The sequence below is a fragment of the Frankia nepalensis genome (assembly GCF_016786325.1).
In the GTDB taxonomy this organism is placed as follows: Bacteria; Actinomycetota; Actinomycetes; order Frankiales; family Frankiaceae; genus Pseudofrankia; species Pseudofrankia nepalensis.
The window spans coordinates 1-45,819 of sequence record NZ_JADWYU010000108.1 but is presented as its reverse complement, the minus strand read 5'-3'; the positions used below and the strand labels follow the sequence as shown (position 1 = coordinate 45,819).

33 protein-coding genes are annotated in these 45,819 nt (G+C 73.0%); 9 read left to right on the top strand and 24 right to left on the bottom strand.

Annotation, left to right across the window (positions count from 1 at the left end; genetic code table 11):
• Window positions 1-58: 58 nt before the first annotated feature.
• From ispH to I6A81_RS13520, 7 genes are all read right to left on the bottom strand, one after another.
• The gene (ispH, locus tag I6A81_RS13550) at window positions 59-1,813 is read right to left on the bottom strand and encodes a 4-hydroxy-3-methylbut-2-enyl diphosphate reductase (RefSeq protein WP_238430793.1); all 1,755 of its coding nucleotides are present in this window, start codon (window positions 1,811-1,813) and stop codon (window positions 59-61) included.
• On the bottom strand, window positions 1,810-4,146 hold the full coding sequence (shc, locus tag I6A81_RS13545; RefSeq protein WP_203007005.1) for a squalene--hopene cyclase: 2,337 nt from the start codon (window positions 4,144-4,146) through the stop codon (window positions 1,810-1,812). The genes ispH and shc overlap by 4 nt, the downstream gene beginning before the upstream one ends.
• Window positions 4,147-4,230: 84 nt before the next feature.
• Entirely contained in the window at window positions 4,231-5,247 is a 1,017-nt protein-coding gene (locus I6A81_RS13540; protein ID WP_203007004.1) for a polyprenyl synthetase family protein, read from the bottom strand.
• Window positions 5,244-7,013, bottom strand: a complete 1,770-nt coding sequence (gene hpnE, locus I6A81_RS13535; protein WP_203007003.1) for a hydroxysqualene dehydroxylase HpnE — start codon at window positions 7,011-7,013, stop codon at window positions 5,244-5,246. The genes I6A81_RS13540 and hpnE overlap by 4 nt, the downstream gene beginning before the upstream one ends.
• Window positions 7,010-7,957, bottom strand: coding sequence for a presqualene diphosphate synthase HpnD (gene hpnD / locus I6A81_RS13530; protein WP_203007002.1), 948 nt, complete (start codon window positions 7,955-7,957; stop codon window positions 7,010-7,012). Before hpnD ends, hpnE begins: the two co-directional genes overlap by 4 nt.
• A complete protein-coding gene (gene hpnC, locus I6A81_RS13525; RefSeq protein ID WP_203007001.1) occupies window positions 7,954-9,204 on the bottom strand; it encodes a squalene synthase HpnC in 1,251 nt (416 codons plus the stop codon). The genes hpnD and hpnC overlap by 4 nt, the downstream gene beginning before the upstream one ends.
• A 401-nt stretch (window positions 9,205-9,605) precedes the next feature.
• Complete coding sequence (locus tag I6A81_RS13520; protein ID WP_203007000.1) at window positions 9,606-10,436, bottom strand: SDR family NAD(P)-dependent oxidoreductase; 831 nt, start codon at window positions 10,434-10,436, stop codon at window positions 9,606-9,608.
• Between the two features lie 1,268 nt (window positions 10,437-11,704).
• Between I6A81_RS13520 and I6A81_RS13515 the strand changes: the two genes are divergently transcribed.
• From I6A81_RS13515 to I6A81_RS13500, 4 genes are all read left to right on the top strand, one after another.
• On the top strand, window positions 11,705-13,957 hold the full coding sequence (locus tag I6A81_RS13515; RefSeq protein ID WP_203004625.1) for an MMPL family transporter: 2,253 nt from the start codon (window positions 11,705-11,707) through the stop codon (window positions 13,955-13,957).
• 213 nt (window positions 13,958-14,170) lie between these two features.
• Window positions 14,171-15,628, top strand: a complete 1,458-nt coding sequence (locus I6A81_RS13510; RefSeq protein ID WP_203004624.1) for an ADP-ribosylglycohydrolase family protein — start codon at window positions 14,171-14,173, stop codon at window positions 15,626-15,628.
• Between the two features lie 797 nt (window positions 15,629-16,425).
• Window positions 16,426-16,719, top strand: a complete 294-nt coding sequence (locus I6A81_RS13505; protein ID WP_203004623.1) for a hypothetical protein — start codon at window positions 16,426-16,428, stop codon at window positions 16,717-16,719.
• A 336-nt stretch (window positions 16,720-17,055) separates the two neighbouring features.
• Entirely contained in the window at window positions 17,056-17,409 is a 354-nt protein-coding gene (locus I6A81_RS13500) for a hypothetical protein (protein ID WP_203004622.1), read from the top strand.
• A gap of 446 nt (window positions 17,410-17,855) precedes the next feature.
• Here the strand turns inward: I6A81_RS13500 and I6A81_RS13495 are convergent, their stop codons facing one another.
• The 9 genes from I6A81_RS13495 to I6A81_RS13455 form a co-directional block, all read right to left on the bottom strand.
• Window positions 17,856-19,196 (bottom strand): aspartate aminotransferase family protein, encoded by a 1,341-nt coding sequence (locus tag I6A81_RS13495; RefSeq protein WP_203004621.1) that lies wholly within the window; start codon window positions 19,194-19,196, stop codon window positions 17,856-17,858.
• 155 nt (window positions 19,197-19,351) lie between these two features.
• Window positions 19,352-20,491 carry an ABC transporter substrate-binding protein gene (locus I6A81_RS13490; RefSeq protein ID WP_203004620.1) on the bottom strand — a complete coding sequence of 380 codons (1,140 nt, stop codon included), beginning with the start codon at window positions 20,489-20,491 and terminating at the stop codon, window positions 19,352-19,354.
• 294 nt (window positions 20,492-20,785) lie between these two features.
• Window positions 20,786-21,685: an ABC transporter permease gene (locus I6A81_RS43330; RefSeq protein ID WP_307874646.1), complete on the bottom strand. Its 900-nt coding sequence runs from the start codon at window positions 21,683-21,685 to the stop codon at window positions 20,786-20,788.
• A 38-nt stretch (window positions 21,686-21,723) separates the two neighbouring features.
• The gene (locus I6A81_RS13480; RefSeq protein ID WP_203004619.1) at window positions 21,724-22,629 is read right to left on the bottom strand and encodes an ABC transporter ATP-binding protein; all 906 of its coding nucleotides are present in this window, start codon (window positions 22,627-22,629) and stop codon (window positions 21,724-21,726) included.
• Complete coding sequence (locus I6A81_RS13475) at window positions 22,626-23,612, bottom strand: ABC transporter permease (RefSeq protein WP_203004618.1); 987 nt, start codon at window positions 23,610-23,612, stop codon at window positions 22,626-22,628. The genes I6A81_RS13480 and I6A81_RS13475 overlap by 4 nt, the downstream gene beginning before the upstream one ends.
• Window positions 23,609-24,661: a TIGR03842 family LLM class F420-dependent oxidoreductase gene (locus I6A81_RS13470; RefSeq protein ID WP_203004617.1), complete on the bottom strand. Its 1,053-nt coding sequence runs from the start codon at window positions 24,659-24,661 to the stop codon at window positions 23,609-23,611. The genes I6A81_RS13475 and I6A81_RS13470 overlap by 4 nt, the downstream gene beginning before the upstream one ends.
• Before the next feature lie 154 nt (window positions 24,662-24,815).
• On the bottom strand, window positions 24,816-26,306 hold the full coding sequence (locus tag I6A81_RS13465; RefSeq protein WP_203004616.1) for a CoA-acylating methylmalonate-semialdehyde dehydrogenase: 1,491 nt from the start codon (window positions 26,304-26,306) through the stop codon (window positions 24,816-24,818).
• 225 nt (window positions 26,307-26,531) lie between these two features.
• Entirely contained in the window at window positions 26,532-27,944 is a 1,413-nt protein-coding gene (hydA, locus tag I6A81_RS13460) for a dihydropyrimidinase (RefSeq protein ID WP_203004615.1), read from the bottom strand.
• A 335-nt stretch (window positions 27,945-28,279) separates the two neighbouring features.
• Complete coding sequence (locus tag I6A81_RS13455) at window positions 28,280-29,119, bottom strand: nitrilase-related carbon-nitrogen hydrolase (protein ID WP_203004614.1); 840 nt, start codon at window positions 29,117-29,119, stop codon at window positions 28,280-28,282.
• 298 nt (window positions 29,120-29,417) lie between these two features.
• Between I6A81_RS13455 and I6A81_RS13450 the strand changes: the two genes are divergently transcribed.
• Window positions 29,418-30,770: an aminotransferase class I/II-fold pyridoxal phosphate-dependent enzyme gene (locus I6A81_RS13450; RefSeq protein ID WP_203004613.1), complete on the top strand. Its 1,353-nt coding sequence runs from the start codon at window positions 29,418-29,420 to the stop codon at window positions 30,768-30,770.
• Window positions 30,771-31,208: 438 nt separating this feature from the next.
• Window positions 31,209-31,670, top strand: a complete 462-nt coding sequence (locus I6A81_RS13445) for a nitroreductase family deazaflavin-dependent oxidoreductase (RefSeq protein WP_203004612.1) — start codon at window positions 31,209-31,211, stop codon at window positions 31,668-31,670.
• Window positions 31,671-31,700: 30 nt separating this feature from the next.
• Here I6A81_RS13445 and I6A81_RS13440 read toward each other — a convergent pair whose 3' ends face one another.
• From I6A81_RS13440 to I6A81_RS44845, 3 genes are read right to left on the bottom strand one after another with little or no spacing between them, the layout of a single operon-like run.
• Window positions 31,701-33,206, bottom strand: coding sequence for an ATP-binding protein (locus I6A81_RS13440; RefSeq protein WP_238429623.1), 1,506 nt, complete (start codon window positions 33,204-33,206; stop codon window positions 31,701-31,703).
• 38 nt (window positions 33,207-33,244) lie between these two features.
• Entirely contained in the window at window positions 33,245-35,026 is a 1,782-nt protein-coding gene (locus I6A81_RS13435) for an FAD-dependent oxidoreductase (RefSeq protein ID WP_203004610.1), read from the bottom strand.
• Window positions 35,027-35,028: 2 nt separating this feature from the next.
• Complete coding sequence (locus I6A81_RS44845; protein WP_307874645.1) at window positions 35,029-35,478, bottom strand: DUF2218 domain-containing protein; 450 nt, start codon at window positions 35,476-35,478, stop codon at window positions 35,029-35,031.
• 394 nt (window positions 35,479-35,872) lie between these two features.
• Here I6A81_RS44845 and aqpZ point away from each other — a divergent pair, with 394 nt between their 5' ends.
• Window positions 35,873-36,937: an aquaporin Z gene (aqpZ, locus tag I6A81_RS13425; protein WP_238429620.1), complete on the top strand. Its 1,065-nt coding sequence runs from the start codon at window positions 35,873-35,875 to the stop codon at window positions 36,935-36,937.
• A gap of 299 nt (window positions 36,938-37,236) precedes the next feature.
• Here aqpZ and I6A81_RS13420 read toward each other — a convergent pair whose 3' ends face one another.
• Window positions 37,237-38,568, bottom strand: a complete 1,332-nt coding sequence (locus I6A81_RS13420) for an AAA family ATPase (protein ID WP_203004609.1) — start codon at window positions 38,566-38,568, stop codon at window positions 37,237-37,239.
• A gap of 607 nt (window positions 38,569-39,175) precedes the next feature.
• Between I6A81_RS13420 and I6A81_RS45540 the strand changes: the two genes are divergently transcribed.
• Window positions 39,176-39,553 carry a DUF397 domain-containing protein gene (locus I6A81_RS45540; RefSeq protein ID WP_203010198.1) on the top strand — a complete coding sequence of 126 codons (378 nt, stop codon included), beginning with the start codon at window positions 39,176-39,178 and terminating at the stop codon, window positions 39,551-39,553.
• On the opposite strand, the gene I6A81_RS13410 is transcribed toward I6A81_RS45540, so the two are convergent.
• Complete coding sequence (locus I6A81_RS13410; RefSeq protein WP_238430747.1) at window positions 39,460-40,368, bottom strand: helix-turn-helix domain-containing protein; 909 nt, start codon at window positions 40,366-40,368, stop codon at window positions 39,460-39,462. The genes I6A81_RS45540 and I6A81_RS13410 overlap by 94 nt on opposite strands.
• A gap of 314 nt (window positions 40,369-40,682) precedes the next feature.
• Between I6A81_RS13410 and recQ the strand changes: the two genes are divergently transcribed.
• Complete coding sequence (recQ, locus tag I6A81_RS13405) at window positions 40,683-42,596, top strand: DNA helicase RecQ (RefSeq protein WP_407661295.1); 1,914 nt, start codon at window positions 40,683-40,685, stop codon at window positions 42,594-42,596.
• Between the two features lie 24 nt (window positions 42,597-42,620).
• Here the strand turns inward: recQ and I6A81_RS13400 are convergent, their stop codons facing one another.
• The 3 genes from I6A81_RS13400 to I6A81_RS13390 all read right to left on the bottom strand — a co-directional run.
• Window positions 42,621-43,949, bottom strand: coding sequence for an ABC transporter ATP-binding protein (locus I6A81_RS13400; protein WP_203006879.1), 1,329 nt, complete (start codon window positions 43,947-43,949; stop codon window positions 42,621-42,623).
• Entirely contained in the window at window positions 43,942-44,841 is a 900-nt protein-coding gene (locus I6A81_RS13395; RefSeq protein ID WP_203010197.1) for an ABC transporter permease, read from the bottom strand. The genes I6A81_RS13400 and I6A81_RS13395 overlap by 8 nt, the downstream gene beginning before the upstream one ends.
• Window positions 44,829-45,819: ABC transporter permease (locus I6A81_RS13390; RefSeq protein WP_203010196.1), on the bottom strand; the 991-nt coding region annotated here is incomplete at its 5' end. The genes I6A81_RS13390 and I6A81_RS13395, both read right to left, overlap by 13 nt.

The following is a 45,819-nucleotide window of genomic DNA, read 5'->3' as shown; positions in this document are numbered from 1 at the left end:
GCGGCGGATCGTGACGCCGCCCGGTGGCCGCTGGTCGAGGGGTGCTGTCCGAGAGCTGTCAGCCGCCCGTGGGGCGGCGGACCTCCTTGGGCAGGGTGAACGCGATCGACTCGGTTCCGATCGAGCGGGTCGAGATCGACGTCGCCCCGAGACCGGCCAGGGCGTCCGTCAGCGCCTCGACCAGGTTCGGCGGCGCGGACGCGCCGGCCGAGACGCCGATGGTGTCGGCGCCCACCAGCCACTCCAGCCGGACCTCGTCGACGCTCTCCACCAGGTGCGACGCGGCGCCGTCCCGCTTGGAGACCTCGACGAGCCGGCGGGAGTTGGCGCTGTTCTCCGACCCGAGGACGAGCACGAGGTCCGCTTCGGCGGCGACCCGGCGCACCGCGTTCTGCCGGTTCGACGTGGCGTAGCAGATGTCGGCCGAGCCGGGCCCGACGATCGTCGGGAACCGGCCGCGCAGCGCGTCGACGACCTCCTCCGCCTCGTCCACCGCCAGCGTGGTCTGCATCAGGTAGGTGACCCGCTCCGGGTCGTCCACCTCGAGCGAGGCGACCTCGTCCGCCGACTCGACCAGGGTGATCCGCCCGGGCGCCTCGCCGAGGGTGCCGTCGACCTCCTCGTGGCCGGCGTGGCCGATGAGCAGCACCGTGTCGCCGCGGGCGGTGAACCGGCGGGCCTCGGCGTGCACCTTCTCCACCAGCGGGCAGGTCGCGTCGATCACTGAAAGGTGTCGGTGAGCCGCGTCCTCTCTCACCGCCTGGGCGACGCCGTGCGCGGAGAACACCACGGTCGCGCCGGGTGGCACCTCGTCGAGCTCGTCGACGAAGACCGCCCCCCGACCGGCGAGATCGTTGACGACATGGGTGTTGTGCACGATCTGCTTGCGGACGTAGACCGGCGCCCCATGGATCTCCAGAGCCCGCTCGACGACCTCGATGGCCCGCTCGACGCCGGCGCAGAAGGCCCGCGGCTCCGCGAGCAGCACCCGGCGCTGGCCGACCGCCGCCGCCCAGGCACCCAGCGGCTCGCCGACCCGGCGCAGGATGCGCAGCCCGGCGAGGCCGCGGCGGGCCAGGTCGACCCGGCCGAGCGGCTCGGCGGCGGTGTCCACGATCACCCGCACCACGGCGAACGGCCGGCCGACGGCGCTCGGCGACAGGTAGGCCGACTCCATGTCGACGGCGATCGCGCCGGTCGCGGCGAGCTCGGCCCGGGCGGTGCCGACAGCGAGCCGGGGCACCGACACCACCGGCCCGACGTGCACCGTCAGCCCCGCGCGGCGCAGCTCACCGGCGAGCAGCGGCGCCGACGGGCAGCGGCCGGTGACCGTGCCGTCGCCGGTGCGCACCTCGCTCGCGACGATGACGTCGCCCGGCCGGACCTGAGGGCCGAGGCCGCCGGCGACGCCGACCACCGCGACCGCGTCCGGCTTGGCCGCGCGCACCGCCTGGTTCGCCCGGCTGGCGCGCTCCGGGCCCATCCCGGTGCGGACCACGACCGTGTCCGGCGGCAGGCCGGACCGGCTGGCCGCCATCGCCTCGACCCGCATCGGCGCGGCGACGACGAGCCGGGCACGCCGAGGCGGCCGGACGGGCTTCCAGCTCGGCCCGGTGCCGACCGCCTGCGTCGGGATCAGGGGAATGGCGCCGGGGCTCGGGCGCGTCGCCCGGGGGGCGCCGGCCGAGGCCCGCGCGTCCGCGGACGCCGCGCCCTCGGGCGCTGGCGGGTGCGCGGGGGCGGGTTCCCCCGCCATCCGCGCGCCGCCAGGATGACGATCGCCGGTGTTCTCGGATGCAGAGATGCTGCTCATGCCGCGGACCGCCCGGTGAGGGTCACGTACCGGCCCAGTGCCGTCAACGGGAAGACCAGCCGGTACAGGTGATAGTTGATGGAGAAGTCCCAGGGGAAGCCGGTTCCGGTGTAGTACGGCTCGTCCCAGCCGCCGTCCGGCCGCTGCGTCGCGCACAGCCAGCGCACGCCGGTCTCGACCGCCTCGTTGGTCGGATCGGCGGCGAGCAGCGCGAGCAGTGCCCACGCGGTCTGCGAGGGGGTCGGCTCGCCGCGGCCCACCCACGCGTCGTCCCGGTAGGAGCGCAGGTCCTCGCCCCAGCCCCCGTCGGGGTGCTGGTGGGCGACCAGCCAGCGCACCGCCGCCCGGATCGCCGGGTGGTCGGCGGCCACGCCGGCGCCGATCAGCGCGGGGACCACCGCGCCGGTGCCGTAGACATGGTTGACGCCCCACCGGCCGAACCAGGAGCCGCCCGGCTCCTGGTTGTCCAGCAGCCAGCGCACCGCCCGCTGGGTGACCGGGTGGTCGGCGCGGCCCAGGTCGGCGAGCATCTCGACCATGTGCGCGGTGACGTCCGCGCTAGGCGGGTCGATCACCTCGCCGAAGTCACAAAAAGGGATCTTCGTCGCCAGCTTCTGGACGTTGTCCGCGTCGAAGGCACCCCAGGCACCGCTCGACGAGCGCATCCCGACCGACCAGTTGACCGCCCGCTCGACCGCGCCGCGCGCCTGTCTGGCCGCGGCCGGGTCGACCTCGTCGAGCCCGGAGTGCAGCAGCCGCTGGATCGCCAGCACCACCTCGGCGGTGTCGTCGACATCGGGGTAGATGTCGTTGGCGAACTCGAACGCCCAGCCGCCCGGCTCCAGGTTCGGCCGGCGGACCCGCCAGTCGCCCGGGATGGTGACCTCCTCGTCCAGGAGCCACTGGCCCGCCTTGCGCATCGCCGGGTGGTGCGCGTCGAGGCCGGCGTCGGCCAGCGCGACGACGGCCAGCGCGGTGTCCCACACCGGCGACTGGCACGCCTCCAGCCGGCGCACCATGTCGCCGTCGCCGTCGCCGTCGCCGTCGTCCCCGGCCGGTTCCCGGATGACGAAGCCGTCCAGGCCTTCCATCGCGGCGACCAGGACCGGGTGGTTCATCGGGTAGCCCATCAGATGCAGGGCCATGATCGAGTAGACCCACGGTGGCTGGATGCCGCCCCAGCCGCCGTCGGCCTCCTGCCGGGCGACCACCCACTCGGTCGCGCGGCGCAGCGCCAGGGAACGCAGTGTGCGGACCGGGTGGCGCTGGTAGCGGCGCAACACGGCGTCCAGCCGCTGGAAGGCGCCGGTCCAGCTGGCCAGGGGCGCCAGCGGCGGGCGCGGCGCGTCCACCTTGAGCTCGTCGATGGTGAAGCCGAGCGACCGGACCGGCCGGAAGTGGCCGACGATCGTCAGGGCGACCACCGTCTGGCGGGCCCAGCAGCCGAAGTCGTAGACGTTGAGCGGGACCCACGGCGGCAGCAGCACGATCTCCGGCGGCAGGACCGGGACCTCGTCCCAGGACCACTCGCCGAACAACGCCATCCAGATCCGGGTGAACACCCGGGTGGCGGCGAGCCCGCCGCCCGCGCGCACGAACGACGCGGCGGCCAGCATGTGCGGGGCGTCCGGCTCGTCGCCGGCCAGCCGCAGGCCGATGTACGCCTCCAGCGTGGTCGACAGGTCGCCGGGGCCGCCGTAGAAGGTCGGCCAGCTGCCGTCGGGCAGTTGGCGCGACCGGAGCCAACGGCCGGATTCGGCCGCCACCTGGGGGGTCAGGATGCCGAGGAACTGGCGAAGCATGAGGTCCTCGGCGTCCATCGTGACGTTCGTCTCCAGCTCGCCCTTCCACCAGCCGTCCTCGGCCTGCAGGGAGAGGAGATAGTCACGGGCATTCGCCGTCGCGGCGGCGGCCTGGGCCGCCACGCCGCCGATCGTCTCGCGCCCGGGCAGGCCCAGGTCCGGCAGGCTCAGGCCGGGCATCGCGAGTCTCGCCGCCGCGGGGCCGGAGGCGGTGGCCAGCGGGCCCGCGAGCCCCGCCGGACCGGCGAGGCTCGGTCTCTCAGCCGGATCGACGACCGGGGTCCCTGCCGGATCGACGAAGTCGATCCGGGAGGTCGCGATCCGGGAGGTCGCGATCTGGGAGGTCTGCGCCGCCGGGTCGGGCAGCAGCGCGGGCCTGCCGGGACGCGCGCCTGGGCGGGTGGTCACCAGCAGTGGCCCGGCGACGGCGGACCTCTCGGATCGGCCTCGCCGATCCGAGAGGAACCCCGACCGGGCAGACGTCGGCTGCGCCGCCGGCGTCGCCGGGGACGGGTCCGAGGTCAGGCTCATAGCCGAATCTCCTCCGGGTCCGGGTGGGGATGCGCGATCGCTCGGCGCTCAGGCGGGAGCCTGGGCGCGCTCGCCTCACCCTTCTCAGCAGTCGCGTTCGGTCACAAATCGCGCGAGGGCGAGCAGCTCCGCCTCGGCCAGTGGGGGCAGGGAGAGCGAGCGCAGCACGGCTCCGGCCGTCTTGAGCTGCCGGTCCGCCTCGTCCGTGGTCCAGTCGCGGCCGCCGGCGCGCTCGATCAGCGCGGCGACGCGCTCCAGGTCCTCGACCGGACGGTCGCCCTCGCTGACGAGGAACTCCCGCAGCTCGTCCGCGTCGGGCCCGCCGGCCTCCAGGGCGACGACCACCGGCACCGACTTCTTGCGCGACTGCAGGTCGGAGAGCACCGGCTTGCCGGTGACCGCCGGGTCGCCCCAGATGCCGAGCAGGTCGTCGATCAGCTGGAAGGCCGTGCCAAGGCGGGAGCCGAACTCGGCGAGCCCGTCGACGACCTCCTTCGGAGCGTCCGCCAGCACGGCGCCCAGCGACGCCGCGCACGCGAGCAGCGCGCCGGTCTTGCCGTCCTCCATGTGCAGGGTCTCGGCGACGGTCACGTCCGAGCGGGACTCGAACAGCAGGTCCTCCGCCTGGCCGCGGACCAGGTCCTGCACGCCCGCGCCGAGGATGGCCGCGGCCCGCCGGCCCGGCTCCCCCTCGACCTCGAGCAGGATCTGCGTCGCGAGGCCCAGCAGCGCGTCGCCGGCGAGGATCGCGCCGTCGGCGCCGAAGACCGTCCACGCGGTCGGCCGGTGCCGCCGCTCGGTGTCGCCGTCCATCAGGTCGTCGTGCAGCAGCGAGAAGTCGTGCACGAGTTCGACGGCCACCGCCGCCGGCAGGCCCACCTCGGCGGGCTGGCCGGCCGCCTCGGCCGACAGCAGGGCGAGTGCCGGGCGGACCAGCTTGCCGCCGCCGCCGGCCTGGGGGTTGCCGTCGGCGTCCACCCAGCCGCGGTGGTACTCGACGACGTGCCGCAGCCGGGGGTGCAGCCGGGCGACGGTGGCGCGCAGGGCGGGAACGGTCAGCGTCCGACCACGCTCGATGGCCTCCGGAACCGTCATGGTCATGCCGGGTTACTCCCTGTCGATGTGGTCGGTGCGGTCGGGCTGGGTAGCACGGGCGGCACGGCTGGCGCGCCCGCGGTGCCTGCCGGATCGGCGAGGCCCGGGGTCCCTGCCGGATCGGCGAGGCCGATCTGGGAGGTCTGCTGGGAGGTCGCCGCGTCGGCCAGTGGTGCTGACGTGTTCGAGGCCGCCGACGTGGCCGACGCCGATGCGACCGGCGCTGACGTGACCGGCGCTGCCGTGACCGGCGCCGGCGCGGCCTGCGCCGGGAGTGCCGGGTGCTCGGACGGCGCCCCGCCGGAGCGCGCCGGGCTGACGGCCGTCAGCCGCCGCGAGGCGCCCCCCGAGGCCGTCGCCGGTTGCCCTGCGTTCACCCCCACGCTGGCCAGCGTCTCACGGGCAGCAGCAAGGCCGCTACGCACAGCTCCCTCCATGGTCGCCGGCCAGCCCGTGTCGGTCCACGCGCCGGCCAGGGCGAACCCGGGCAGGCCGGTCGCGGGCGCCGGGCGAAGCGCGAGCGATCCGGGCGCCTGCCGGAAGGTCGCGGTGCGTTCCCGGGTCACGAAGACCTCGATGAGCTCAGCGTCACGGGCCGCGGGCAGGATGCGGCGCATCTCGGCGACGAACTCGGCGCCGAGCTCGCCCGCGGGCCGGTCGACCCACGGCTCGGCGGCCGACTGCGAGAGCGCGACGTACTGCGCCCCGGCCGGCGCCTTCCCGGTGGCGGCGAGCCCCGACGCGTCGGTCCGGTCGAAGATCCACTGAATCGGCGAGCTGGTGACCGCGAGGAACGGGCCGTCGATCACCTTGCGATCGAAGATCATGTGGATGTTGACGATCGGGGACGCGCCAAGCCCCTCCAGGCTCGCCGGGTCCGGGTGCGCGCCCGCCGGCATCAGCGCGGCGGCGGCCGACGGCGGCACGGCGAGCACGACGGCGTCCGCGGTGAGCACCTCAGCGTCGCCGCGCCCGGTGCCGCCGGTCGTGGTCACGAGCCGGTAGCCGTCCTCGGTCCGGGTGATCTCGCGGACCTTCACACTCGTCCGCACGTCGGCGCCAGCGTCGGCGAGCGCCTTGGCCGCCGCCTCCCCGTGCAGTTCCTGCAGCGGCACATCGGCCCAGCCGAGGTCGGCCGCGTCGGCGCGCTCCAGCAGGCCGGTGCGCACCACCTTCGCCGCCAGCCCCAGCGAGGCCTCGGCCGCCGGGGCGTTGAGCGTGGCGATCGTGAGCAGTTCCCACAGCGCCTCGGTGGCGACCGGTCCCTGGCGGTGCGCGCCGAGCCAGCTCCCGAACGAGGCGCCGTCCACCGCCGGCGAGCGCTGGTCGAGCCGGCCGAGCTGGAAGGCGGCCAGGGCGGCCGCGGCCCGCTGGCCCACCGGCAGCGCCTTGTAGCCGAGCAGCGCGGGTGCCAGGTGCAGCGGGGCGGGCAGCCGGGTCTTCGTCCGCCGCAGCCGCGCGCGCTGGCCCGGGCGGTCGCCGAGCAGCACCTCCACGTCGAGCCGGGGCTGCAGCGTCGTCAGGTGCTCCACGCCGAGCCGCTGGAGGAACCCGCGGTAGGCGGTGCAGCAGCGCATGAAGACGTGCTGGCCGGTGTCCACCCACAGGCCCTTGCGGTCGAACGACGCGGTCGCGCCGCCCAGGCGCGGCCGGGCCTCCAGCAGCACCACGTCGGCGCCGCTGTCGGCGGCCAGCAGCGCGGCCGACAGCCCGGCCAGCCCGCCCCCGACGATCGCCACCCGCGGCCGGGCCTCGCGAGCCTCGCCCGTCATCGCGCCACGCCCTTGGAACCACCAGCCCGGCCACCGGCCGAGCCACCGCCCCGGACGCCCTCCGGGCGGCCCGCGAGGTTACGCGCCGCGACGACCGCCTTCTCCCGGCCCGGCAGCGACAGCCGCCTGGTCAGCACGGGCGTCGGGTCCGTCCGGATGCGCCGGTTGAGCCGCAGGTAGATGCCGGCCATCGCGCCGCAGCAGGCGGCGCTGCGCCGGTCGAGCAGGTCCAGCAGCACGAGGCCGCGCTCGTACCACTCGTCGGCCCGGGCCGCGCCGGCGCGCAGGTAGTCGAGGAGGGCGTCCTCGGGCCCGCCGAGCCGGCCGGTCGCGTCCACGGCGAGCTTCACGCCGGCGGCGGCCAGCTCCGCCTGCGGCAGGTAGACCCGCCCGTTCAGCAGGTCCTCGCGCACGTCGCGCAGGATGTTGGTCTGTTGCAGGGCGACGCCGAGCGCGTCGGCGATCGCGGGCGCGTCGCTCCGGCCGGCGGCCTCGGTGGTCCCGAAGATGCCCAGCGACAGCCGGCCGATCGTGCCGGCGACCAGCCGGCAGTAGCCGACCATGTCGTCGAACGTGTCGTAGGTGCTCGGCACGATGTCGCTCTCGACGCCGTCGGCGAGCTCGATGAACGCCTCCAGCGGGATCGGGAACCGCTTCGCGGCGTCGGCGAGCGCGACGATCACCGGATCGGAGCTGTTCGGGTCCAGGCCGCGGATGTCCGCGCGTGCCTGGGCCAGCCCTTCGATCTTCTGCTCGTCGGGCAGGTTCCCGTCGCCGATGTCGTCGAGCCGGCGGGAGAAGGCGTAGACGGCGGACAGCGCGGCCCGCCGGTCGGCTGGCAGCAGCCGGATGCCCCAGGCGAAGTTCCTGGCGGCCTGCTTGGTGATCTCCTCGCAGGCGGCATAGGCCTCCGCGACGGTCGGCCGGTGGGTCGGGGCGGTCATCGGGCCTCCCCCTCGGCGGTCTGGCCGGCACGGGCCACGTCGTCGCCCGCGTCGCGGGCACCGGCGGGCGGCGCGGTGGCCGCCCCAGTGGCCACCGCGGTCGCCGCCGCGGTAGTGGCCACCGCCACGTCCGGCGCTGGCACCTCGGTGCCGGTGTCCACGGACGGGGGCGTGGATGGGGGCGTGGATGAGGGCGGGGTCGGGTCCGGAGTGGGCGGTGGCTGCTCGCACAGCGGCGACAGCCCGCCGGCCGCCGCCGCGGCGGCTCGCGCCGACGGGGCGTGGGACCGGGCCGCCACCCACAGCGAGGCGGCCGCCACCCGCTGCTTGCTCGCCTTCGGCGCGCCACCCAGCACGTCGTAGCCGGCCTGTCGGACCGCGTGCAGCGCCGCCCGGCCACCGCCGACGAAGCCGGCGATCGCGAGGCGCATCCGGCCCTCGAGCAGGCTGGCCAGCGGCGCGCCCTGGTCGAGGATCGTCGTGGCGCGCGCGACCTGGAAGGCCATCAGGTTGCGCAGCGCCGGCGACGCGGTCGGCGCGGCGAGGTCCGCCTCGGTGACCCCGAACGTGTCCATGTCCTCCAGGGGCAGGTAGATCCGCCCGTTGGCGTAGTCCTCGGCCACGTCCTGCAGGTGCTCGGCGAGCTGCAGCGCGGTGCACACGCGGTCGGACAGGATGACCCGGTCGGGGGTCGCCTTGCCCAGCACGCCGAGCACCATCCGCCCGATCGGGTCGGCCGACAGCGTGCAGTAGCGCAGCAGGTCGTCGAACGTGGCGTAGCGGGTCACCCGCTGGTCGAGCCGGTTCGCCTCGATCAGCCGCGCGAACGGCTCCATCGGCAGTTCGCGGGCCCGAACGGTGCGCGCCAGTCGCTGGAACACGGGCAGCTGGGGCTCATCGAGCCAGATTCGCTCCAGGTCGGCGGCCAGTTGGTCGAGGAGGGCCAGCCGATCGCCGGGTGCCTCGTCGCCGATGTCGTCGACCAGCCGGGCGAAACCGTAGATGGCCTGGAAGTCCTCCCGTATCGCGGCTGGCAGCACGGCGGGTGACACCGGAAAGTTCTCGCCGTGCGCCGCGCGCAGCACCTCGTCGGTGGACGTCGCGATGTCGGTGACACCGGCTGGCTCGGCCCGCCCTCCTCCGGGACGCGGCCGCGCGACGGCCACGGCGGTTTCGCCGCTGGCCCCGGCGGGCTCGCCGTCATCGCGCGGCCGAGAGCCGGAGGTCCGGGCGTCGATGGTGGTCATGCGCCTCTCCTTCGGGGGCGGTCTGCACGCGCGGCGCGGGCCAGGCTGGCCGGGCGGGGCGCCGGGCCGGCCGTGGGGGACGCGATCAAGCTGTGTGGTCGCATCTCCGGCGGCGTTCTCCTGGTGTCGTTGGGCTCGCGACCGCGGCCGGGTGCCCGCCGGCCGGCTCCGCCGAACCGGCGGGTCGGCGATCTGGCACGGTGGGCGCCGATGGTTCGGCGTGGCTGCGCGCTGGTCTCGGTCGGTCTGACGGACTGGGTCGATCTGGCGGGTCGTGTCGCGCCGGGTCGTGAACGGCGGTATCGCTGGCGGGCGCGGTGCTACCGGCTCTCGGTGCTACCGGCTCGGGGCAGGTCGGCAGGGACGATTCAGATGGTCTCCTCGTCGTAGGTCTCGGTTCGCTATCCGAACACGCCCGCTAGCCGGCGGTAGATGGGGGGTGAGAGCCCGTGCACGCGCGCGGCCAGGGACATCCACCCTGGCACCCACACCTCGGCGTCACCGCGCGCGCAGGCCGCGAGCATCCGGTCAGCGACCAGGCCGGGGGGCAGTGGCTTGGGCCAGCGGCGGACGTAGGGGGCGCCTCGTCGACGGAAGAAGGGTGTGTCCACCGCGCCAGGTAAGCAGAGAGTCACCGAAACTCCGCGACCGGCGACCTCGTAACGCAGCGCGTCGGCGAAACCGACCAGCGCCGCCTTGCTCGCGGAGTACGCGACCTCGCCGCGCACGCCGACCGCGCCGGCGACGCTGCCGACCAGCAGGATCCGGCCCCGGCCGCGGTCGAGCATCGCGGGCAGGACCGCGCGGACCAGCATCATCGGCGACAGCACGTTGACGGCGACGAGGTTGCGCAGCCGCGTCGGGTTCATCACATCGAACGGGCCGGCGGCGCCGACGCCGGCGCAGCAGACCAGCAGGTCGACGTCGCCGAGCAGCTCGGCGGCCCTGGACGCGACGGCGTTCTCCGAGCCGACGGCGGCGAGGTCGGTGGCGAACCGATGCCCGCCGGCCACCGCGGCCACCTCGTCGAGCGCGGCGCCGTCCCGCCCGACCAGCAGCACCTGGGTGTCCTGGTCGGCGAGCCGCAGCGCGGCGGCCCGGCCGATCCCACTGGACGCGCCGGTGACCAGGGCGGTGCGCGGCGGCCAGGGAGCGGACGTGGCGGCCCGGGCCCTGCTGACCACCGGCCGGGAACCCCGGTCGTGGACAGCGGGACGAGAGCGGGTGCTCACGCCTCACACACCTCCGGTCGCGTCAGCTGCCATGACCCCCACGGGACCGGCCGGCGCCCAGGGGTCCGGGGTGGTCCCGGACGGGCATCGCGGGCCACCCGGATCGGGTGGCGGGACTGACGGGCATACGGAGGCATGGTCATGCCCCGCAGAACCCAACCGCCCAGCAACACCCAGGCATGACGTCATCACTGACCCCATGCCCGCCAAGGGCAGCTCCATCATTTCACCGCCCCCCAGCGATCCCGTCCATGGTCGGATGGATGACATCACGCTCCCACGCTGGTGGGGCGCAGCCAATGCTCGTCCACCGAAGGGTACGGAACGATTACCCAGAGCGCATCTTGCCGGCGCCCGGCCCACTATTCATTCGATTTACGTCTGCGGATCACGCTGGAATGACATAGCGGCGACATGATGCGGACATGGCCTAGACATCTTGCGGGACCCATAGGTAACTCCGCCGCGACACGTATTGCCCACAACTCGCGGCGGGTACATCCCCGCAGACCGGACTGTCACGCCCGACCGGCGCTCACAGCCGAGAACGCCCGCCAGGGCCTCCCCACCCGCGCGTATTGATCGCTAGCGCCGCGACGCAGGCGAGGCGCGGGGTCACGGCCCGCACACGGAATCGTCTCCCCCACGGACACAACCCTACCGTCTAGGACAAACATGATCGAAAGCGGTACGGCGGGGGCCTCAGGGCGGGGGGCGCGACCGCCGGCGCGCCGCCGTCGGGGCGCGGCGCGCCCCGACCAGGCCCGGTCCCAGGTCGAACCCGAAGACCTGGGGCCGGTCCCGCCCCGGGCCAGGATCATGGAAGAGTTCCGCCGACAGCCCACCTGCGCGACCATCGGCGCTCCGCCGTCGGGGCGCTGAGCGCCCCGACCAGGCCCGGTCCCGGGTCAGGCCCGTAGTTCTGGGGCCGGTTCCCGCCCCCCGCCGGGATCGTGGAAGAGTTCTGTGAAGAGCCTGGCGCGGCCGCCTGGCGCTCCGGCGCAGGGGCGGCTGGGCATGGCGAACGGCGGCGCACCTCTTCGCGATCGCGCGGACCGCCGGGCCGCGTCGACCGGTGGGCGGGTGACAACGAGCCGCGGGTGGCCTCACTCGGGTGGGGTGAGGTTCGGGCGGGACGAGAGCTTCCCCCCTCGCGGGTGACTTCTGTCACGAGATGTCAAAACGGGATCGAGAACGGCGGCGGGAATCGTTGCCCCTGGCGTGCCGAGGAGACGGCACCGACACCGACGTCGACCCGAGGGGGATCCTTGGCCGCGCTCGCCCGCTGGTGCTTTCGGCACCGACGGACCGTACTGATCGCCTGGCTGGTGGCCTTCATCGGCCTGGGCTTCGCCGCACGCACCATCGGCGACGACTACAAGGACGCGTTCTCGCTGCCGGGCACCGACTCCCAGGCCGCCTACGACCTGCTGGCCGAGGAGTTCCCGGCGGCCTCCGGTGAGAGCGCCTCGATCGTGCTGCACGCCAGGTCGGGCACGCTCACCGACCCCGAACTGCGCACGGACGCGACCGAGATGCTCGCCACGGTGGCCGGGCTCCCGCACGTCGCGGAGGTCGCCAGCCCGTACGGCGCGGACGGCGGCTCGCAGGTCAGCGACGACGGCCGCACCGCGTTCGCGACCATCACCATCGAGGGCCAGATCGCCGACCTGACCGCCGACGACATCAAGCGGATCGTCGACACGGCGCGCGCGGCCGACGGGGGGAACCTCCAGGTCGAGGCGACCGGCAACGTCATCTCGTTCGCCGAGCAGCCTGAGCAGAGCTACAGCGAGCTCATCGGCGTCATCGCCGCCGCGATCATCCTGTTCGTCGCGTTCGGCTCGCTGATCGCGATGACCCTGCCGCTGATCACCGCCCTGGTCGCCCTCGGCATCGCCACCAGCATCATCCCGCTGCTGTCGCACGTCACGACCATCTCCGACATCAGCACGATGCTGACCATGCTGGTCGGGCTCGGCGTCGGCATCGACTACGCACTGTTCATCGTCAACCGGCACCGGATCGCCCTGCGCGCGGGCAAGAGCGTCGAGGAGGCCGCCATCAGCGCGGTCAACACCTCCGGACGCGCGGTGCTGTTCGCCGGCATCACGGTCTGCATCGCCCTGCTCGGCATGTTCGCTCTCGGTGTCAGCTTCCTCTACGGCATCGCGGTCGCCGCCGCCCTCGGAGTGGCCTTCACGATGGCCGCCTCCGTCACGCTGCTGCCCGCGCTGCTCGGGTTCTACGGGCAGAAGGTGCTCAGCCGCCGCGAACGGCGCCGGATCGCCGAGCACGGCCCCGAGCCGGAGCACCCGAGCGGCTTCTGGTGGCGCTGGGCGAAGCTCATCGAACGCCGCCCGAAGACGCTCGCCGTCGTCGCCGCCGCGCTGATCGTCGTCGTCGCGCTGCCGTTCCTCTCGCTGCGGCTCGGGTCGTCCGACCAGGGCAACGGCGCCGAGACGAAGACCTCCAAGCGTGGCTACGACCTGCTGGCCGACGGTTTCGGCCCAGGTTTCAATGGCCCGTTCCTGATCGCCGCGCGCACCGACGCGCCGGGGGACGCGGCGACGGTCGAGCGCCTGGCCGAGCGCCTGGCCGACACTCCCGGCGTCGAGTCGGTACTTCCGCCCCGGACGAGCCCGACCGGTGGCGCGATGACGATCACACTGTTCCCGACCACCAGCCCGCAGGACGCCGAGACGTCGAAGCTGCTCGAGCGCCTGCGTGACGACGTCGTGCCGAGCGTGGTCGGCGAATCGGGAACCGAGGTCTACATCGGCGGCTCCACCGCGACCGGTGAGGACTTCTCCAGCGTCCTCCAGGCCAAGCTGCCGCTGTTCATCGGCGTCGTCGTGATCCTGGCGTTCCTGCTGCTGGTGGCGGTCTTCCGCAGCCTGCTGATCCCACTGACCGCGTCGCTGATGAACCTGCTGGCGCTCGGCGCCGCGTTCGGCGTCATCGTGTCGGTCTTCCAGTGGGGCTGGCTCGGCGGCGTGTTCGGCATCAGCGGCGGCCCGGTCGAGGCGTTCTTCCCGGTGATCCTGTTCGCCGTGTTGTTCGGCCTGTCCATGGACTATGAGGTGTTCCTGGTCAGCCGCATGCACGAGGAGTGGAGCGCGCGGCGCGACAACCGGCTCGCCGTCACCCTCGGCCAGGCCGAGACCGGCCGGGTGGTGGCCGCCGCTGGCGCGATCATGACCCTGGTGTTCGCGTCGTTCATCCTGGGCGACGACCGGATCATGAAGATGTTCGGCCTGGGTCTCGCGATGGCCATCCTGATCGACGCGTTCCTGATCCGCGCCGTCCTGGTCCCGGCTCTGATGCACCTGTTCGGCAAGGCCAACTGGTGGCTCCCCGGCCCGCTCGACCGCGTCCTGCCCCGCCTGTCCGTCGAGCCGACCGTCGAGGAACTGGGGGAGATCGTCCCCCAGGCGGCCAGCGCGGGCTCGAACGGATCCACCATCCCCGGCCAGGCCGTCCCGCGGCACCGCCTCGACAAGTCCGCCGGCCGCCACTGACCCGCCCGGCCAACCCAACGCGATCGCCCGTCCCGGTTCTCCCTCGCCGGGGCGGGCGATCGCGCGTCCGGTGGACGGCGCCCGGTCATGCGTCAGGTACGGGCGCCGTGGTGAGACCGACGGCGGGCGCAACGGCACGAACGGCCGGGCACGGCACGGACCTCTTGGAATGGGATCATCGGACCCTGATCCAGCCGGGAGGATGGTGGCCCGATGAAGCTCGACGTCGCCCAGATCGACCGTGCCTGCGGCGTGCTTCTGGGCGCGGCGGTCGGCGACGCGCTCGGCGCTCCCTATGAGTTCGATCTGGTCCGACTCGGGCCTGAGGGACCTCGCATGGTGGGTGGCGGCCTCACACGTGGGGCACCCGGGGAGTGGACCGATGACACAGCGATGACCTGGTGCGTCGCGGACGTCGCCGCGACGGGCGCGGACCTGCGTACCGGCGCGGCGCTCGACGCGATCGCGACCGGGCTCCGGGAGTGGTACGAGTCGCATCCGCTGGGCATCGGCCAACAGACCTGGCGGGTGATCAGCGCGGCGGGAACGGAGCCGACCGCGGCGGTGATGACGGCGATCGCGCGCGACCTGTACATCCGGACCGGCCGCGCCGCCGGCAACGGGGCGTTGACCCGAACCGCGCCCGTGGCGCTCGCCCATCTGGACGACCCAGCGGCGCTGGTCGAGGCGGCGATGACGGTCAGCGCGCTGACCCACTACGACCCGCGGGCCCGGGAGGCCTGCGCGCTGTGGTGCCTCGCGATCCGCCACGCCGTTCTGGAGGCCGAGTTCGACGCCCACGCCGGGCTCTCCTATCTGGACGTCGATGCCTGGGCCTACTGGGCGGACGCGCTCGCCGCGGCCGAGCGGTCCGATCCCGGCCGGTTCCGGCCGAACGGCTGGGCCGTGGCCGCCCTGCAGGCCGCGTGGTCAGCCATCGTCCACACCCCCGTCCCGAAGGACGGGTTCGGCTGCCGCCACCTCGCCGACTCGCTCCGGACCGCGATCTCGATCGGGCACGACACCGACACCGTCGCCGCCATCGCGGGCGCGCTGTTGGGCGCCCGGTGGGGTGAGTCCGCGGTTCCCGCCGAGTGGCGCCGAACCGTGCACGGCTATCCGGGCAGGAGCGGACAAGATCTCGTCCACCTCGCCTACCTGACCGTCAACAACGGTCCTGGTACGAACGGATGGCCGCTGGCCGACCACATCGACTACATCCCGCTGCAGTATGGCGATCCGCCGCTCGTGCCCCACCCGCACGACGAGGGCGTGTACCTGGCCGGGGCGCCCACGCTCGACACGCTGCCCAACGAGATCGACGCGGTAGTAAGTCTCTGCCTCACCGGGCGCGCGCAGGTGCCCGCGCGCGTCGAGCACGTCGCCTTCCGGCTGCTCGACGAGCCCGACCCCGCCATGAACCCGAACCTCGACTTCATCCTCACCGATGCCGCGCGTCTGGTCGCCCAACTGCGCGACGAAGGCAAGACCGTGCTCCTGCACTGCGTCGCGGCACACTCCCGGACCCCGTCGGTCGCCGTCGCCTACGCGATGCTTCGCGGCGTACCGCACGACGAAGCCCTGGCGACCGTTCTCGAAGCGCTCCCGACCGCCCATTCCAACAGCGGCTTCCAAGCCGCCCTCAAACGCCTGGCGCGACTGCTGACCTAGACAAGCCGCTGGCGGTAGGTCGCCCTTGCGCGGTCGCCCTCCTGTCGGTAACCAAAATTTACAGATCCGCCGAAACGGCCCAAGAATCAGATCGGTTCATCCAGGCTCAGTCATCCCGAGGTCTCACTCCCGCCTAGGGACGAACGTGCACATATCCAGCCGCAGCCGGGATCCCCGACTTCAAGCCGACCACGACCGCCGAGACCAGGTCGCCGTGCTCCGTTCCGGCCACAAGCCTCGCGGCGGCACGAAGCTCCACCCACGTCCGCACCAACTCCACCGGCGGTTCAGTCACGGTATCGCCCCGCATCGCGGACAAGTCGACCCACACGTCATACGGTCGCCTACCCGCGGACCGTTGTCGACCACTCCGTTACCGAAACCACAGCCGATCATCACATCCCGCCGCGCGACCAGCGGTCCGTCGACACCGAAGTCGGCCGGGTCACGGGCAGCCGCCCTGCCCGGCTCCTGGACGGACAGTACGCAACTCGCGGGCAGCGATTCTGGCCCGGCGAATATCCAGTCGGTGGACATCTCTTGCTCTGCCGGACCAACTCCGGCAGGCCCAGGTTGAACGCCCCGAAAGGGTGCTCCTTCCCGGTTAGCGGTCCACCCCCCGGGTAGCCTGAACTGCGACCGTTGCCCCCAGGGGCCGTAACCCCTCCCTGCCGAGTTTTTCGAGCCGACAGCCGGAACCAGGAAGCCGCCTGCCACCGTGGGCCGCGGCGGCTGCGGCAGCCAGCACCTGGCTGCTTCATGAATGAGTTCCTAATACCAGAGGATGGGAGCAGCTCATGGCTACCACGGCCAAGCATCGCGTGCTGGCGGCCGCGGCGTCGGCCATTCTGGCCACCGCTGGCGTCGGAGTACCAGCCGCCGCGATCGCCGCGCCAACAGCGCACGCCACCACCCAGATCAGCCCGGTGCCGCAGTCGAGGGAGTGCTACGTCTGGGGCTATGAGGAGGGCCAGTGGGCTTCGTGGTTCGATGACCCCTACGACCCCTGGCCGGGCTGGTGCGATGACCAGTATTACGACGGTTACGCCGACGGCTACTACGGCGTGGCACCACATCTTCCGGATTTCTAAGGACTCGCGCGCCCTTGGCAAGGTAGGCCGCTGGCTGGTCAGGGCCTGTGGCCGGGACGGGGTCGACGGGCTTCCGTCGGACACTGTCGCCGCCCGGCAGCGCGTGTGCGCTGTGCTGCCACGAGGTCTGGCTTCGCCAGCGGCCCTTCCGCTCCGTGCATGTGGTTCTCCCACACACGGCTCTCCGACACCAGCCGTAACCCCTCCCTGCCGAGTTTTTCGAGCCGACAGCCGGAACCAGGAAGCCGCCTGCCACCGTGGGCCGCGGCGGCTGCGGCAGCCAGCACCTGGCTGCTTCATGAATGAGTTCCTAATACCAGAGGATGGGAGCAGCTCATGGCTACCACGGCCAAGCATCGCGTGCTGGCGGCCGCGGCGTCGGCCATTCTGGCCACCGCGGGTGTCGGAGTACCAGCCGCCGCGACCGCCGCGACCGCCGCGACCGCCGCGCCAACAGCGCCCGCCGCCACACAGCTCAGCCCGGTGCCGCAGAACAGGGCGTGCTACGACTGGGGCTATTCCGACGCTGTTTGGGCAGTGTTTTGGGATATCCCCTACGAACCCTCGGCGGGGGCACACGGGTGCGATGACCAGTATTATGACGGCTACGCCGACGGCTACTACGGCCACTACAATCCTCCGGATTTCTGGAGTATTACACCACACTCCTCCGGAATACTGGAGCACTAAGGACCCGTGCACCCCTGGCCGGAATGCGCCGTCGCATATGCCTTGCTGGCGCCTGGTTTGAACGCGAAAATGCCCTCCGAGCTGAGAGGATGGGAGTTCTCCATGCTTCCGTCCACCCGATCGAGAGGGCACTTCGCAAGCGCGGTTGTCGCATGCGGCCTCGAGGAACCACGCGCGGTTCAACAACCCTGATCTGATCGCCTGCGCGGGACTTGTCCCGTCGACGCGGCCGGACGAACGCGGCGGCCGCGTCGACGTCTGCCAGCGGACTGGTCAGCGCGGGGAGGCCGAGGACCGAGCGCGCACGGAGCGCGCCGGGCGGCTGGAGATCGAGCTGGAAGCGACCGAGGAAGCGGGCACGCTCCGCGCTGCGGCGCCCCCCAGCCGAACGAGCCGGTGGGCGCCGCGGTGGCCACGGTTCAGGCAATCGTGAACGAGTCGGCGGTTCAGGCGGTCGTGAACGAGTCGGCGACCGTCAGGGCCTCGTCGAGGATGGCCAGGCCCTCACGCAGGTCGTCGGCGGTGATCGTGCACGGCGGGACGACGTGCACCCGGTTGAAGTGGGTGAACGGCCACAGGCCCCGCTCCTTGCAGGCGGCGGCGATGGCGGCCATGGGGGCGGCGTCGGGGCCCGCGGCGTTGAACGGCACCAGCGGCGCGCGGGTCTCGCGGTCGCGGACCAGCTCGATCGCCCAGAAGACACCCAGGCCGCGGACCTCCCCGACGCTCGGGTGGTTCGCGGCGAGCTTCGCCAGTTCGGGTCCGATGATGTCCGTTCCGAGCATCCGGGCGTGCTCGACGATGCCCTCCTCCTCGAACGCCCGGATCGAGCCGACCGCGGCCGCGCAGGCCAGCGGATGGCCGGAGTAGGTCAGGCCGCCGGGGTAGGGACGGGTCGCGAAGGTCTCGGCGACCTGCGGGCTCAGGATGACGCCGCCCAGCGGGACGTAGCCCGAGTTGACGCCCTTGGCGAAGCAGATCAGGTCGGGGACGACGCCCCAGTGGTCGGCGGCGAACCACTCGCCGCAGCGGCCGAAGCCGGCCATCACCTCGTCGAGGATCAGCAGGATGCCGTGCTGGTCGCACAGTTCGCGCACGCCCGCGAGGTAGCCGTCCGGCGGCACAAGGATTCCGTTGGTGCCGACGACGGTCTCCAGCAGCACAGCCGCGATCGTTGACGGGCCTTCCAGCATGATCGTGTCGGCGAGGTGCGCGAGCGCCCGCTCGCCCTCCTGCTCGACGCTGTCCGCGTAGAACGCCGACCGGTACGGGTAGGGACCGTGGAAGTGCACGACGCCGGCAATGCCGGGCTCGCTCGGCCAACGGCGCGGCTCGCCGGTCAGGACGATCGACCCGCCGGTGGCGCCATGATACGAGCGGTAGGTCGTGAGGATCTTGTGTCGGCCGGTGGTGAGCCGGGCCATGCGGATCGCGTTCTCGGTCGCCTCGGCGCCGCCGTTCGTGAAGAACACCATGTCCAGATCACCGGGCGCGTGCGCCGCGATGAGCCGGGCCGCCTCCGAGCGGGTCTCGTTGGCATGGAACGGGGCGATCGTGGTGAGCTTGCGGGCCTGCTCGATGATCGCCTCGACGACCCGGGGGTGCTGGTGACCGATGTTGGCGTTCACCAGCTGCGAGGAGAAATCCAGGTAGCGCTTGCCGCTGGAGTCCCAGAAGTGGCTGCCCTCAGCCCGGTTGACCACCAGCGGGGCGAGCGTCGCCTGCGCCGACCACGAGTGGAAAACATGCCTGCGGTCGTCGTCGTACGCCGTGCTGTTCGTCCCCATGAGACTCGCTGCCTCCTCGCCGCCAGGGTTTCCCACCGTATCCAGGCCTGCCCCGGACAGGCCCGTCGCGCGACGCGGGTGGGAAGACGCGCCGCGCGACGGGCCAGCCGGATCGGTCAGGCCGTCAGGCCACTTTCAACGGGCCACGGCCTGGGTCAGACGCCACCCGGCTCAAGGGTGACGGTGATCGGCTTGTAGTTGGTGCCGGTCACGTCGACGCCCTCGCCCCTGAGTTCCTCGAGCGCCTTGGTGACGTAGTCGGTCGTGTAGGCGAGACCCTCGGGGTCCTTCGTCAGCACGGTGTCGCCGTCCGCGTTCTTGGTGGCCTTGGCGATCTCGACGGTCTGCTTCCAGGCCGCCTCGTCGAGCGTTCCGATGCCGTCCGGCGAGGGCCAGATCAGCTGGTTGACCTCGTTCATCTGCCAGAGCTGGTGGCTCGCGCCGAGCTTGGAACCGGCGGCGACGACCAGGTCCCGGCATTCCTCCGGGTTGTCGCGGCAGTACACCCAGCCCTTGATCGAGGCCTTGATAATCTTGGTTGCCGTGTCCTGGTACGCGGGGTCTTCCAACTTCTCGGTGTCCGCCCAGATGGAGTCCTGGAGCATCGCCGTGCCGACCTCGTCCCAGTCCAGGACGGTGAAGTCCTCCGGCTTGTAGAGCTCGCCGGTCGCCGGGTTCTCCGCCTCCAGTACCTGGGCGTACTCGTTGTAGCTCATCGCCTGGGCGGCATCGATGTCACCGGACAGCAACGCGTTCATGTTGAAGTCCTGCTGCACCAACGTGACGCCGCTGGACGGGTCGATCCCCGCCTCGGTCATCGCCGCGAACAGCTCGTACTCGTTGCCGAAGCCCCAGTTACCGACCTTCTTGCCCGCGAGGTCGGCCGGGGCGTTGATCCCCTTGTCCTTGAAGCTGACCTGCAGCGTGCCGGACCGCTGGAAGATCTGCGCGATGTTCGTGATCTCCGCGCCCGACTCGCGGATCTGCAGCGCCTTCGGCACCCAGGCGATCGCGAAGTCGGCGCCGCCGTCGGCGAGCACCTGGTGCGGAGGCGTGTCGACCGCGGCTTCGAGAAGCTCGACGTCGAGGCCCTCCTCCTCGAAGAAGCCCTTGTCCCGCGCGGCGATGTAGCCCGCGAACTGCGCCTGATAGGCCCACTGCAACTGCAGCTTGACCGGGGTGAGCGCCGCGGCGCCGCCCCCACCTTCGCCCGTCGTGTCGTCGTCGCCACAGGCCGCGAGCACCAGTGTGCCCGCCAGCACCGCGGCGAGCCCGCCCGCCAGCCGTCGTTTCATGTACCCCTCCGTTGCCCACGTGCCTGGCCGGGACTGGGCAGAGGCCATGGTCACGTCGCGCGGCCACGTCGCGCGGCCGCGTCTGTTACCGGCCCATCCCGGTCCGAGTTGTTGTCAGCGGGCCACGCCGCCCGCGCCTCGCCTCGCGTCCCCCGGGCCACGTCGCCCGCCGGTGAACCGGATGGTCGCGGGCCTCGTCGCCCGCGGTGCGGCCCGGTTCACCGCCTGCCCCGCCGCATCGCCTGTGCTGGTTCCGCGCGGCCCGCGCTCTCGCCGCGGCCGGTCCCTCAGCCGTTAGCCATCGCGTGACGCCGTCCACGGCGCGCTCGCGTCGTCCGTCGCCGGTGCCACACCCGTCGCCGGTGCCATCGCCATCGCCGGTGCCGTCGCGGGTGCCGCGGCCAGCGCGGGAACCGCGGGCGGCCGGCGCCGACGGCCAGCGGCGGAGCCGGCGCGCCGCCACGGGGTGGCGAGCCACTCCAGCAGACCCGCGACGAGGTACACCAGAATTCCGATCAGGCAGGCCGCTATGACGAAGGCCCATGCCCTGGGGTAGCCGGAGCTCGCCGCCGCCGAGGCGATTCGCGAGCCCAGCCCGTTCTGCCGGCCGCCGAAGTACTCGGCGACGACGGCCGCGATGATGGCCAGCGACGATGCCAGCCGGAACCCGGTGAAGAAGTAGGGCAGCGCGCCGGGCAGCTGCACCATCCGGGCGAAGGCCCCCGGTCCGGCGTTGAGCGAGCGCATCAGCTCCCGTTGCACCGGGGAGACCTGTCGTAGCCCGCGCGCCGTGTTCACAAACACCGGGAAGAACACCACAATCGCGACGACCATCCGGCGCGGCACCGACGATGTCGCCGAGAACATCGTGTTCAGCAGAGGCGCCAGCGCAATGATCGGGATCGCGTTCATCGCGGCCGCGATCGGGCCGAGCATCCCGTCGGCGATGCGCGAGCGGGCCGCGACCAGCGCCGCCAGGAGGCCGAGGACCAGGCCCACCAGCAGGCCGACCAACGCGTTCAGGCCCGTCACCCAGGCGGCGTCCAGAATCAGGTCGAAGCTGCGGCGGAACTGCGCCCAAATCGCCGACGGCGCCGGGAGCAGATACGGCTTGATGTCGTTCGCCTTGACGAACAGTTCCCACAGCCCGACGACGGCGGCACCGAGAACGATCGGCGCGACGACCGCCGTCACCTGTCCACCGCGGCCGCCCTGCCGCCCGGCCGGCGCGCTCACGTCGGGCCCCCGGCGCGCAGCGCCTCGCGCACGGCCGTGACCGCGGCGAAGAAGGCGGCCTGCTCACGGACATCGTCAGCGCTGGGCGCGTCGTCAGTGCTGGGCGCGTCGCCCGACTCCCCGGGAGGGCCGAGGCGACCGGGCAGGTCCACCTCGATGAGCTGGGTGATCCGGCCCGGCCGGGGCGACATCACCGCGACCCGGTCGGACAGGAACACCGCCTCGGGGATCGAGTGGGTGACCAGGATGACGGTCGTCCCCGTCTCGTGCCGGATCCGGGCCAGCTCGGCCTGCATCCGCTCCCGGGTCATCTCGTCGAGCGCGCCGAACGGCTCGTCGAGCAGCAGCAGCCGGGGACGCTCCGCGAGCGCCCGGGCGATCGCCACCCGCTGCTGCATCCCGCCGGACAACTGCGCCGGCCAGTGGCCGGCGAAGTCGGCGAGGCCGACCAGTTCGAGCAGTTCGCGGGCCCGCTCACGGCGCTCCTTCTTCTTCACGCCGTGGACCTGCAGCGGCAGCTCGATGTTGCCGGCGACCGTGCGCCACTCGAGCAGCCCGGCCTGCTGGAAGGCGATGCCGTACGTCTGGGCGCGGCGCGCCTCACCTGCCTCCTGCCCGAAGACCCGGACCTCGCCGCGGGTCGGCGTGAGCAGGTCGCCGACCACGCGCAGCAGCGTGGACTTGCCGCAGCCGGACGGGCCGATCAGCGAGACGAACTCGCCGGGCGCGACGGTCAGGTCGATGCCGGACAGCGCCACCGTCTGCCCACCGCCGGCGACCGGGAAGACCTGGTCGACCCCGCGCACCTCGACCGCCGGCACCTCGACCGCCGGCGGCGCGCCCGCTGGCCCGGCCGCCGTGGGCGAGAGGGCCGGCACCGGTGGCGGTGTGGTCGACGTCATGAGCCCGCCTTCTGTGTCGTGCCGCCTGGCGCCGCGCCGCGGCCGCGGCGCCAGGTCAGCGCCACCTCGAGGAGCGAGACCAGGCCCGCGAAGATCAGCCCGACGACGGCCGCGCCGAGCACCGCGTCATAGAGCCGGCTTGAGTTGCTGCTGGCGGACTGGGAGTAGTCGACGATGAGGCGACCGATGCCACCGCGGGTGCCGGTGGAGATCTCGGCGACGATCGCGCCGATCACCGCCGAGGCGGCGGCGAGGCGCAGCGCGGGCAGCAGGAACGGCACCGAGGTCGGCAGCCGCAGCCGCAGGAAGGTCTGCCACCAGGAGGCGGCGTAGCTGCGCATCAGCTCAAGGGCGTTCGCCCCCGGCGACTGCAGGCCGCGCAGCATGCCGACCGCCACCGGGAAGAACGCGAGGTACGCGGCGATCAGCGAGACCGACATCCAGCGTTGCCATTCCAGGCCACCGAGGTGCAGCTTTCCACCCCAGCCAGCGACCAGCGGGGCAAGCGCGATCAGCGGCACGGTCTGGCTGATGACGACGTACGGCAGCAGGCCGCGCTCGACGATCTTCAGCCGGGCCATGGCGACCGCCAGCAGCACGCCGACGACGATTCCGGTGACCAGGCCCACCAGCGAGATCTTGATGGTGAACCACATCGCCTTGAGGACGGAGGCGCCGACGGTGTCGCTGCCGGCTGTCCGCACCTCCTGTTTGCCAAGCTCGTCGAGGATCGCCCAGGTGTGCGGCATCGCGATGTCGTTCGCGCGTGGCAGCACCGGGACGCCGAGCAGCCGGCCGCCCGTCGCCGGCCCGATGGCCTTGTAAAGCTCCCACAGCGCGCAGAGCACGAGGACGGCCGTGACGGCGAGCAGGCCGCGGCGCAGCCGTTCACCGCCCCGCCAGCCGGGCGGGCGCGACCGGGACACCCGCGTCCGCGGCTCGGCGGGCGGGGACGCCGTGGGTGGTGACGCCGTGGTCATCATGCCTGGTCGGGCTCCGCCGGCGACTTCGCCTGGACGTGCGCGGCGATCGCCGGGATCACCCGCTCGCCGTAGGCCTCCAGGGTGCCGAGCTTGTTGTCGTGCTGCAGGTAGATCGCGAACTGGTCGACGCCGAGCGCGGCGAGCTCCGTCAGCCGGCGCACATGCGCCTCGGGCGAACCGAGCAGGCAGAACCGGTCGACGATCTCGTCCGGGACGAACGTGGTGTGGGTGTTGCCAGCCCGTCCGTGCTCGTTGTAGTCGTAGCCGGTCCGGCCCTTGATGTAGTCGGTCAGGGCCTGCGGGATGGCGGAGCCCTCGCCCCCGTAGCGGGCCACGAGGTCGGCGACGTGGTTGCCGACCATGCCGCCGAACCAGCGGCACTGCTCGCGCTGGTGGGCCAGCGACGCCTCGTCGTCGCCGCCGATGTAGGCGGGAGCGGCGACGCAGATCTTCACCGACGCCGGGTCACGGCCCGCGGCGGCGGCCGCGGCCCGTACCGCGTCGATCGTCCACGCGGCGATGTCCGGGTCGGCGAGCTGCAGGATGAAGCCGTCGCCGACCTCGCCGGTGAGCGCGAGCGCCTTGGGGCCGTAGCCCGCGATCCAGATGTCGAGCCGGCTTTCGGTGCCCCACGGGAAGCGCAGCCTGGTGCCGTTGACCTCGGCCTCGCGGCCGTTGGCCAGCTCACGGACGACCTCGACGCATTCCCGCAGGGTCGCGAGGGTGGTCGGCTTGCCGTTGAGCACCCGGACGGCGGAGTCACCGCGGCCGATGCCACAGATCGTCCGGTTGCCGAACATCTCGTTGAGGGTGGCGAACAGCGAGGCGGTCACCGTCCAGTCCCGGGTCGCCGGGTTCGTCACCATCGGGCCGACGACCACCTTGCGGGTGGCGGCCAGGATCTGGCTGTAGATGACGAACGGCTCCTCCCACAGCAGGTGGGAGTCGAACGTCCAGACATGCGAGAAGCCGAGCGTCTCGGCCTGGCGGGCCAGCTCCACCACCCGGGAGGCCGGCGGGTTCGTCTGCAGCACGACGCCGATTTCCATCAGGCTTACTCCCTCTCCTAGCCGTCCCGGGGCCCGGAGCCCGGGTCCCGCCGCCGATGTTCGATCTTCATCTCGCTGTCCCGGCCGCCGCCCTGAACCGGGCGAGGACACCTGGGCGCCCGCCCGGCCCAGAGCGATGGCCGTGTTCCGTGGGTTACCTGGTCTGCGGGAAGCCCAGGTTCACCGAGCTGCTCGCCGGGTCCGGCCAGCGGGTGGTGACGACCTTGGTCCTCGTGTAGAACTTGATCCCTTCCGGGCCGTACATGTGCAGGTCACCGAACAGCGATGCCTTCCAGCCGCCGAAGCTGTAGTAGGCGACCGGAACCGGGATCGGCACGTTGACGCCGACCATGCCGACTCCGATCTCGAACGCGAACCGCCGCGCCGCGCCGCCGTCCCGGGTGAAGATCGCCACACCGTTGCCGTACGGGCTCTCCTCGATCAGCCTGACCGCGTCGGCGTAGGTCTCGCAGCGGACGACCGCCAGCACCGGGCCGAAGATCTCGTCGGTGTAGGCGGCGCTCGTCGTCGGCACGTTGTCGACGAGGCTCAGCCCGAGGAAGAAGCCCGGGCCGGCGGTCACCGGGTCCTCGCGGCCGTCGATGACGACGGTGGCGCCGTCGGCCGTGGCCGCGTCCAGGTAGCCGGCGACCTTGTCGCGGTGCTCACGGCTGATCAGCGGGCCCATCTCGCTGTCCGGGTCGGCGCCCGCGCCGACCTTGATCTTGCGCACCCGCTCGGCGATCGCCTCGATCAGCGGCTCGGCGACGTCGCCGACCGCCGCCACCACCGAGATCGCCATGCAGCGCTCGCCCGCCGAGCCATAGCCAGCCGACACGGCGGCGTCGGCCGCGGCCGCGACGTCCGCGTCCGGCAGCACGACCATGTGGTTCTTGGCGCCGCCGAGCGCCTGCACCCGCTTGCCCGCCGCCGTGCCGGTCTCGTAGACGTAGCGCGCGATCGGGGTCGAGCCGACGAAGCTGACGGCGGCGATGTCCGGGTGGGTGAGGATCGTGTCGACGGCGACCTTGTCGCCGTGGACGACGTTGAACACGCCGTCGGGCAGGCCCGCCCGCGTCAGCAGCTCGGCCAGCAGCAGCGAGGCCGACGGGTCCTTCTCGCTCGGCTTGAGGATGAACGCGTTCCCGCAGGCGAGCGCGTTGGCCAGCATCCACAGCGGGACCATCGCCGGGAAGTTGAACGGCGTGATGCCGGCGACGACGCCCAGCGGCTGGCGGATCTCGGTCACGTCGACACCGGTGGACACCTGCTCGGAGAAGCCGCCGCGCAGGTGGTGCGGCGCGCCGCAGGCGAACTCGACGTTCTCCAGGCCGCGGGCGACCTCGCCGAGCGCGTCGTCGATGGTCTTGCCGTGCTCGGCGGTGACGAGCGCCGCGATCTCCTTGCGGTTCGCGTCCAGCAGCTCGCGGAACCGGAACAGCACCTCGGCGCGGCGCCCGAGCCCGGTCGCCCGCCAGGCCGGGAACGCCGCCTTGGCGGTGGCGACGACCGCGTTGACCTCCTCGACGCTGGCCAGGGCGACCTGCGCGGCCTGCTCGCCGGTCGCCGGGTTCCACACCGGCCCGAAGCGGCCGGAGCTGCCCGCCACTGCCTTGCCGTCGATCCAGTGCCCGATGTCCCGCATGGCACCCTCTCCCCTGTCGAAATGCGCCCGCCCTGGCCAGCGCTCGCTGCCCGAACTGAGCGCTTACTTAGTACCTTTCGTATCTCCTCGGTCGCCTCCGCGCACAGGTTGTGTCCCGGGCCACCCCGCCGCGGGCCGCCACGGGCGAGGCGCGGGCGGCGTATGGACGGGGCACGGCGACGGGCCGGTGGCGGGCGGTGAGCGGGATCGACGAGGGGCGATGGGTCAGCGCAGGTACTGGGTCAGGCCGCGGCGCAGGTACTGCCCGTGGCCGGCGCGGCCGTGGAAGGCGCCGTCGGCGACGACGACAGTCCCGCGAGAGAGCACCGTGTCGACCTTCCCGGCGATCTCGAAGCCCTCCCAGGCGGAATGGTCCAGGTTCATGTGGTGGGTGGCGACTCCGATCGTCGTGGTCGCGTTCGGGTCATAGATCACGATGTCCGCGTCCGAGCCGGGCGCGACGATGCCCTTGCGCGGGTAAAGGCCGAACATCCGCGCGGGCGTCGTCGAGACGGTCTCGACCCAGCGCTGAAGCGACAGCCTGCCCGAGGCGACGCCCTGGTAGACGAGGTCCACCCGGTGCTCGACCGTGCCGATCCCGTTCGGGATCTTCGTGAAGTCGCCGCGGCCGAGCTCCTTCTGGTCCTTGAAGCAGAAGGGGCAGTGGTCGGTGGAGACGACCGCCAGGTCGTCGGTGCGCAGCCCCCGCCACAGGTCGTCGCGGTGCGGCTCGTCGCGCGGGCGCAGCGGCGGCGACGCCACCCACTTCGCGCCCTCGAACCCGGGCGCGCCGAGCTGGTCCTCCAGGGTCAGGTAGAGGTACTGCGGGCAGGTCTCCGCGAACACGTTGCGCCCAGCGGACCGGGCCGCCGACACGACGCCCAGCGCCTCGGACGCGGACATGTGCACGAAGTACAGCGGCGTGTTGCCGGCGACCTGGGCGAGCACGGTCGCCCGGTGGGTCGCCTCGCCCTCGAGCGCCGACGGCCGGGTGACGCCGTGGTAGACCGGGTCCGTCTGGCCCCTGGCGAGCGCCTGCGCGGCGAGCACATCGATCGCGATGCCGTTCTCCGCGTGCATCATGATCAGCGCGCCGTTGTCGGACGCCTTCTGCATCGCCCGCAGGATCTGGCCGTCGTCGCTGTAGAAGACGCCCGGGTACGCCATGAACAGCTTGAAGCTGGTGATCCCCTCATGCTCGACGAGGTAGTCCATCGCCTTCAGCGCGTCGTCGTCCACGCCGCCCACGATCATGTGGAAGCCGTAGTCGATGGCGCAGTTCCCGTCCGCCTTGGCGTGCCAGGCGGCCAGACCGTCCTGGACGACCTCACCGGCCCGCTGCACCGCGAAGTCGATGATCGTGGTGGTGCCGCCCCAGGCCGCCGCGATCGTGCCCGTCTCGAAGGTGTCCGAGGCGAACGTGCCGCCGAAGGGCAGCTGCATGTGGGTATGCACGTCCACCCCGCCCGGGATCACGTACTTCCCGGTCGCGTCGAGCACCTTGTCCGCGACCACCCCGCTCGCGGACGCCACACCCGGGGCGTACAGCGCGGCGATCGTCTCCCCGTCGACGAGCACGTCCGTAGGCGTGGCGCCGAGCGGGCCAACGACGGTCCCACCGGTGATCAGCGTCTTCATCGAGGCTCCTCTTTGCTGGTTCGCTCCGTCCGGGCGGCGCGCTCCGGCCCCTTGCTCGCTTCGCTCCCAAGGGACCTCCGCGCGCCGTCCTCCTCCGCTCACGTGCGCTCCGGCGACCTCCGCTGCGGCCCGACCACTTCGCTTCGCTCGTAGGGAGGCCTCCGCGGAGGCGCGCCTCCGCGCCAGCTCGGCTGCCTTGCGATCGGCCGTCCCGTTTGGGTCACTCCCTGTGGGGGCCACCTCGCTTCGCTCGGGGGCCGGCCTCCGCGCCAGCGCGGTGACGAGATCTTTTGACGTCGCGGGGTCAAGGAGAGTCGGGGCGGGGGGACGAACCGTCAGGGCCTGGTCAGGTCGGCGTACTGGTCGGGGCGGCGGTCGCGGTAGAACGCCCAGCGGTTGCGGACCTCGGTCAGCAGGTCCATGTCCAGGTCGCGGACCATCAGCTCGGGCTCGTGCGCGTCGCCCGTCCCGTCTACGAACTTGCCCTCCGGGTCGACGAAGTAGCTCGTGCCGTAGAAGTCGTCGTCGCCGAGGTCCTCGATGCCCACGCGGTTGATCGCGCCGATGTAGTACTCGTTCGCGACGGCGGCGGCCGGCTGCTCCAGCTTCCACAGGTAGTTCGACAGCCCACGCGACGTCGCCGACGGGTTGAAGACCAGTTCGGCGCCGTTCAGCCCGAGCGCCCGCCAGCCCTCCGGGAAGTGCCGGTCGTAGCAGATGTAGACACCCACTCGGCCGACCGCGGTGTCGAACACCGGGTAGCCCAGGTTCCCGGGCCGGAAGTAGAACTTCTCCCAGAAGCCCTTCACGTGCGGGATGTGGGTCTTGCGGTACTTGCCGAGGTACGTCCCGTCCGCGTCGACGACCGCGGCCGTGTTGTAGAGGACGCCCGGCTGCTCCTGCTCGTAGACCGGCAGCACCAGCACCATGCCCAGCTCGGCCGCGAGCGCCTGGAACCGCTCGACAGTCGGGCCGGGCACCGACTCCGCGTACGCGTAGTACTCCGGGTCCTGCACCTGGCAGAAGTACGGGCCGTAGAACAGCTCCTGGAAACACATGACCTTCGCGCCCTGGGCCGCGGCCGACCGCGCGTACTCCTCATGCGCCTTGATCATGGATTCCTTGTCGCCCGTCCACCTCGCCTGGACGAGCGCCGCGCGGATCACCCTGCTCATCGCCGTTCGCTCTCCTTCCCGCGCCGGGCCACCCGCCGGGGCGGTCGCCCCGGCATCCGGCGGCCAGGTCGTGGCCCTGCCGCGACTACCGACCACCGAACCCCGCCGCCACGCCAGCCCGCAAACCGCCAGACCCGACGCCGGGCCGGCCGGCCCGGCGAATCGGCGGATTCCGGCCGGCGGGGCCGGATCGGGCCGGTTTGGCGTGTCCGCAGACTACTGTCACACTCGGGTCCGGACAATTCTCACTTTGTTTCTTCTTGTTACAGGCGAGGTTGCGGGAGGGAGGGGCCGCCGCGTGATCGACATGATCGTCTCGGCGGTCGACGACCGCTCCGCGCGCGGCATCGCGGGCTCCGTCAGCCGGCTGGTCTCCGCGGGCACGCTGCCGGCCGGCACCCGGCTGCCGACCGTGCGCGAGCTCGCCACCGAGCTCGGCATCAGCCCGACCACCGTCAGCCAGGCCTGGCGCACCCTGGCCCGCGCCGGCGTGATCTCGCCCCGTGGACGCGCCGGAACGTTCGTGCTGGCCGGCCCGCCGGCCAGCGCCGACCCGCGCCGCTACCGCCGGATCACCCGCAGCCCCGGCCGGCTCCCACACGACTACTCCACCGGCACCCCGGATGCGGCGCTGCTTCCCGACATCGCCCCGGTGCTGGCCCGGGTCGCCGCCGCCGGCAGCCTGACCGCGAGCTACCTCGACGACCCGGTGCTGCCCGCGCTGGAGAAGGCGCTGCGCGCGCGCTGGCCGTTCCCGCCGGCCGCGCTGACCGTGGTCGACGGCGCCATGGACGCGCTCGACCGGGTGACCGGGGTCCTCGTCGGGTTCGGCGGCCGGGTGCTGGTCGAGAACCCGTGCTTCCCGCCCCTGCTGGACCTGCTGGAGGTCGTCGGCGCCGAGGTCGTGCCCCTCGGGCTCGACGACGAGGGAATCCGCCCGGACGCGCTGCGCGCCGCGCTGGAGGCCGCCGGCCCGGCCGGCGCGCCCGGCGGCCCGGTGGCGCTCTACCTGCAGCCACGCGCGCAGAACCCGACCGGGGTCAGCATGACGGCCGCCCGCGCCGAGCGGCTCGCCGGGCTGCTCGCCGGGCGCGGCGTCGTCGTCATCGAGGACGACCACGCCGGCGACGTGGCCACGGCGCCGCCGGTGAGCGTCGGGGCGTTCCTGCCGGAGGCGACCGTGCACATCCGCGGCTTCTCCAAGAGCCACGGCCCCGACCTGCGGCTCGCGGCGGTCGGTGGGGTGGAGTCGGTGATCGGCGCGCTGGCCAGCCGCCGCCTCCTCGGCCCGGGCTGGTCGAGCCGACTGCTGCAGGCCGTGCTCGCCGAGCTGCTCGACGACGACGACACCGAGCACGCGCTCGCGGCGGCGCGCGCCACCTACGCCCGCCGCCGCGAGCGGCTGACCGCGGCGCTCGCGGCCCGCGGCGTGCGCGCGCAGGCCGGCGACGGCATCAACCTGTGGATCCAGGTCGCCGACGAGCAGGTCGCGCTCGTGTCACTCGCCGCGCGCGGCGTGGGCGCCGCCCCGGGCACCCCGTTCGAGGCCGCGCCGCTCGGCGCCGCCCACCTGCGGGTCACCGTCGGCCTCATCCCCGACGACGACCTCGACGCCGTGGCCGACCTGCTCGCCGACGCCGCCCGCGGCTGACCCCGCCGGCGCGCCCGGCCAGGCACCGACCGGTGCGCCGTCCGGCGGCTCACCACCTCGCGGCGGCTCCGCCTCACCGCCTCGCGACGGCGCCCAGGCGAGCTTCCGCCCCAGCCGGCTTCATGATCCACAGCGTGCTGCCACCCAGTTCGGCGTCGTCACCATGTCCTGGGATCGGGGTCCTGGGATCGGGCCATAGGTTCTGGCGCCCGAAGAGAGCGTTTTCGCCGCCACAGGCCCTGGGATCATGGACCGAACACACCACAAGCCATGACCGGGTGCGGCCGACGAGACGACGGCCCACCGGCCCGCTGGGCGTCTGGCCTCGCCGGGCCGCCGGGCCGCCGGGCCGGCCGGCCCGCCGGACCGGGCGGCGTGACGGGGCGGCGTGACGGGCGCGACGCGGCACGGTCTCCGACCGCGGGGCAGGATGGCCGCATGGCCAAGTCAACGGCACCGTCTCTGAGCCCGACCAACTGGGTGGCCGACCACACCCAGCGCTATCTCGACAGCGGCGGCGAGAACGGGCACCTCTGGTACGGCCCCAACGGCGAGCTCAGCGAGGGCGTCCCGACGCTGCTGCTCACCACGACCGGGCGCCGCTCGGGCCAGCCCAGGCGCACCGCGCTGATCTACGGCCAGGACGGCGGCGACTACGTGATCGTCGCGTCCGTCGGCGGCGCCCCGAAGCACCCGCTCTGGTACCTCAACCTGACCGCCGACCCGGCCGTCACCGTCCAGGTCGGCGCGGACGTCTTCGAGGCCACCGCCCGCGTCGCGACGCCGGACGAGAAGGCCCGCCTCTGGCCCAGGATGGTCGAGGTCTGGCCCCCGTACGCCGACTACCAGAAGCGCACCGACCGCGACATCCCCGTCGTCCTGCTCACCCGCGCGTCCTGATCTCGCCCGCGCGCCGCCGACGCGGGCCGGTCAGGCCGGGGCCGCGTCGGCGGGCAGCGTGGTGTCGGCGGGCAGAGCGGCGTCGGTCGTGTCCGCCGGTGGGGTGCGCGGGAGGCGGACCTGGAAGCGGGTGTCGCCCGGGGTGGAGCTGACGACCCGCAGGTCGCCGTGGTGCTTGTTGACGACGATGCGCCAGGAGATGTCCAGGCCGAGGCCGGTGCCCTCACCGACAGGTTTGGTGGTGAAGAACGGCTCGAAGATGCGGCCGACGATCTCCGCCGGGATGCCGGGACCGGTGTCGCCGATCTCGACCGTGACGGCCTCGTCGTCGCCCCAGGTGCGGATGGTCAGCGTGCCGGTGCCGCCCATCGCGGAGACCGCGTTGTCGATCAGGTTCGTCCAGACCTGGTTCAGCTCGGCGGCGTAGACCGCGATCGGCGCGAGCGACCGGTCGAAGTCCTTCACGACCCGTACACCGTCGCCGATCTTGCGGCCGAGCATGACGAGGGTGCTCTTCAGCAGGTCGTGAATGTCGACAGTCTGGAACGGGGCGCGGTCGAGCTGGGAGTACTGCTTGGCCGCGCCGACGAGCGTGGACACCCGGGTCGTCGAGTCCTCGATCTCGTTCATGAGCAGCTCGGTCTCGACGGTGTAGCCGAGCCAGCGCACGGCGCTGGGCAGGTTCTCGTCGCCGACCAGCTCGGCGACCTGGTCGAGCCAGCCGACGCCTAGCCCCGCCTGAACGAACACCGGCGCGACGTCCCAGCCGGACTCGATGCCGTGGTCGTCGAACCAGTCGCTCAGTTCGTCCTCGCGGTCGCTCGTCTCCAGCGGGGACAACGTCGGCGCCTTGGCGACCCGTTCGGCCGCCTCCTCCTGGAGGCGGATCAGCGTGGTCAGCGCCCCCTTGTCGTACGCGCCACCAGCGATGAGGCCGAGCTTGTGCCGCATCCCGGCGACCCGCTCGCGCAGGCCAGCCGTCGCCCGCACCGCCGCCGCCGCGGGGTTGTTCAGCTCGTGCGTCAGGCCCGCCGACAGCGCGCCGAGGGCGAGCAGCCGTTCGCGCTGCCCGACGGTCTCCTGGAGGTTGCGCAGCCCGAAGAACAGGCCCTCCAGCAGATGCACCGCCATCGGGAACCAGTCGCGCATGAGGAACGAGAACTGGTCGGCGTCGAGCACGAAGAACCGTGACGGCCGCAGCGCCCGCAGCGACTGCGGGTAGGTCTGCGGGACCCGCTCGCCCAGGTAGGCGTTCCAGGCGCCGCCGTAGACGCCCCGGTGACCGGTCCGGCTGATCTCGACGTCGACGCCCTGGACCCGCTTGATCACCGCGACCTCGCCGGAGAGCAGGACGAGGAACAGCTTCGCCGGCTCGCCCTCGACGATCACCATCCCCGGCTCGGCCTCGATGACCCGGCCCCGCTCGCACAGCCAGGCGAGCTGGCTGTCGCTGAGCTTCTCGAACAGGAACAGCGTCCGCAGCTCGTCGATGTCGCACGGCAGCCCCTCGGCGACCGATGACGTGCCCTGGGGCATCGGCGCGCCCTGGGACGCCGCGCCCGCGCTTCCCCCGCTCATGCGAGGAACCTGTGGACGAGCGCGATGGCCATCGCGCCCTCGCCGACCGCCGAGGCGACCCGCTTCACCGACTCCGACCGCGCGTCTCCGGCCACGAACACCCCCGGCAGGCTGGTCTCCAGGTGGTAGGGATCCCGGTCAAGTGTCCACCCACGCGGCCGGCGGCCATCAACCACGAGGTCAGGGCCGGCGACCACGAAGCCGTGGGCGTCCCGCTCGACGACACCGTCGAGCCAGTCGGTGCGCGGCTCGGCGCCGATGAAGACGAACAGCCGGCTGGCCGGCACCGTCTCCGTCGTACCTACGGCGTTGTCCCGCAGGATCAGGCTGTGCAGGTGATCGTCGCCCTCCCCCGCGATCACCTCGGTGCACGGCCGGACGGTGATGTTCGGGATCGCGGCGATCTGCTGGATCAGGTAGTGCGACATCGACGCCGTCAGGGACGGGCCGCGGATCAGCATCGTGACCGACCGGGCGTGCCGGGACAGGTAGACCGCCGCCTGCCCCGCCGAGTTCGCCCCGCCGACGATGTAGATGTCCTCCCCGGCGCAGCCCGCGGCCTCGGTGAGCGCCGAGCCGTAGAACACCCCGCGCCCGGTCAGCGGCTCGAGACCCGGCGCCGGCAGCTGGCGGTAGGAGACGCCGGTGGCCAGCACCACGGTGTGCGCCGACAGTTCCCCGCCGTCGGCGAACCGGACGGTGCGGGCGCCGCCGTCGGCCCGCAGCTCGACGATCTCCCTGGCCGTGATCACCTCGGCGGAGAACTTGACCGCCTGGCGGCGGGCCCGGTCGGTGAGCTGCGACCCGGACACGCCGTCCGGGAAGCCCAGGTAGTTCTCGATGCGCGAGCTGGCGCCGGCCTGCCCGCCGGTGGCGGTGCGCTCGATCAGCACGGTGCGCAGCCCCTCCGAGGCGGCGTACACCGCGGAGCCGAGCCCTGCCGGGCCACCCCCAATGATGATCACGTCATAGAAGTCCTGGCCCGGGGTGGTGCTCAGCCCGACCTCGGCGGCGATCTCGGCGTCCGTCGGGTTGACGAGCGCCGCCCCGTCCGGGGTGACGACCACGGGAAGCACCCCGACGCCGACCGCCTCGGCCGAGGCACCGTCCGACGCGAGGGACGCGCCGTCCGACGCGGGGGCCGCGCCGTTCGCGAGCGCCGCGGCCAGCAGGCGCCGACCCTCCGGCTCTTCGGCCAGATACCACCGGTAGGGCACCTGGTTGCGGGCCAGGAACTCGCGGACGTCGTATGACCGGGCGGACCATCGGTCGCCGATGACCCTGGTCTCCAGGACCGGCCGGTGCTCGGAACGGTTCCAGGCGTCCAGCAGCCCATCGATCACCGGATAGAGCTTCTCCTCCGGCGGGTTCCACGGCTTGAGCAGGTAATGGTCGAGATCCACGACATTGATGGCGTTGATCGCGGCATCGGTGTCGGCATAGGCGGTGAGCAGCACCCGCTTGGCGCCGGGATAGAGGTCCATCGCCTGCTCGAGGAACTGGATGCCGTCGAGCTGGGGCATCCGGTAGTCCGCGATCAGAACCGCGACGTGGTCGCCGCGCAGCTTCATCTCCCGCAGGGCGTCGAGCGCCTGCTGCCCTGACTCCGCGCGCACGATCCGGCACTGCTCGCCGAACCGGCGGCGCAGGTCACGGGCGACCGCGCGGGACACGCTCGGGTCGTCGTCGACCGTGAGGATCGCCGGCCGGCTGCCCGCGCGCGCCGCCGGCTCGGCGGGCGTGGCCGAGGTGGCTGGGGTGGAGGCGGGCCCGGTCATGGTCAGTGCCCCTGGCGAAGCCGGCCGAGCCGGGTCGCGGCGGCCGAGCGCGCCCGTCCGAGCACCGCCTGGCCCGCCGCGCGGGCGCGTGCGCCGCCCGAGTCCTCCGAACCGGGAGCGCGCCGCCACTGGACGGCCAGCTCGGCGCGGGTGCCGAACCTCTCCAGATGACGGCCGGTCACGTCCTCGACCTGGCCGAGGGCGACCTTCGTCGGCGCCTCCGCCAGGAGGGTGAGCACACCGTCGCCGCTGGTCAGCAGACAGCTGCCGCCGTTCCCGAGGACGATGCGGGTGGCGCCGTCCTCCTCCTCGCGGATCTGGGCGTGGCGGCCCAGATGCGAGGCGAGCTGCTTGGCGTACCGGGCCGGCTTGTCGGTGGCGACGTCGGCGTGGGAGGTGAACCTGGGGCTCACGGGACCGGAGGAACCCGGCCCACTCGGGACACTGGTCACGGTCGGCTCTCCCTGCTCGGCCCGTCGGCGCGGGCGTGTTGGTCGGGGCCCCCGGCCCGCGGCCCGGAACGGACGGCGGACAACCCCATCTGGTCTAGAGCATAGGTATCTCTCCAGGTGGGAACGTCATGCTGTTCTCTCGGCGAAATCCGTCACGTTGGGTGAATGACGCGGCGGTCGGCGGTCAGGCGCGCCCCGGTCCGACCCGTCTCGGCGTCCTCGCGCCGCCGTGACGCTGCGCATTCCCCCTCACGCCCCGTACCCACGACCGGTTGTCCGGCCGTGCCGGGGTACTGACGCCGACGGATGCGACGGCGGCGTGCTGTGCCGCCCGACATCGGGTCCAGGACGCGTGCCGCGACCTCGACCACGAGAGCTCGAAGGGGGGACGCGGATGGCCACGAAAGTGATGGCAAGCGCCGCGGCGGCGGAAACCGACGAGAGAGACCAAACACTGGTCAAACGGTGCGTGGCCGAGGGGATCGGCTCCTTCTTTCTGGTCCTCGCCGGCGTTGGGACGATCGTGCTGGCTGGGGACTTCGTGGGGACGCTCGGCGTCGCGCTCGCGTTCGGCCTGATGCTGCTCGTCCTCGTCTACGTGATCGGCCCGGTGTCGGGGTGCCACGTCAACCCGGCGGTGACGGTCGGGCTGTGGGCCGCGAACAAGATCCGGTCAAAGGACGCAGTCGCCTACGTCATAGCCCAGTGCGTAGGCGCCATCCTGGCGAGCGCGACGGTCTGGCTGATCGCGGACGCCGGGCCGTTCGGCTATTCGGCCGGGGTGCAGGGGCTGGGTGCCAACGGCTACGGCACACACTCGCCCATCGGCTTCGGGCTGGGCGGCGCGTTCCTGTCGGAGCTGGTCCTCACCGGCCTGTTGGTGTTCACCGTCCTCGGAGCGACCCACATCGAGGCACCGGTCGGCTTCGCCGGGCTCGCGATCGGCCTCGTGTTGACTGTTTGCCACCTCATCTCGATCCCGATCGACAACACGTCGGTGAACCCGGCGCGCAGCCTCGGGCCGGCGGTGTTCGTCGGCGGCTGGGCCCTCGGCCAGCTGTGGTTGTTCATCGTCGCGCCACTGCTCGGAGCGCTGCTGGCGGCGGTCATCCACCGTGTCCTGCGCCCCGAGTTCGGGATCCGGACGTCGACAGCGGAGCGAGCGCTGCCGCAGGAGTCGGAGATGCGGATCGCCCAGGAGACCGCTCGGCTCATGCGGATGCCGCTCGGCGGGCCATACCCCGCCGGCGCCGAGCAGCGCTTCGAGCGGGTCGGCGCGGAGCGAGCCGGCACCGGCCGGGCCGGCACGGAACGCGGGGCGCCGGCGACGGGCGGAAACGATCGCTCGAGCACCGCGGCAGGCCCGTGGCCGGCCCGCGACCAGGAACCGGGCTCGCGGCGGCCCGGCTCCGCGCGGGACGCCGACCGCGATCGCGACTGGCCTCACGACACGCCCTAGACATCAGCGAAGGTTCGCCCGCGCCGTGGGCCGGCGCCGGCGAAGAGTCAGCGATAGCGCGGTCTTTGGCTCGCGTTCTGGCTGACGCAGCGGGCCCGGCCACCCGTGGGACGGGTGGCCAGCGGCAGGGCGAACGTTGCTGGATACGGCACCAAGGGAAGTCGACAGACACCAGGAGTCGACAGACACCAGGAAGCGCGCGGAGGCGGCGCTGTCAGCACGACCCGACGCCGTCAGGCACGGCCCGGGCCTCACGAGGCCCGGGCCGCGTCGCGCGCGGGCGGCCGCGAGAAGGACCGCTACGAGGCCGCGACGCCCGGCTCGTGGCGCAGCGGGCGGACAGGCGGGTAGTGCTCGCGCCGGGCCTGGACACTGACCAGCTCGCGCTCCGGGTAGCGCAGAGCCGTCAACGAGCCGCCGAAGCAGCAGCCGGTGTCGACGCACAGCGTGTTGTTCACCCAGCGGTGCTCGAACATCGGGGTGTGGCCGTAGACGACCGTCGCCCGGCCGCGGTACTGCTCGGCCCACGGCAGCCGGACCGGCAGCCCGTACTCGTCCCGCTCGCCGGTGGTGTCCCCGAACAGCGCGAACGCCAGCGCCCGGTCCGAGTCCCGGCCGTGGTAGGCCTCCTTCAACCCGGCATGCGCGACGACGAGGGCGCCGCCGTCGAGCACCAGGTGCCCCGCCAGCCCCGCGCAGAAGTCGAACGCCGCCGCCTGGAACTCGGCGGGCTCCGCGCCGAGCAGCTCGAGCGTGCGCGCCAGGTTCCCGCCGACCTTGGCCTGGCCGCCGGCCCCGACGCCGGCGCCAGCCCGGCCCAGCGCCCGCACCAGCTTGTGCTCGTGGTTGCCGGCGACCGCCAGCGCGTCGCCGGCGGCCACCATCCCCATCGCGAGGCGCAGCACGCCGGCCGGGTCCGGCCCGCGGTCGACGAGGTCGCCGACGAACACCGCGCGCCGCCCCGTCGGGTGGTGGGCGCCGACCGCCCGGCCGGCGCCGTCGCGGGCGATCTCGTAGCCGAGGCGCCCGAGCAGCTCCTCGAGCTCGTCCAGGCAGCCGTGCACGTCGCCGACGATGTCGAACGGTCCCTGTTCCGCGCGCCGGTCGAGCGGCGACCCGACAAGATCGACGGCGGTGCCCGCGGCCTCCGCCTCGGTGCGCAGCACGTGAACGGCCGCGAAGCCCTCGGCGCGCAGCCCGTGCAGGCCGGCGCGCAGCTCCATGTGCTGCCGGTGGACGACCGCGGCGGCGACGGCCCGGTCCGGCCGTTCGGCCGCCCGGCGGGCGCAGAGCTCCTCCGGCAGGTCGAGCACGATCGCGACCGCCGGGACGTCATGCTCCCTGGCCAGCTCCAGCAGGGGCCGGCGCGCGGCCGGCTCGACGCTGGTCGCGTCGAGGACGGTCAGCAGACCGTTCGCCAGGCGGTGACGGGTGACCAGATGGGCCACCTCGAACGCCGCCCCGGTCGCGGACTGGTCACGCGGGTCGTCGGCGACCAGGGCCCGGCAGCCGTCCGACGAGACGACCTGGGTCGGGCGGAAGTGGCGGGCCGCGAAGGTCGACTTCCCGCTGCCGGCGACGCCGACCAGGACGACCAGGGACAGGGCCGGCACACGCAGCGGTTGGGACACATCCCCATTGTTCCCAGGCCGGCGCCGGCCGTTCCTCGGCCGGGTGCGCCTGGCGGCCGCGAGCCTCCGGGCACGTCGCCTGGAGGCGCCTGGACGAGACACCCCTCATGCGGCGGCAGCCGCCCCGCCATGCCCATGGCTGGCCGCGCCGCGAGCGCGTAGCCGGCCACGCCGCGAGCGCGCGGCCGGCCACGCCGCCACGCCCGGAGCCGCCCACGCCGCCACGCCGCGGTCGGCTACGCGTCATCACGCGCCTCGGCGGCCGCCAGCCCGGCCGGGCATCCGTCTGCTTCGGGTAGCGGCCAGCCGCCGTCCGCGCACCCCACCGGCCTCACATGGCCGAGCGGTGCCGCGTCCCGGCAGTGGCGCAGGTCGGGGCTCTCAGGGCCGTCCCGTGGGGGGCGGGGCGGTCCTGGGAGCTCCGGGCGCCACCGCGCCGCGCCCGCCGGCCTCCCCTGAGCCGACCGTCCGGTCTCTGGGAGGCCCGCGTCCCCCCTCGCCCGGCGACGTGGCCTCCGACGCCACCCGTCGTCCGTGGCGACCGTCCGTCGAAAGCGGCGCCGCGGCCGCTTTCCGTTCGCGACATTCGGTCGAGAGGAGTACCTGGATGAAGCCACACACCGTGCCCGCCCAGATCGCCGTCTTTTCCGGCTCCGAGGACCGCGCCGGGGAGGGCGCGGGCACGCCGCCCGCCGGGGCCTGGCGGCGCAGCAGCTTCTGCGGCGCCGACACCGCCTGCGTGGACGTCGCGATCGGGCCACGCGGGATCGCCGTCCGCGACTCGAAGGATCCGCACGGACCGGTCCTGCGGTTCAGCGCCCGGGAGTGGGAGACGTTCCTGCTCGGGGTGCACAACCGCGAGTTCGAGCTCGGCCGCTCACCGCGGCGCGCTCACCCCAGCGCGCGCAGCCGCGCGTCGATCAGCTCGAGGGACTCGTCGGCGGGGAGAGCGGCGCCTTCCGCCCTGGCCAGTGCCGCCTCGTAGACCCCGACCTCCCGGGGTTCCTCGATGAAGGTGTTCCGGCTGAGCTGCTCGGCGTACACAACGGCCGTGAGGTCCGGGTGATCGAAATCGAAGATCGTGAAGGTGAGCCCGTCGGCCGGGTGGGGCGGCGCGGCGAACGGCACGACCCGGACCACCACCCCGGCGCCGGCAGCGCGGTCCAGAAGATGCCGCCACTGGTCGGCCATCACCTCCGGGCCGCCGATCTCCCGGTACAGGACCGCCTGGTCCAGCACCGCTGTCAGCCGTGGTGGGCTGGAGCGCTCGAGCACCCGTCCACGGCGCATCCGCAACGCCACCCGCCGCGCGTGCACGTCGGGGTCGGTCCCGTTCATCGAGCCGAGAAGCGCGCCAGCGTAGCCACGGGTCTGTAACAGCCCGGGGACCAGCGAGGTGCCATGCAGCCGGATGGTCGACGCGCCGTCCTCCAGGCCGTAGAAGGTGCCGGCTCCAGCCGGCACGAGATCACCGAACTCCTGCCACCATTCCCGGCCACGGGCCCGCCGGACGAGCTCTTCCAGGTCTCGACGCTCGGCGTCGGTCACCTGGATCCAGTTCACGATCGCCGTCAGGTCCTGGACCCGGATACCGGAGATACCGGTCTCCATCCGGCTGACCTTCGCGACCGAGCACTCCAGATGGCGGGCCAGGTCCTCGATGGTCAGGCCGGCTCGTTGCCGGTATCGCCGCAGCCCTTGCGCGAGCCGTCGGCGCGCAACGACCGCGTTCGTCGCCATGACGAGATCCTCCCACTCCCCGCGGCGGACGACCCATACCCAGTTGACCGGTCCGAGCATCGTCAGCATACTCAGGTCGAAACTTGCAATATGTAAATTACGATATAGGTCCGATACATCAGTACCACGCGGGTCCCGTCGACTCCAGCGCCACCCACCGTCGACGCCGGCCCCGCCTCGGTGCCGTCGCTCGCTGCCGGGTACGGGGCGGCAGCGCGAGTCGGCCGGGGGGCGGGGCCGGCCGGATCACCGCCGGCCACGGCGTCCACAGACGGGACCACGCCCACGGCGTCCACAGACGGGACCACGCCCACGGCGTCCACAGACGGGACCACGCCGGCGACGATGTCGGAGGGGGCTCCTACAGTGACGGCGTGGAGATCTCCCTGACCGAGCTCGCGGACGCGCCCGCCTCGTCGGCGGGCGGCCCTCCTTCCGACGCGGACGAACCGGCGAGCGCGGCGCGCGACGCGTTGCGGCGGGTGTTCGGGTACGAGTCGTTCCGCGACGGGCAGCGGGAGATCATCGAGCACGTCGTCGGGGGCGGGGACGCGCTCGTGCTGATGCCCACCGGCGGCGGCAAGAGCCTGTGTTACCAGATACCGGCGCTCGTCCGCCCCGGCACGGGAGTCGTCGTCTCCCCGCTGATCGCGCTCATGCAGGACCAGGTCGACGCCCTGCGCGCGCTCGGCGTGCGGGCCGACTTCCTCAACTCGACCCAGGACCCCGGCCAGCGCGCGACCGTGGAGGCGCTGTTCCTGGCCGGCGAGCTCGACCTGCTCTACCTGGCCCCGGAGCGGCTGCGGCTGCCGGCGACGGCCAGCCTGCTCGACCGGGGGAAGATCTCGCTCTTCGCGATCGACGAGGCGCACTGCGTCGCCCAGTGGGGCCACGACTTCCGGCCCGACTACCTGGAACTGTCCACGCTGCGGGAGCGCTGGCCGGAGGTCCCCCGGATCGCGCTGACCGCGACGGCGACCCCGGCGACCCACACCGAGATCACCAACCGGCTGGGGCTCGCCGACGCCCGGCACTTCGTGGCCGACTTCGACCGGCCGAACATCACCTACCGGATCGTGCCGAAGAAGGAGCCGAAGCGGCAGCTGCTGGATCTGCTGCGCGCCGAGCACGCCGGCGACGCTGGCATCGTCTACTGCCTGTCGCGCTCCTCCGTCGACCAGACCGCCGACTTCCTGGTCTCGAACGGGATCGCCGCCCTGCCCTACCATGCCGGCCTGGACGCCCAGGTCCGCGCCGAGCACCAGTCCCGCTTCCTGCGCGAGGACGGCCTGGTCATGGTCGCGACGATCGCGTTCGGCATGGGTATCGACAAGCCGGACGTCCGGTTCGTCGCCCACCTGGACCTGCCAAAGTCGGTGGAGGGCTACTACCAGGAGACCGGCCGCGCCGGCCGGGACGGGCTGGCCTCCACCGCGTGGCTCGCCTACGGCCTGTCCGACGTCGTCCAGCTGCGCAAGATGATCGACACGTCTGGCGGCGACGCGGCACACCGGCGCCGCCAGAGCGTCCACCTCGACGCGATGCTGGCGCTGTGCGAGACGGTCGAGTGCCGGCGCGTCGGCCTGCTCGCCTACTTCGGCCAGGAGGGGGCGTCGCCCTGCGGCAACTGCGACACCTGCCTCACCCCGCCCGAGACCTGGGACGGGACGGTCGCCGCGCAGAAGCTGCTGTCGGCCGTGCTGCGGCTGGCCCGGGAGCGGCGGCAGAAGTTCGGCGCGGGCCACCTCGTCGACATCCTGCTCGGCCGCGCCACGCAGAAGGTGACCCAGTTCGAGCACCAGACGCTGACGGTGTTCGGGGTCGGCACCGAGCTGAACGAGTCCCAGTGGCGCGGCGTCGTGCGCCAGGTGCTCGCGCGGGGGCTGCTGGCCGTCGAGGGCGAGCACGGCACGCTCGTCCTCACCGACACCAGCGCCGACGTGCTGCGCGGGACGCGCCGGGTCCAGATGCGCCGCGACCCGGAACGCCCCGCCAGGTCCGCCGCCCGGTCGGGGAGTGGCTCGGCCGACGGCAAGGCGAAGCGCGCCGTCGCCGCGGCCGACCTGTCGGCGGAGGCGACCGCGCTGTTCGAGCGGCTGCGCGCCTGGCGCGCCGCCACGGCCAAGGAACAGGGCGTCCCCGCCTACGTCATCTTCCACGACGCGACCCTGCGCGAGATCGCCAGCAGCTCACCCGCCACCCTTTCCGACCTGGCCACGATCAACGGAGTGGGCGAGAACAAGCTCAACAAGTACGGCCAGCAGGTCCTCGACACCCTCGCCGGCTGACCGGGCCAGGCCAGCGGGGCCCTCCTACGGCGCGGTCACGAGCACGGGGCGGTCGGCGAGGGACACCAGGACCTGGGCGCCCACCGCCAGGTCGCCCACCTGGGCGGTGGCGACGTCGGCGACGACCAGGCCCGACCGGCCAGCTCCACCGGGCCCGCCCGGCGCCGCGGCGGCGGTGAGCTCGGCCGAGCCGGTGCCGGCGACACCGGCCCGTTCGATGCCGGGCAGCTCGACCTGGACTCGGGTCACGGCGCCGCGGAACGAACGCTGCACGACCCGGCCAGGCACGCCCGGCGCGGCGGCGGCGCCGTCCCGCTGGCCTTCGGGGCCCCCGGCGGGGTCCAGGGCTGCCAGCAGGACGGCCTCGGGCCGGACCAGCACGGCGACGTCCTGGCCGAGGGACCGGTCCGAGGAGCCGACCTCCAGCACGGGCAGCCGCTGGCCGATGACCTCGACCGTCCCACCGCCGGAACCGGTGCCCGCGGCGTCGAGCCGGCCGGGCAGCCGGTTGACCGTGCCGACGAACTCGGCGACGAACGCGGTCCGCGGCCAGGCGTAGACGACCTCCGGCGCCGCGATCTGCTCCAGCCGGCCGGCGCGCATCACGCCGACCCGGTCGGCCAGCGAGAGCGCCTCCTCCTGGTCGTGCGTCACGAACAGCGTGGTGATGCCGAGCCTGGTCTGCAGCGAGCGGATCTCGTCGCGCAGCGCCGCCCGCACCTGGGCGTCCAGCGCGGACAGCGGCTCGTCGAGCAGCAGCACGCGCGGCTCGATCGCGAGCGCCCGCGCCAGCGCGACCCGTTGCTGCTGGCCCCCGGAGAGCTGGTGCGGGTACTGGCCCGCCCGGTCGGCGAGGCCGACGAGCTCGAGCAGCTCGGCGGCGCGGGCCCGCCTGCGGCGCGCCGCCAGCCCGCGCAGCCGCAGGCCGAAGGCGACGTTGCCCAGCGCCGTGAGGTTCGGGAACAGGCTGTAGGCCTGAAAGACCATTCCCATGTCGCGTTTGTTCGCCGGGACGCCGGTGATGTCGATGCCACCGACCAGGATCTGCCCGGAGTCCGGGCGCTCGAAGCCGGCGAGCGCGCGCAGCGCCGTCGTCTTGCCGCAGCCGCTCGGCCCGAGCAGCGCCACCAGCTCGCCGGGGGCGATCGTCAGTGACAGCCCGTCGAGCGCGGCGACCCTGCCGTACGCGCGGTGCAGCTCGCGCAGCTCGATCCCGACGGCGCCGGCGGCGGGAACGGCGAGCGCGCCGCCGGTGCCGCCGCCGGCCTCGTCGGCGGCTCGCGCGCCCGCCCGCCCGTCGTCACCGGCGACCGCGCCGGGCGCCTGGTCCGCCGTCGCGGTGGTCTCACCCACCGGGCACACCCCCAAGGAACGTCGAGCGCCGGCCACGCCGGTCGCCGAGGAACATGAGCAGCATCAGCAGCGCCCAGGTCAGGAAAAGGGACAGCACGGACACCGCGACGGACACGCCGGCCTGGGTGCCCGCGACCTGCACGACCCAGGTCGGGAAGGTCGACCACAGCAGGAGGCTGGCCATCGCGAACTCGCCGAGCACCAGCGCCAGGGTGAGCACGCAGGCGCCCAGCACGGCGCCGCGCAGGTTCGGCAGCACCACCCGGAACAGCTCGGTGGCCCAGCCGCCGCCGAGGCTTCTCGACGCCTCGACGAGGGTGCGCAGGTCGATGGCGCCGATCCCGGCGTCCAGCGACCGGTAGGCGAACGGCATCGCGAGGATCACGTACTCGAAGGCCAGGATCGTCGGCGACCCGATCAGCCAGTTCGGGGCCCCCTCGAAGGCGCCGAGCACCCCGATGACGAGCACGACGGGCGGGATCACCAGCGGCAGCACGGTGATCGTCTCGATTACTCGGCGCAGCCACGGGAACCGCAGGTGCACCAGCGTCATCGTCGGCACGAGGAGCCCGATCGTGAGCGCGACCGTGATCAGCCCGAGCTTCACCGAGGTCCACAGCGCCGAGGCGAACCCCGGCTCGTCGACGATCGCCCGGTAGGACTCCAGCGAGTAGCCGCCGTCCCGGTCGCGCAGGCTGAACTCCAGCGACGCCGCCATGGGCAGCAGGAAGTAGAGCGCCGCGAGGAGCAACACGGCCCACCGCCAGGCACTGGAGCGGACGGCGGCGGCGGCGCGCGGCCGCCGGCCGCCGGCCGGTCCCCGCCTCGCCGGTTCGCCGGTCACCGGGCCCTGGCCGGCGGGAACGGCCTCCGTGCCCGCTACCGCAGCCATCGGGCGGCCCTCCGGGACAGCAGCAGGTAGCCGACCACGACGACCGCGATCACCAGGATCATCTCGAAGCCAAGCGCCTTGCCGAGGTTCTCGCCGCCGGTGATCACGTTGCCGGACAGGAGCGACCCGATCTTGATCGGCACGAGCGGGACGGTTCCGCTCGTGAGCGCCCACGCCGTCGCGTAGGCCGCGAACGAACTGCCGAACAGCAGCAGGTACGACCCGAGCAGCGACGGCGCGAGCACGGGCAGGCCGACATGGCGCCAGTACGCCCAGGTGGACGCCCCGAGGCCTTCGGCGGCCTCGCGCCACTGCGGGCGCAGGCCCTCGAGCGCCGGCGTGATGACCAGGACCATGAGCGGCACCTGGAAGTAGATGTAGACGACGACGATCCCGCTGAAGGTGAACAGCGAGAACCCGGCCGACTCGAGGGGGAGCCCGACCGCGTCCAGCCACCGGGTGACCAGGCCCGTCGCGCCGAGCGTGGCGATGAAGGCGAACGCCAGCGGCACGCCGCCGAAGTTCGCGAACACCCCGGACGCGGTGGTGATCACTCGGCGCAGCAGGGTGTTGCGCTTCGTCGTCAGCACGGCCTGGGCCAGCAGCGTGCCGAAGACCACGCCGATCGCCGCGGTGAGCAGCGCGACCTTGAGGCTGGTGACGAAGGCGTCCCGGTAGATGCCCTCGAAGCTGAGCCGGATGTTGTGCAGCGTCCAGTTCCCGTCGCCGTCCCGGAACGCGTCGACGGCCACGTTGCCGACCGGCAGCAGCAGGAAGATCACGGTGAAGGCGAGGAAGGGCACGACCCCGAGCAGGGCCAGCGCGTCACGAGGAACCCCGCGCCGGCCCGGCCGCGGCGGCCCCCCCGCGGCCGGCGCCGCCCCGCCGGCCCGCGGCGCCCCGGGCCGGGCCGGCCGGCCGGCGGCCGCCCTGCCGGTGCGCGGGGGGGGGAGCCCCCCCGCCCCCGGGGGCGCCGGC

What these genes read in the sequence shown, in the direction of transcription:
- I6A81_RS13500 (WP_203004622.1), top strand. Translation starts at nt 17,056, where the DNA reads ATGGCTACCACGGCCAAGCATCGCGTGCTGGCGGCCGCGGCGTCGGCC.
- aqpZ (WP_238429620.1), top strand. Translation starts at nt 35,873, where the DNA reads ATGGCCACGAAAGTGATGGCAAGCGCCGCGGCGGCGGAAACCGACGAG.
- I6A81_RS45540 (WP_203010198.1), top strand. Translation starts at nt 39,176, where the DNA reads ATGAAGCCACACACCGTGCCCGCCCAGATCGCCGTCTTTTCCGGCTCC.
- I6A81_RS13505 (WP_203004623.1), top strand. Translation starts at nt 16,426, where the DNA reads ATGGCTACCACGGCCAAGCATCGCGTGCTGGCGGCCGCGGCGTCGGCC.
- hpnC (WP_203007001.1), bottom strand. Translation starts at nt 9,204, where the DNA reads ATGACCACCATCGACGCCCGGACCTCCGGCTCTCGGCCGCGCGATGAC.
- I6A81_RS13440 (WP_238429623.1), bottom strand. Translation starts at nt 33,206, where the DNA reads ATGCCCCAGGGCACGTCATCGGTCGCCGAGGGGCTGCCGTGCGACATC.
- hpnE (WP_203007003.1), bottom strand. Translation starts at nt 7,013, where the DNA reads ATGACGGGCGAGGCTCGCGAGGCCCGGCCGCGGGTGGCGATCGTCGGG.
- I6A81_RS13435 (WP_203004610.1), bottom strand. Translation starts at nt 35,026, where the DNA reads ATGACCGGGCCCGCCTCCACCCCAGCCACCTCGGCCACGCCCGCCGAG.
- I6A81_RS13475 (WP_203004618.1), bottom strand. Translation starts at nt 23,612, where the DNA reads ATGATGACCACGGCGTCACCACCCACGGCGTCCCCGCCCGCCGAGCCG.
- I6A81_RS13395 (WP_203010197.1), bottom strand. Translation starts at nt 44,841, where the DNA reads ATGGCTGCGGTAGCGGGCACGGAGGCCGTTCCCGCCGGCCAGGGCCCG.
- I6A81_RS13540 (WP_203007004.1), bottom strand. Translation starts at nt 5,247, where the DNA reads ATGACCATGACGGTTCCGGAGGCCATCGAGCGTGGTCGGACGCTGACC.
- I6A81_RS13490 (WP_203004620.1), bottom strand. Translation starts at nt 20,491, where the DNA reads ATGAAACGACGGCTGGCGGGCGGGCTCGCCGCGGTGCTGGCGGGCACA.
- I6A81_RS13410 (WP_238430747.1), bottom strand. Translation starts at nt 40,368, where the DNA reads ATGCTCGGACCGGTCAACTGGGTATGGGTCGTCCGCCGCGGGGAGTGG.
- I6A81_RS13495 (WP_203004621.1), bottom strand. Translation starts at nt 19,196, where the DNA reads ATGGGGACGAACAGCACGGCGTACGACGACGACCGCAGGCATGTTTTC.
- I6A81_RS13510 (WP_203004624.1), top strand. Translation starts at nt 14,171, where the DNA reads ATGAAGCTCGACGTCGCCCAGATCGACCGTGCCTGCGGCGTGCTTCTG.
- shc (WP_203007005.1), bottom strand. Translation starts at nt 4,146, where the DNA reads ATGAGCCTGACCTCGGACCCGTCCCCGGCGACGCCGGCGGCGCAGCCG.
- I6A81_RS13445 (WP_203004612.1), top strand. Translation starts at nt 31,209, where the DNA reads ATGGCCAAGTCAACGGCACCGTCTCTGAGCCCGACCAACTGGGTGGCC.
- hpnD (WP_203007002.1), bottom strand. Translation starts at nt 7,957, where the DNA reads ATGACCGCCCCGACCCACCGGCCGACCGTCGCGGAGGCCTATGCCGCC.
- hydA (WP_203004615.1), bottom strand. Translation starts at nt 27,944, where the DNA reads ATGAAGACGCTGATCACCGGTGGGACCGTCGTTGGCCCGCTCGGCGCC.
- I6A81_RS13470 (WP_203004617.1), bottom strand. Translation starts at nt 24,661, where the DNA reads ATGGAAATCGGCGTCGTGCTGCAGACGAACCCGCCGGCCTCCCGGGTG.
- ispH (WP_238430793.1), bottom strand. Translation starts at nt 1,813, where the DNA reads ATGAGCAGCATCTCTGCATCCGAGAACACCGGCGATCGTCATCCTGGC.
- I6A81_RS13465 (WP_203004616.1), bottom strand. Translation starts at nt 26,306, where the DNA reads ATGCGGGACATCGGGCACTGGATCGACGGCAAGGCAGTGGCGGGCAGC.
- I6A81_RS13455 (WP_203004614.1), bottom strand. Translation starts at nt 29,119, where the DNA reads ATGAGCAGGGTGATCCGCGCGGCGCTCGTCCAGGCGAGGTGGACGGGC.
- I6A81_RS13480 (WP_203004619.1), bottom strand. Translation starts at nt 22,629, where the DNA reads ATGACGTCGACCACACCGCCACCGGTGCCGGCCCTCTCGCCCACGGCG.